We start from the raw sequence: 56,271 nt of genomic DNA on the forward strand, positions 1-56,271 counted from the left end.
ATGGGTCCCGGCCCGAGAGACGGGCTGATGACCGGGGTGGTGCGCTGCATCGGTTGGTCGGTGCGGGTCGTACGAACTGCGATCGAAGCGACGGTCCTCGTGGCCGGCTGGCTTCTCGGCGGAACCGTCGGTGTGGGCACGGTGATATACGCAGTGGCGATCGGCCCGTTGATCCAACTGTTCATGCGGTCGGAAATGCTTCATCCGACGCCGCGGAAGGCGAGCAGCGTGGGTCCGTCCACAGAGACCGTCGCGTCGGACACGATGGTCGACGGAGCCCCGTCCGGGGTGGTGGAATCGAATTCGGCACGGAATGTCCCGTAGAACCTTTCGGGGCAACCGAGTCGCACCGTTGCGGGGCCTCCTGCGTGGAAGACGAGAAGCCAACTGTCGTCGGTGAGTTCGCGTCCGTCTGCGGTGCGCGATCGGACGTCGGACCCGTCCACCCACATCTGAAGTGTGCGTGACGATTCGTCGTTCCAGGATCCGTCGTCCATTTCGGTTCCGTCGGCGTCGAAGAAGACGAGGGCTGGGTGGCCGGTGGTGTTGTCCCTGCCTTCGAAGAACTCGGCCTGGCGAAGAGCAGGCGCGGCGCGGCGCAGTGCCAGGGCGCGGCCGAGAAATGCGGTCAGGTCGTGCCGGCCGAGTTCGTCGCCTGCGGCGAACATCGGGGTGCCGGTGGAGAGTGCGACTCCGGCGAGCAGAGCACGGACGTGCGCGCGTTGATGGGAGCCCTCGTGCGACACCAGATCGGCTGCGGTGAAGCCGTCGTGGGAGGTGACGTAGTTGATCGACGCCCATGGCCGTCTACCGGTGAAATGGTCTTCCGAGCCGGAGATTCGAGAGGCGATTTCGCGAACGCCGGTCTCGCCCTTCCAGAACCGGCGCATCGCGTCGCGGTAGGAGTCGTTCCATTCGGACCAGGCACGATCGAAGTTGCCGAGTTGGTAACCGGCCTTCGTGGCATCCCACGGTTCTGCGATGATCTTGCATCGCGCCAGCAGGGGGTCTGCGGAGATTGCCGCGAACAGTGATGCTGCCCGGTCGAACTCGCCGCCGCCTCGACGACCCAACGCGGCCGCAAGGTCGAACCGGAAGCCGTCGACCCCCATGTCACCTGCCCAGTAGCGCAGGCTGTCGAGGATCATGCGAATCGCGATGGGGGAGTGCGCGTCGATCGTGTTTCCGCATCCGGTGAGGTCGATGTCGTACCCGTTGTCGTCGAGCAGGTAGTAACCCGGTGCGTCCAGTCCGCGCCAGCCGATGCTGATTCCATCGACGCCCTGTTCGCACGTGCGATTGTAGACGACGTCGAGGATCACCTCGATTCCGGCTGCGTGAAGGGCATCGACCATGGTGTGGAATTCGGTGATTTCGTGACCACGGACGGACGCGTAGCCAGGGTGTGGCGCGAAGAACGACGCCGGGGAGTAACCCCAGTGGTTGCGCATGCCGCGCTCACGAACCGTCTGTTCCGACAAGAACGCGTGTACGGGAAGCAGTTCCACTGCGGTCACGCCGAGGTGGATCAGATGTCCGATGACTGTCGGCTCCGCGAGGCCAAGGTACGTGCCACGATACGAAGCCGGCACGTTCGGATGACGCGCAGTGTACGAACCGACGTGCAGTTCTCGGATCACCGTTTCTTCCCACGGTGTCTCGAGTCGAGGTCCACTCGTTCGCGCGCTGCCGGGCACCACGACCGAGACCGGTACGTGACCGAGTGAGTCGACCGTCGACGGGGCGCCGAACGGATCGTCGTCGTAGGGGAGGAGGGCGCGGCCATCTCCGAGCCGACCGGTGACGCGCTTGCCCCAGGGATCGAGCAGCAACTTGGCCGGGTTGGTGCGCAGTCCGCGCCCGGGGTTCCATTCACCTCGCGCCCGAAAACCGTATCGCTGACCGGGCCCGACGCCCTCGACGATTCCGTGCCAGATTCCGTAGGTGTGCTGGGTTAGCGGAATGCGTTTCTGACCACCGGATTTCGAGATCAGACACACGTCGACCCCGTCGGCGTCCGGAGCGTGAACGGCGAACTGTGTGGCCGCCGCGCCGCCATGATCGAGAGGGGTGGCGCCCAGCGGAAACGGCGTGCCGGGCGAGCATTGCGACACGGTGTGGACGGTGTGGGACGACACGCTTTCGATCCTGCCGTGTATGGCCGAAGAATGTGCGCGAAGATGGTCAGGTGCCTGAACCTGATCCTGATCTGCTCATCGAATTCGACGACGTCCTCCTGCGACGAGGCGGTACCACTCTGGTGGGTCCCGCCACGTGGAATGTGGAGCTCGACGAACGCTGGGTGGTCCTGGGTCCCAACGGTGCGGGCAAGACGTCGCTGCTGCGCATGGCCGCGGCCGAGGTGCATCCCACGAGTGGAAGCGCATTCCTGCTCGGCGAACGTCTCGGTCGGGTCGAGGTTGGGGAGTTGCGCCAGCGGATCGGGTTGTCTTCCTCTTCGCTCGCGAACCGGGTTCCGGCGGACGAGGTGGTGGGAGACCTTGTCGTGTCCGCTGGTTACGCGGTCCTCGGCCGGTGGCGCGAGGAGTACGAGGACATGGACACCGACCGTGCGATCGAGATGTTGGAGGGGATGGGTGTCGAGCATCTCCTCAAACGCACCTACGGAACCCTCTCGGAGGGTGAGCGTAAACGCGTGCTCATTGCGCGGGCACTGATGACCGACCCGGAACTGCTCTTGCTGGACGAGCCGGCGGCGGGCCTCGATCTGGGCGGCCGCGAGGAGCTTGTCGCTCGGCTCACCGATCTGGCGTCCGACCCGGACGCACCTGCCACCGTGCTCATCACCCACCACGTCGAGGAGATACCTCCTGGCTTCACACACGCGCTCCTCCTGAAAGAAGGGGGAGTGGTGGCTCAGGGGCTGCTCGACGACGTCGTCACGGCAGACAATCTCACGGAAGCGTTCAGCCAACGCATCACACTCGACAAGGTCGACGGCAGGTTCTTCGCCAGGCGGACCCGGGCGCCCGGGGCACACCGAGCCTGAGTCGGGAGACGCCGGTGGCGTAGGTTCCGTTCATGGCTTCGGAAACCGCGCCCCATGATGTACCTGTCCGTGATGCGTCGACCGTCGTTCTTCTCAGAGACACCCCCGGCGGAATCGAGGTGTTCCTGCAGCGGCGTGTGGCCGGTATGGCGTTCGCCGGTGGCATGACGGTGTTCCCGGGCGGCGGCGTCGACGCCTCGGATGCGGAGTCGGAAGTGGCCTGGGCAGGTCCCGAGGTCGGCTGGTGGGCCGAGCGTTTCGCCGTGGACGAGGCCAAGGCGCGCGCTCTCGTGTGTGCCGCCGCGCGTGAGACGTTCGAAGAATGCGGAGTCCTGCTCGCAGGTCCGGATGCGGACACCGTCGTGTCCGATTCCAGTCGCTACTCCGGGGCGCGTTCCCAGCTCGAGAAGCGGGAGCTGTCGTTCAGCACGTTTCTCCGGAACGAGAATCTCGTCCTGCGATCGGATCTGTTGCGTCCGTGGGCGAACTGGATCACGCCGGTCGGTGAGGGTACCCGGCGATACGACACCCGTTTCTTCGTCGCGGCCGCTCCGGAGGGTCAGAAGGCGGACGGTGCGACGTCGGAGGCCGCCGAGGTCCTGTGGCGGACGCCCGAGCAGGAACTCGAGCACTGGCTTTCCGGTGGAAGCATGCTGCTTCCCCCCACGTGGAGCCAGCTGAAGGCGCTGACGGAATACCGCACGGTCGAGGAAGTTCTTGCGCAGTCGCCCGAGATTCCGGCGATCCTGCCCACCATGATCACCGACGAGGATCGAATCCGCGTGGAGTTCCCGGGTCAGGACGGCTATTACGACGCGGGGCCACATCCGTGGGACTCGAGGTCCGCCAAGTAGCCTGTCGCCATGGCTGAGTTCGTCACTCTCGAAGTTTCCGAAGGCATCGGCACGATTCGTCTGGCCCGGCCGCCCATGAACGCTCTGAACCGTCAGGTACAGGACGAGTTGGCGGCGGCTGCGCACCAAGCGACGGTCGATCCCGAGGTCAAGGCGGTCATCGTCTACGGCGGTGAGAAAGTGTTCGCCGCCGGCGCCGACGTGAAGGAAATGGCGGAGATGGACTTCGCCGCGATCAGCAAGGTCGTCGACCGGATGCAGCGGTCGATCGCGGCAGTCTCGGAGATCCCCAAGCCGACGGTTGCAGCCGTCACGGGTTACGCCCTCGGTGGTGGACTCGAGGTGGCATTGTCGGCGGACCGCCGAATCGTCGGTGACAACGTGAAGGTCGGAACCCCGGAGATTCTGCTCGGCATCATCCCCGGAGGTGGTGGGACGCAGCGTCTCGCACGTCTGATCGGCCCGTCGAAGGCCAAGGACCTGGTGTTCACCGGTCGATTCGTCGGCGCGGACGAGGCGCTGCAGATCGGTCTGGTGGACGAGGTCGTGGCGCCCGACGACGTATACGACGCGGCGCGCAAGTGGGCGTCACAGTTCACCGGCGCTGCCGGCCGCGCGCTGGCAGCTGCAAAGGCGGCGATCGACGAGGGTCTCGACGCCGACCTGAACACCGGACTGAAGATCGAGCAGCACGTGTTCGCCGGGCTGTTCGCCACGAAGGACCGGACCATCGGCATGGAGTCGTTCATCGAGAACGGGCCCGGTAAGGCCCAGTTCACGGGCGAGTAGGCTTCGGTCGGCCGAAACTGGAACGTGTTCCCATCTACCAGCGAGTAGGATTCCGCTCATGACTGCAAGTGCAAACGACGAGTCGACCGACACCACGAACGGTGGGGTCGACCCCGCACCGCGTCCTCACGCCACGGCGGAGGAAGTGGAGGCCGCACGCAAGGACACCAAGCTCGCGCAGGTCCTCTACCACGATTGGGAAGCCGAAACCTACGACGACAAGTGGTCGATCTCGTACGACGAGCGTTGCATCGACTACGCCCGCGGACGTTTCGACGCCGTCGCCGGGGAACAGCCGCTGCCTTACGGGCGCGCTCTCGAACTCGGGTGCGGCACCGGTTTCTTCCTGCTCAACCTGATGCAGGGTGGGGTTGCCAAGACCGGGTCGGTCACCGACCTGTCACCGGGCATGGTGAAGGTTGCTCTGCGCAACGCAGAGGGGCTCGGTCTGCCGGTGGACGGACGGGTCGCCGACGCCGAAACGATTCCGTACGAGGACGATACGTTCGATCTCGTGGTCGGACATGCCGTCTTGCACCACATCCCCGACGTCGAGCAGTCGCTTCGCGAGGTGCTCCGCGTGCTCAAGCCGGGCGGACGCTTCGTGTTCGCAGGTGAGCCCACCACGGTCGGCAACTTCTACGCACGTTGGCTCGGACGCGCTACCTGGGAGGCCACGACCAAGGTCACCAAGCTTCCGTTCCTGGCCGACTGGCGTCGTCCGCAGGAAGAGCTGGACGAGTCCTCTCGCGCCGCGGCTCTCGAGGCCGTCGTCGACATTCACACCTTCGATCCCACCGACCTCGAGAACATCGCCAAGTCTGCCGGCGCTGCCGAGGTGCACGCCGAGACGGAGGAGTTCGCAGCGGCTCTCCTCGGCTGGCCCGTGCGGACCTTCGAGGCCGCGGTTCCGTCCGAGAAGCTCGGCTGGGGCTGGGCGAAGTTCGCCTTCGGTGGATGGAAGAGCCTGAGCTGGGTCGACGAAAAGGTCCTGCGCCGCGTCGTTCCCCGTGGCTTCTTCTACAACGTGATGATCACCGGTGTGAAGCCCGGCAAGTGACATCTCGAGGACGGTGACGTGGCGTACGCCTTCACTCTCGGCGACGTCGAGTACCTGCGGAGCAGTGCCGGAAGGGACGCGCTTCGCGAAGTGGACGAACTCGAACTGACAACGCGCACGCGCCTGGCCGACATCGGCCGGGCGCGTGCGCGTTTCGATGTGCGTGCACCATTGCTCGTGGAATCGGTGTTGCTGCGCCGGAAGGCTGCGGCGAAGCTCCCTGGCTCTGCCGACTGGTTGTTCACCGACGATGCATTACAGCAGGCGACGCCGGCGGCTGTGGCCGGTCATCGGAGTACCCGGCTTGCCGGTCGGGCGGTCCACGACGTGACGTGCTCCATCGGCGCAGAACTGGACGCTCTGGTGGGTACCGCCGAAGTCGTGATCGGCAGTGACATCGATCCTGTGCGTCTGGCCATGGCGAAGCACAACGTGCCGGGTGCGCAGCTGCTTCGGGCGGATGCCCTGGTGCCCACTTCTCGTGACATCGTCGTCGTCGCGGACCCCGCGCGGCGCTCGGGTGGGCGAAGAACGCACGACCCCGCGGCGTTGCAGCCGCCACTGCCGGACCTCGTCGATGCCTACCGCGGTCGGGACCTGGCCGTGAAATGCGCACCCGGTCTCGATTTCGACCGTTTCGGCTGGGACGGCGAAGTGGAGATCGTGTCGCTGGACGGTGCTGTGCGTGAAGCCTGCCTGTGGTCACCGGGACTTGCGAGCGGATCGAGAAGGGCGACGGTCCTGCACTCCGACGGCGCCGGGTGGTCGATCACCGACGAAGAGGACGACACGATCCCCGAAGCCGAGCCGGGGGAATGGATCGTCGACCCGGACGGCGCCGTGGTCCGCGCCGGACTGGTTCGGCATTTCGGTGCGCGCCACGGGTTGTGGCAGTTGGACCCGCGAATCGCCTATCTGACCGGCGACGAGTTGCCCGCCGGCGTGGCCGGATTCCGCGTGCTCGATCGAATCAAGTACTCGGAGAAGACGTTGCGTCAGGAACTCGCGCGCCACGACTGTGGCGTCGTGGAGATTCTGGTGCGCGGTGTGGACGTCGATCCCGCGCAGCTGCGGCCGAAACTGAAGCTACGCGGGAAGCGCACGCTGTCCGTCGTGATCACCCGAATCGGAAGGTCGGGCGTGGCGTTCGTGTGCGAACCCCGAACTACTTCAACACGAACAACTCACCGATGAAGGTGGGTGTGACGACCTCACCGCCGGGGCCGATCGACGTACCTACCGTGAAGCCCTCCGCGCCCGGCAGGGTGTCCTGATCGAGGGTCTCTCCCGTCTGGGTGTCGAACGTGAGCATCGCCAGTCCGTTCTCGCCTTCCTTAACGGCGGTGTAGCCGGTGTCGCCCGCAGTCTGCGCGGGCACGCCCAGCTGGAGTAGGTCCTTACGTTCCCAGACGACCTCGGCGTGGTCTCCCAGGTCGCGGAGTGCGAGGAGGTGTCCGTCGCTGCCGCCCGCAGGGATCAGCAGGCCGTCTGCGGACGTGGACGGACTTCCTGCCGCTGCGAAGCCGATGTCGTGACTCCACTTCGGATCCCCGGTCTCGGCGTCGACGGCCCACATCTTGCCTTCGTTGTCGTTCGCATAGACGACGGAGCCGTCCGCCGAGAGGTCGGGACTCGATGCGCTGCCTCCGGGCAGCGCGTCGGAGGACCATTCCTGAGTGATCTGGGGGTTGTCACCGCCCGAGTAGCGCATCGCGACGAGCTCGGCCTGCGGTGCACCCGGCGCGAAGTACGTGAAGTAGAACTTGCCGCTCTCGAGATCGATCGCCGGGGTGTTCGCCACCGGGCACTCCGGACCACCCAGGAAGCAGGCCTCCAAGCCCCAGTCGTCGGGCGCCGGGTTTGCCGGCCCACTGCTGTCGATGGACGGTGGCGGAATCAGGTTGTACGGCGCGAGGACCTGACGTCCGGTCTGGGTGTCGAGGACGTTGATCTGTCCGAGCTGGGTGATGAAGAGGAGGTTTCCGTCACCGGTGAACTGCGCGGAGATCGGAGTGCCGACAACGGGTGTCCGCCACCGAAGCTGTCCGTGCTCGTTGAACGAATTCATCGCGCCGTTATCGCCGACGTAGACGTTCGCAACCGTGTCCACCACGGGTGTGGATGCGACCGCGCCAGGGCCCAGCTCTCGGCACCAGCGCTTGCGGCCACTGTCGAGTTGGTAGGAGAAGAGATTGCATCCCTTCTCGGTGCGTGCTGTCACGAAGGTCTGGCCGCTCGCGGCAATGGATGCGTATGCGGCGACAGTGCCGCCGATGGGGCGGGACCACTCGTTGGAGATCCCTCGGGATCCGGTCACGGGGCTGGTGTCGCTGTTGCGTGCGTCGGCGTGAATGCCGGGCCAGCCGCCGCCCGAAAAGATGTCGATGACCTCCGGTTCGCTGGCACAGCTGCTGAGCGCGACCGTGGTGACCGCGGCCAGCGCCAGTACGGACGAACGTAGGACGCGCCGCATTCCATCTCCTCGTGATCGGTTGAAACCCAGACGAGAGACTATCCCGCTCGTGCACCGGTGATCGGGCACACCCTAGGCTGACGGGTTATGACGAGCATGTGGGGCGCACCGTTGCGCACTAGGTGGCGGGGATCCAGGCGTGGCGACGACGAGCAGACCAAGTTCCTGACCGTTGCCTCGTTGAAGTGGGTCCTGGCCAACAAGGCGTACACACCGTGGTACCTCGTGCGCTACTACCGCCTTGCGAAGTTCCGACTCGCCAACCCGCACGTGATCCTGCGCGGAATGTTGTTCCTCGGTAAGCGCGTCGAGATCCACGCGACGCCGGAACTGTCACGGCTCGAGATCGGGCGCTGGGTCCACATCGGAGACGGCAACGCGATCCGCTGCCACGAAGGCTCGTTGCGGATCGGCGACAAGGTCGTGTTCGGCAAGGACAACGTCGTCAACACGTACCTCGACATCGAGATCGGTGCGTCGACACTCGTGGCCGATTGGTGCTACATCACCGATTTCGACCACCGCATGGACGATGTGACGATGCCGATCAAGGACCAGGGCATCGTCAAGAGTCCGGTTCGGATCGGTCCGGACACCTGGATCGCCGCGAAGGTGTCGGTGCTCCGCAACACCCGCGTCGGACGCGGATGTGTTCTCGGCGCGCACGCCGTGGTGAAGGGTGACATCCCCGACTTCAGCATCGCCGTCGGTTCGCCGGCGCGCGTGGTGAAGAACCGCAAGGAAGTCTGGGAAGCAGGCGCACAGGATCGCGCCAAGTACATCGCCGCGCTCGAGGACATCGCACGGAAGAAGGCCGCCGCCGGCGAATGAGGGTCGCTCAAGGGTTTCGTTCGAACGGGACCTGTTGATAGACGCAGTGATTCAGCCAGTTCGCGTACAGCAGGACGCCGTGGCCGCGCCACGTCACCCGGGGCTCGCGGCTCGGGTCGTCGTCGGGGTAATAGTTGGCCGGCAACGCCGGGTCCAGCCCGGTATCGACGTCACGTCGGTACTCGCGATCGAGGGTGTCGCGGTCGTACTCGGGATGGCCGGTGACGAACACCTGGCGCAGGTCGGGTGTTGCCGCGAGTACCATACCGGCGTCGTCACCGACGGCGAGCACGTCGACCGTGCCGGTGGCATCGATGTCTGCGGCGTGCACGTCGGTGTAGCGCGACTGGGGGACGGCCACGGTGTCGTCGAATCCGCGCAGCAGCGCTGACTCCGGCCGGACCACCCGATGGTCGAACACACCTGACAGCTTGCTCGGCAGTTCGTACTTCTGCACACCGTGGTGGCGGTACAAGGCGGCCTGCGCGCCCCAGCAGATGTGGATCGTCGAATGGACGTGGTCGAGGCTCCAGTCCAGAATCTGGGTCATCTCCGGCCAGTAGTCGACGTCTTCGAACTTCAGCCGCTCGATCGGCGCACCTGTCACGATCATGCCGTCGAAGTACTGGTCGGCGACGTCACCGAAGGTCGCGTAGAACGCGTCGAGATGCTCGGGCGCGGTGTTGCGCGACGCGTGGCTGGCCATGTGCAGCAGCGTGACTTCCACCTGCAGCGGTGTGCTGCCCAGTACGCGCAGGAGCTGGGTCTCGGTTGCTTCCTTGGTCGGCATCAGGTTGAGGATGGCGATGCGCATCGGCCGGATGTCCTGCGAACGGGCTTGCTCGTCGGACATCACGAAGATGCCCTCGTCCTCGAGAATCGCGCGGGCAGGAAGATCCCTCGGAACGTTGACCGGCATAGCTCACATAGTGCCACTACGCCGGTGGGCACACCCGCCCCGGTCGACGCGCGTCGGATCAGCGGCCGGGCAGGGGGCGTTCGGGAATCTCGGGGCGCGCGAGCGGATGACGAACGCGCCGCTTGGCGCCCGCATAGATCTGCAGGGTGTCCTCGGCGACCTTGTGCCAATCGAAGTCCGATGTCAGGCGTGCCCGCGCGGCGTCGGCACGCACGCGTGCGGCAGCCGGATCGTCCAGCACTTCACGCACCGCGGACGTCAAGCCGGCGACGTCGCCCGGTTCGAACGACATTCCCGTGACCCCGTCGACTACTGCCTCGCCCAGGCCGCCGGCCGTGGACGCGACGAGTGGTGTGCCCGCCGCGGCGGATTCGAGCGCGATGATGCCGAAGGGTTCGTACCGGCTCGGAAGGACGATGGCGTCGGCCCCGTGGAGCCAGCCGAGTAGCTCGAGGTGGTCGAGATTGCCCAGGAACGTCACCGAACGGGTCACGCGATGCGTCCGTGCCAATTCCGAGAGCCACTCGAATTGGGTGCCCTCGCCCGCGATGGAAAGTGTCGTCCCGGGATGACTGCGCCTGATCCGCGGAAGTGCCGCGATGACGTCCTGTACGCCCTTCTCGTATTCGAGTCGGCCAACGTACAGCAGGTGTGGAGGGCCGGATCGGGGGGCGAGCTCGCGGTAGGTCCACGTGGTGAGGTCGATGCCGTTTCGAATGACCGTGACCGCAGGCAGATTCGGGCCGTAGAGTGCGGTCACCTCTTCCTTCATCGAAGCCGAGCAGGTGACGAGCGCATCCGACTCGTTGGCGAGCCACCACTCGACCGAATGCACCTGACGGTTGATGCGACCGGAAACCCAGCCACTGTGCCGGCCGGCCTCCGTGGCGTGCAACGTCGATACGAGCGGCACGTCGTAGAACTCGGCGAGCGCGATGGCCGGGTGGGCAACGAGCCAGTCGTGGGCGTGCACCACATCCGGCTGCCAACCTTCACCCAATCCGGGTTTGTGTAATGCAGTGCCGGCCCGCACCATGGCGTGCCCCATGGCGAGTGTCCACGCGATCATGTCCTCGCCGAAGACGAAGTGAGCCGGATCCTCTGCGACCGCCACGACCAGGACGCCGTCTTCGAAGTGCGTGATGGTGGGGTGCGTCGTCGCATCGGTGCCCGAAGGGCGACGCGACAGCACGACCACCTCGTGACCTGCAGCAGCCAACTCGGTCGCCAGGTGGTGGACGTGGCGACCCAATCCACCCACGACGACCGGCGGGTACTCCCAGGACACGATGAGAATCTTCATGGCGTGCTCTCTGTGCTTTCGGTCGGATTCGTGCGGTCGAACGAGTTCGGCTGGGCATGCGCCGGCAAGCGGCGAGCGTCGAGACCGGGAAACAGCCCGTCTGCATTGTTCCAGCCTGCCGCGAGCTGTTCGGCGCGGGTGTCCTTGCCTGCGGCCACCGCCTCCGCTATTTCCCGAAGGGCGTGTGCGTGCTTGTGCGCCCTCTCGCGTGCGTACTCGGCCGCAGAGTCCTTGCTGACCATGAAAGCCCAGTCGCTCGATACCGTCATCAGCGCTTCGCGCAGCATCTGGTCGGCGACTCGGTTGCGTAGCCGGGTGTCGGATTCTCCGTGCACCTTGTCGATCGTCTCGAGTGCCGTGGCCACAACTTCGGAGTTGAGTTGAACGAGGTCGGCGACCTGGTCGCCAGCCCACACTCGCCAATCCTTCCCCGAGCCCCAGGACGAGTCCTCGAGTTGAACAGGTTCTCCGACGAATCCCTGCTTCTTGGCGTCGGCGAGGGTGCCGACCCGAATTCCGGCTTCGGGGAGAGCGCGCAAGAGCTTCTCGAGCCACTGTGGGCCCTCGTACCACCAATGTCCGAAGAGTTCGGTGTCGAACGCGGCGACGACCAGGGCGTCGCGGCCGATACGCCCGGACTCTTCGCGCAGACGTGCACGAATGGTTTCGACGAAGTCCGCAACGTGCTTGTCCACTGCGGCTGCGGCAAGTTCCGGATCGTAGGGAGCCTTGTCCGTCGAGTCGACGGTGCGTCCGGTCACGCGCGCGGGCTTGAGGCCGGTCTCGTGGTCGTAGGTGTGGAAGTCGCGATACGCCGCGTGGCCCGGGTACCCGGACTTCGGGGACCACACGCGGTAGCTGACCTGCAGGTCTCGACCGAATGCGACGACATCCGAATCCCGCACCGGGCGGCCGAGCGAGGTGTCGCCACGCAGCGCCGGCCCGTCCACCATGAAGTGGGTGACGCCGGCATTCTGATAACCGGCCTCCATTCCTGGCGTGTACCCGCATTCGGGTCCCCATATTCCGGTGGGTGTGTGGCGCCACCGCGCGTACGCGTCGGCCAGCCCCTCGGAGAGTGAGAAGGCACGCAGGCGCGGGTCGAGGAGCGGCTGGAACGGGTGAGCGAGGGGGCCACCCAGCAGTTCGATCACCTGCCTGTCGATGAGGTCACGCAGAACCGGGGACCCGCCGTGTCGCCAGTGAGTCTCGAAATCGGCGAGCGCGGCGGACGCGGCGCGATGCTCGTGAGCGCCGAGGTCACGATGTGCCGCGTCCGGCATACCGGCCGCTTCGTGGGCTCGGATCTGCCAATTTCCGAGCCAGTGGTGCATGCCGGACAGGCAGTGCGGGTCGTCCAACTGGGCAGCGAGAACTGGAGTGATACCCAGGGTCAGGAGGTTCGAACGTCCTTCGTCCGAGAGCCTGCGAAGGACCGAGGTCACGGGAAGGTAGGTCGCCGCCCACGACTGATAGAGCCATTCCTCGCCGACCGGCCACCTGCCGTGGTTGGCCAGCCAGGGCAGGTGTGAGTGCAGGACCAGGGCGAACATGCCCGGTTCGGTGTGCTTTGTCACGTAACGGGGTCCTTCACGGCGATCGCCACCAGGTCCAGGCTGTCGTCGATGTCGGGAACGGACAGGGTGAAGTCGTCCGCGGTGATGCCCTCCACGTCGCGGGTGAGGTCTTCGGGCCAGGGTTCGCCGGCGAGGGCGCGGTCGATCTGGGCGTCGATGAACGACCCGCCGTGTTTCGCGTCGAGTTCTCGCAGGCGATCGCCATGATGGACGCCCGTCATGACAGACACGGTGAAGTCGGCGTCGACGAGAAGCTCGGTGAGTTCTCGGGCATTCAGTTCGCGTGTGTGGAACGGGTTGAGTGGAGTGTCGCGACCGGGGGAGAAGGTGATCCTGTTGGGGGTGCTCACCAGCAGTTCGCCGCCGGGCTTCAGGACTCGGAAGCATTCGCGCAGGAACTGGGCCTGGTCCCACAGGTGCTCGATCACCTGGAAATTGACGACCACGTCGACCGATGCGTCTTCGAACGGCAGCTCGGCGAGGTTGCCGTGGATCATCTCCACGCGCGGGTAGCGCGAGCGCACGTGTTCGACTGCAGAGATGTCGTAGTCGAGGCCGGTCACCTTGGCGGCGACGTCGGCAATCATGTTGGCGCCGTAGCCTTCTCCGGAACCTGCTTCGAGGACCGTCCGGTCGGCGCACCGGGACAGGAGGTCTCGGTAGACGATCTCGTGTCGCCTGAACCAGTAGTTCTCTTCGGGGATTCCGGGCACGGTCCGCTCCCCGGTCAGGGGTAGAGGTGCATCGTCACGGTCGCCGACAATTGATTCGCTCACCGCTTCGAGGTTAGTGCCCCCGTAGTTCGGCTCGGTCGTCGTGGTCCACATCACAGCGGTATTTCGTCCTTTCGGCCGTTATGGTGAACGAGGTTTGCACTCAAGTTACCGTCGGGTAACTTGACGTGAGGTAATCTAACGCACAGCCGACGTGCGACGAAGTACCGAAGAACGAGAGCTCGGCCTGCGCCCAGCAGCTCACGACAACCAGGTAAATACACACAGGAGGTCGACGAAGACCCATGACGAATATCGTTGTTTTGATCAAGCAGGTCCCCGACACGTGGTCCGAGCGCAAGCTCACCGACGGCGACTTCACCCTCGATCGTGAGGCTGCCGACGCGGTGCTCGACGAGATCAACGAGCGCGCCGTCGAGGAAGCTCTCCTGATCAAGGAAGCGCAGGGCGGCGAGGTCACCCTCCTGGCAGCCGGTCCCGACCGCGCTACCGATGCCATCCGCAAGGCTCTCTCCATGGGCGCCGACAAGGCCGTGCACATCAACGATCCCGCTCTGCACGGATCCGACGCCGTTCAGACCGCATGGACCCTCGCGGCCGCTCTCGGCCAGATCACCTTCGAGAACGGTGAAGCCGCCGACATCATCATCGCCGGCAACGAGGCCACCGACGGTCGCGTCGGTGCCGTCCCGGCGATCATCGCCGAGTACCTGGGCATCCCGCAGCTCACTCAGCTCCGCAAGCTGACCGTTGCCGACGGCACCGTCAGCGGCGAGCGTGAGACCGACGAGGGCGTCTTCGGCCTCGAGGCCGGCCTGCCCGCGATCGTCTCGGTCAACGAGAAGATCAACGAGCCGCGCTTCCCCTCCTTCAAGGGCATCATGGCCGCGAAGAAGAAGGAAGTTCTCGTCTACACCCTGGCCGACCTCGGCGTCGACCCGGAGACCGTGGGTGTTGCCAACGCGGCCACCACCGTCACCGCCTCCACCCCCAAGCCCCCCCGTACCGCTGGTGAGCGCATCGTCGACGAGGGCGACGGCGGCAGCAAGATCGCCGCATACCTCGTGGCTCAGAAGATCATCTGATCGCGCCCCTCTCGGACAAACCAGCAGACATACACAGGGAGTAGTTAGTCATGGCAGAAGTACTTGTGCTCGTCGAGCACGCAGAGGGTGCACTCAAGAAGGTCAGCACCGAGCTCCTCACCGCTGCACGCCAGCTGGGTGAGCCGTCCGCCGTCGTCACCGGCCCCGCCGGCACCGCCGACAAGCTCGCGGACGCACTCACCGCTGCCGGTGCAGAGAAGATCTACGTCGCGGAGTCGGACGACATCGACGGCTTCCTCGTCACCCCCAAGGTCGACGTGCTCGCCGGGATCGTCGAGTCCGCCTCGCCCGCCGCAGTGATCACCGCGGCCAGCATCGAGGGCAAGGAGGTGTCCGGCCGTCTCGCCGCACGCCTCGGTTCCGGTCTCCTGGTCGACGTCGTCGAGGTCAAGGACGACGCCAGCGTCGTTCACTCGATCTTCGGTGGCGCGTTCACCGTCGACGCGAAGGCGAACGGCGACGTTCCGGTCATCTCGGTTCGCCCGGGTGCCATCGAGGCCCAGGCGCAGGCCGGTGCCGGCGAGAAGGTTTCCGTCGAGGTTCCCGCTCAGGAAGACGGCGCAGTCAAGATCACCTCGCGTGATCCGATCGTCGGTGGCGACCGCCCCGAGCTCACCGAGGCGACCGTGGTCGTGTCCGGTGGTCGTGGTGTCGGCAGCGCCGACAAGTTCTCCGTGGTCGAGGAGCTCGCCGACTCGCTCGGTGCAGCTGTCGGTGCGTCGCGTGCCGCGGTGGACTCGGGTTACTACCCGGGCCAGTTCCAGGTCGGTCAGACGGGCAAGACGGTCTCGCCGCAGCTGTACGTCGCCCTCGGCATTTCCGGTGCCATCCAGCACCGTGCGGGCATGCAGACCTCGAAGACCATCGTCGCTGTGAACAAGGACGAAGAGGCACCGATCTTCGAGATCGCCGACTACGGCATCGTCGGCGACCTGTTCGACGTCGCGCCGCAGCTCACCGAGGCCGTGAAGAGTCACAAGGGCTGACAGTTCGCCCTTCGGTCATCATCTTGGTCGGCAGCGCCCCCGTTTCCAGTGGAAACGGGGGCGCTGCGCATTTTCGTCATCGTTCACCCGTCCTGCATCGACATGACACCTCGTCGATGCCGCAGGTCTGCAGTGGCTCGGTAAACCTGCGCCATGACAACTTCGTCAGTTCTGAGTTCGCACCGCGACTCCGTCGATTCCGTTGTTTCTTCCCCCAAGTACTCGCTGGTCGTCTCCTCCGACCGCGAGCATCGGGAGATCGCCCAGCGCCTCCGGTATCAGGTGTTCGCTTCCGAACCCGGCTTCTCGGTTCCCGAGAACGACCAAGGCATCGACGCCGATCGGTTCGACGGCTTCTGTGACCACCTCCTCGTGCGGCACGACGTCACCGGTGAGTTCGTGGGTTGCTATCGGATGCTGCCGCCCGACGCAGCCCGTGCGGCGGGCGGCTACTACACCGCCACCGAGTTCGACATCTCCGCACTCGCACCCGAAGCGAACCGGATCGTCGAGATGGGCCGCGCATGCGTCACGTCCGATCACCGCTCCGGGTCCGTCCTCAGCCTGATGTGGGCGGGAATCCTGCAATACCTTCAGCTCACCGGGTACGAGTGGGTCATGGGCTGTGTGTCGGTTCCGATGCAGGAGGCACCCGACTCCTCGGTGGGGTCGAACGTCCGCGGCGTTCGTGATCAGCTCCTGCGAAAGTACGGAAACGACCCGGACCGTCGGGTGACGCCCTACCGTCCGGTCGTCGTGGACGGCAAGGGCCTCGACGACCTCGAACCGCCTGCGAAGGTTTCGGTCCCACCTTTGCTGCGCGGCTACCTGCGGCTGAACGCGAAGATTTGTGGCGAGCCCGCGCACGACCCCGATTTCGGGGTTGCCGACTTCGTTGCGATCCTGGGTCTGCACGAGACCAACCACCGCTACCTCGACCGACTTCGATCCGCCTCGGCGAACCTCGAAACGGGGTCGCTCGGATGAGCGCCGCGGCTCAGCACGCGTGGATGCCGGCGAGTCCGTGCGGCGACGGTTGCCTCCCGCCCGAGCAGGATCGGGTCTCGGGTCCGACGATGATCGGCCGCTGGATCCTGGTCGTCGCCGCACTCGCCACCGCTCCGGTGCTGAGTGCTGGATGGCTTCTTCCGCGCAAATCGAGGGCCGGCCTGCAGCGCCGCTACGCGCGGATGCTGCTGCGCTGTGTCGGGATTCGACTGCGAGTCGTCGACGAGCGGGGAAAGCGCCGCCCCGAGGGCGGGGTCATGATGGTCGCGGGTCATGTGTCCTGGACGGATGTTCTCGTCCTCAGCGCGATCGTGCCCGCCGATTTCGTGGCGCGTGGTGACCTTCTGGACTGGCCGGTCCTCGGTTCCCTCGCGCGCCGGATGCGGGTCATCCCCATCGCCCGCCACGACCTGCGCGGTCTACCGGCAACCATCGATCTGGCAGCAGAGCGACTTCGGTCGGGTGAGCGAGTCGTCGTGTTCCCGGAGGGCACCACCTGGTGCGGCCGGGCATACGGTGGATTTCGGCCCGCGATGTTTCAGGCCGCGATCGATTCGGAGTGCCCGGTGCAGCCGATCTCTCTTCGGTATTGCTGCAGTGACGGCACTCTCACCACCGGCCCGTGCTTCGTGGGCGACGAGACGATCGGACAGTCGATCGGTCGCATCATCCGGCAGAAGAACGTCACAGCTCAGGTCCGGCTCGCGCCCATCGAGTACCCGGGAGAATCCCGCCACGACCTGGCAGCACGGGCAGAGCGAGCCGTACGGGGAGTCGAACGAATCGATCTGGCAGCGCACGACATCGTCGATCCCGCCATCGAGGCGCAGGAGAGCCTGGTCGCCTAGGTTATCCTGGTCGGGTCATGACGTCTGCTCGTACCGTTGCTTCGCCGGTCTACCTGGACCACGCCGCCACCACACCGATGGTGTCGGCAGCCGTTCGGGCAATGACGGACATCTTCGCGACGGTGGGCAATGCGTCGTCGCTGCACGGTTCCGGTCGTGCAGCCCGCAGGCGAGTCGAGGAATCACGCGAGTCGATTGCCGCGAACCTCGGTGCGCGCCCGTCCGAGGTCATCTTCACCTCCGGTGGCACCGAGAGCGACAACCTCGCGGTGAAGGGCATTTACCGGGCCCGACGGGATGCCGAGCCCGCACGGAACCGCATCTTGGTCAGTTCGGTCGAACATCACGCTGTTCTCGACGCCGTCGAATGGCTCGAGCAGCATGAGGGGGCCGCAGTGACGTGGCTGCCGGTCGACGAGTTGGGCAGGGTCGATCCCCGGACACTTCGACACGAACTCGAACTCCACGCCCACGAGACCGCCCTGGTGACGATCATGTGGGCCAACAACGAGATCGGCACGGTGATGCCGATCTCGGAGCTCGCTGCGGTGGCATCCGAATTCGAGATCCCCATGCACAGTGACGCCATCCAGGCGATTGCGCACCTCCCGGTCGACTTCCAGGCGAGCGGGCTTTCGGCGATGAGTATCGCCGCACACAAGTTCGGCGGGCCACAGGGTGTCGGAGCGCTGTTGCTCGGTCGCCAGGTGTCGTGTGTTCCGCTCTTCCATGGGGGAGGGCACGAGCGGGAACTTCGGTCCGGCACTCCCGACACCGCGGGAGTTGTGGGCATGGCGGCCGCACTGCAGGAGGGCATCGACTCGATGCCGGCCCGCACGACGGAACTCGCCGCTCTGCGGGACCGGCTCGTGGCAGGAGTTCAGCGGGTGGCGCCCGAGGCAGTGCTCAACGGACCGGTCGGTAACGACAGACTCGTCGGAAACGCGCATTTCACGTTCCCAGGATGTGAGGGCGATTCACTCCTGATGCTGCTCGACGCGGCCGGAATCGAGTGTTCGACCGGATCTGCCTGCACCGCCGGTGTCGCGCGAGCGAGTCACGTACTCGTCGCCATCGGCACCGACCCCGTCACCGCTCGCGGATCGCTGCGGTTCTCGATGGGGCATACATCGACGAACGAGGACGTGGACGCGCTCATCGCGGCGTTGCCACAGGTAGTCGAGCGCGCCCGTGCGGCCGGTCTGGCCGGCGTCGGATCGCGCGGAGGAGGTATTTGATGCGCATTCTCGCAGCCATGAGCGGCGGCGTGGACTCGGCAGTGGCCGCCGCCCGCGCAGTAGATGCGGGCCACGACGTGGTCGGCGTTCACCTCGCGCTGTCCACGGCTCCGGGCGCGTTGCGTACCGGGTCCCGCGGGTGCTGCTCGAAGGAGGATGCCGGAGACGCACGTCGTGCCGCCGACGTCCTCGGAATCCCTTTCTACGTCTGGGATTTCGCCGAACGCTTCAAAGAAGATGTCATAGACGACTTCGTGGCTTCCTATGCTGCCGGTGAGACTCCGAACCCGTGCCTGCGTTGCAACGAGAAGATCAAGTTCTCGGCTTTGGCGGACCGTGCGGCAGCGCTCGGATTCGATGCTGTCGCAACAGGCCACTATGCCCGCCTCGAGAACGGCACCCTCCGGCGTGCCGTCGACGGCGACAAGGATCAGTCGTACGTGCTGGGTGTGCTCACAGCGGATCAACTGTCACGCGCCATGTTCCCGGTCGGTGACACCCCGAAGGACCGCATTCGCGAAGAGGCCGCCGAGCGCGGTCTGGCGGTTGCCGACAAGCCCGACAGTCACGACATCTGCTTCATTCCTTCCGGGGACACCCGCGCGTTCCTCGGTGCCCACATCGGGGTGCGACCCGGGAGTGTCGTCGATGCAGATTCCGGCAAGATCCTCGCCGAACACGAAGGTGTGCACGGATTCACGATCGGCCAGCGCAAGGGTCTCGGTGTCGAGGGGCCTGCCGCGGACGGTCGCCCCCGCTACGTGACGGCGATCGAACCCGAAACCGGAACGGTGCGCGTCGGTTCGGCCGCGAACCTCGACGTCTGGTTCATTTCTGCAGAACGGGCAGTATGGACCTCAGGGCAGGTGCCGGAGGCGCCGCTCGAGTGCACTGTGCAAGTGCGAGCGCACGGAGGGCTCGCGGAGGCTGTTGCCGAAGCCGTCGACGGCGGAATCGCGATCATGCTTAGGCAGCCGTTGACAGGCGTAGCAAAGGGTCAGGCAGTCGTGTTGTACCGGCCGGATTCCGGCGGCGACGTCGTGCTCGGCAGCGGAACCATCGCAGGTACCGGCAACACGCCGAATCCGCTGTGACACAGAACCTTCCTGCCGACATCGCGGGAAAGGTCACCAGTGTCGGATCGTGGCCGGGCGTCGATGCGCGCGAATCGGCGCGAGTGATTCTTGGTGAGCTGAGGGAGTTGCCGCACCTCGTCGAACTGCCGGGGCGCGGACTCGGATCGGACATGATCGGTCGTGCTGCAGCCCTACTCGTCGACATTCCTCTCGACGTATCGACAACCGGGTACCGAATCACGGTCCGCCGCGGGTCGCTTGCCAAGCGAGCGTCGGATCTCCTCGCGCAGGACCTCGATGCGCTCGAAGAGGCGTGGGAGACGGTCGGACTCACCGGCGACGGCGTTCTCAAGGTTCAATCGGTGGGCCCACTGACTCTGGCGGCTCAGATCGAATTCTCTACCGGTAGAAGGATTCTCACCGATCGCGGCGCGGTTCGCGATTTCGCGGAATCGCTCGGTGAGGGGTTGTCGCGGCATGCGGCCGAGGTGACGCGACGGACGGGTGCACAGGTGATCGTGCAATTCGACGAGCCGTCACTGCCTGCTGTGTTGGCTGGAACTCTTACCGGCCGCACCCGCCTCGAAACGGTTCCCGCCGTCCCCGAACCGGAGGCTCTCGCGACGTTGAACAGCACGATCGAGCTGTCGGGTCGGCCGGTTGTCGTCCACTGCTGTGGTAACGATCTGCCTGCGAACCTGTTACGTCGGAGTCGAGCGTTCGGTGTCGGTTTCGACGTGAGCGGGCTCGATTCTTCTGCCTTGGACGGGATCGGTGAATTGATCGATGCCGGAAAGCAACTGGCGCTCGGCCTCGTACCGACGGAAGACCCTGCCGTCACTCCGGGTTGGCGTGAACTCGCGCAGCCGGCCGTTACACTGGTCGATCGACTCGGTTTCGCCCGCACCACGCTGCGCACCCAGATGGCCGTCACGCCGGCGTGTGGCCTCGCGGCAGCGAGCGATGCCTGGAGCCGCGAGGCCATCCGGTTGACGAGAGAGGTCGGCAGCGCGCTGACCGAGGACCCCGAGTCCCTCTGATCTCGTCGTCAGGGTGTGATCACGTATCGCCCCCGGACGCCGCCTTTCGCCACCGTCTTGTGTGCGTCGACCACTCGGTCGAGTGGAACAACCGAGTGCACCCGTGCTGGTAGTTCTCCCGAGGCGGTGCGAGCGAGCAGTTCCGCCAGCTTCGCCCCGTCCGGATGCGCCATGATGGCTCCGGTGCGGATCCCGCGAATCGGAGCGGGCACGTCTTCGGGTAAGACGCCGACGAAGATGCCGCCGTCCCGAACCAGTTCGAGTGCCTCGCCCTGCAGTGTGGCCGTGTCCGCTACTGCGTCCCAGCCCGGAGTCGTGTCGGTGACGAGGTCTGCGCCCAGCGCGCGAACGAATTCCTCGTCTTCGGGTCGGGCGAGGCCGGTTACCCGCCAGCCACTGTTCTGAGCGAACGCGAGGATGTAGCCCCCGACTGCACCGGCAGCGCCGGTCACTAGCAGCCGGTTCCCGCCGTCGGGAGCCCTGCCGAGGAGTTCGACGATCTGAATTGCCGTCTGTCCGTTGAGGGGAACGGTGGCCGCGTCGACGAGGTCGAGGCCGTCGGGGACGACGGCGACATCGGCGACGGCTACCACGAGTTGCTCTGCGTACGTGCCGAAGTCGCGGTCCACGCCGCCGATCAGGCCGGCAACTCGGGTTCCGGGCGCAAGGTCTACTCCTGGGCCCGCCGCCACGATCGTTCCAGAGAAGTCCCAGCCCAGCCCGGTGTGTTTTGGCTGCTGCACTGCGCCGATCGCGTGGAAGACGCCATTGGCCACTGCAACGTCGACAGGATTCACCGTCGCCGCGGCAACGGCGACTCGCACCTCACCGCGCCCTGGCTCGGTGACGGGTACCTCGATGATGTCGATCGAGTCGGGACCGCCCGGAGTGTGGATCACCGCGGTGCGGAAGGTGGAATTCGACATGATTCTCTCCTGGAGGATTGTGTTAGTTGTCCTGCTGCTCCACTATGGATAGGTAACTCTCCACTGGGAAGTACGCACTCACGAGTGCGTTGGTCACCTCGAAGTAGGAAGGTGTTGGCCATGCCGACGATGACGGCGGCGCAACAGAGGGCACGCGCGAAGGCGGATTACGACGCGTTCATGGCGGACTGTCCGAGTCGTAAGCTTCTGGACCGAGTTTCGGACAAGTGGGTCGCCCTGGTTCTCGAAGCGCTCGGAGGCGATGACTCGCAGGTCATGCGCTATTCCGAACTGTCTCGCAAGCTTGCGGGTGTCAGTCAGAAAATGCTTACTCAGACGCTGCGGTCGCTCGAGCGCGACGGGTTGCTGACCCGACACGTGACTCCCACGGTTCCCGTGACAGTCCACTACGAACTCACCGAACTCGGTCTCTCGCTCCATCAAGTCATGCGCGAGATCAAGGCGTGGGCGGAGATGCACATGGACGAAGTCCTTTCGAATCGCGAGGAGTACGACAAGCAGATCGCCAGTGGAGTTTGAGTCTGTACGACTGCCGTGTCAGGGCTTCGGTGACGGTGTGGTCTTGACGGGCGTCATGCCGGAATACCGAACAGCTCGTCGAGCAGCGGTTGCGCCTCCCGCGGCGCCCGAACTTCGAGATGAGTGTCCGACGCTCCCGTTTGCAGAACGAAACTGTAGAACGAGCAGCATTGCTGTTCTGCGGCAACCAGTTTGCCCAGAGCAGAGATCACGTCAGGGTTGGTGCAGAAGGTGTATCGCACACCGACGGTGAGGGAATCGGCCTCGGCGAACCGGCGTTCGGTAGCCGTGGCAAGCAGGTCGTGCCAGTCACGGACACGATCACCCAGCTCGTCGCGGCCCAGCGAACACGCGATCGCCACCGAGTCCGCTGACTCGTCTGTAATCGTGCAACCGCAGTCCGGCCCACACGCACCATCAGGCGCTGGCCCCGCGAGCCCGGACCGCACCATGTGAAGCCGCTGAGCGAACACCGTCAACTCTGCAATCCGCTGCTCGGTATCGGCGAGACGCTGGTCAACCAGCGGTGTCAACCGGGTCCGCACCTCAGCGCACACGCCGGACTGCCAGGCCTGCAACAGATCCCGAATGTCGTCGAGAGTCATCCCCATCGCCTTTGCCGAGGTGATGAACGCCAGGCGGTCGACCGCGGAGTTGTCGTAGATGCGGTAACCCGACGGTGTGCGCTCGGGCGTCAGTAGGCCCGCGTCCTCGTAGAAACGCAACGTCGACGCCGGTACGCGAGTGCGTTCGGCCAGCTCGGAGATGCGATAAGTGCTCACACCACAACGATAAACCTTCAATCCGACTCGAAGGTCAAGCCATGTTCGTATCGATCTGCTGCGAACGCTGGAAGAGTTGAAAGCGGCCTGCGCAGGTGCGCAGGCGAAAGTCGCGGCAGATCTCGACGAGTCGTTCGGAAGCGACGCCGATGTGAGGGGGTTGCGGAGGCGCAAGGCAGTAGCGGGGTGGTGTGATGCCGATTCGACATCACGATCACATCCAGGCATACGCGTCGGGCGGCCGGACCGAGGAGTCGAACGGTGCGGGATTGTGCGGGGCGTGCAATTATGCGAAGCAGGGCTCGGGCTGGTCGGCTCGATGCGTATCGCAGGCATCCGGTCGTCGGCACATGCTCGAGATTCGAACACCGACAGGGCACCGGTACCGGTCGAGCGCACCGTCGTTGCCCAGAACCAATTCGGTTGCGCCCGAAAGTATCGTGTGGGAATGACTGGAACCATTCCCCGATTCGTGCCGGTGCCCGACTCGAGACCGGAGGATGAGCCTTGGCCCGAGATGGTGTGGCCAATTCCCGCGGACACCGAATTGCGCGGCTCCACCGTCACGTTGACACCCCTCGAACCTTCGCGCGACGCGGAGGGGCTGTTTCACGCACTCGACAGCCATGCAGTGTGGGCGTACTTTTCGGAACGTCCCGACAGCCCAGCACAGATCGAAGAAATGATGTCGGTGCGGAAAGCCCGCGCCGACTCGATGCCGTGGGTCGTCCGCACTCGGGAAGGAATCGTCGGCACCACGTCCTACCTCGACGTGAACACTCACGACGCGCGTCTCGAGATCGGCTACACGCTCTACTCGGCCGCAGTGTGGGCAACGGCCGTCAACCCCGAAACCAAACTGCTGTTGCTCGGCTACGCGTTCGACACTCTGGGAGTCGGCCGCGTCCAGTTGAAGACCGACACCCGCAATATCCGCTCTCAACAGGCGATCGCCCGTCTGGGTGCGCAGTACGAGGGCACCCTGCGTCGACACTTTCGTCGATTCGACGGGACCGTCCGAGACTCGGTGATGTTCTCCGTGGTTGCGGAGGACTGGCCGACAGTCCGCGACGGACTGAAGGAACGGCTCGGACTCGTCGGTGGCACCGGATAATCTCTGTGTGTGAGTGAATCGACCGAAGCCCCAGCTGCCGCGCCCAGTGATGTTCGGGAACGATGGAACGAGCTGGCGGAAGACGTCCGACAGCATCAGTTCCGGTATTACGTGCGTGATTCTCCGGTCATCTCGGACGGCGCGTTCGACACGCTGCTCGGTGAATTGAATGCACTCGAGGAGAAGTACCCGGATCTGCGCACTCCGGATTCGCCCACCCAGTTGGTGGGTGGCGGCTTCGCCACCGATTTCACCTCCGTCGATCACCTCGAGCGGATGCTCAGCCTGGACAATGTGTTCGACACCGAAGAACTACGGGCGTGGATCGCGCGCGTCGAGCAGGAGACCGGGCCGAAACTGCACTACCTGTGTGAGGTGAAGATCGACGGTGTCGCCCTGAACCTCGTGTACGAGAACGGCACACTCGTGCGGGGGGCCACGCGAGGTGACGGTCGCACGGGTGAGGACGTCACCCTCAATGCGCGCACGATCGACGAGATACCGGAGAAGCTCACCGGCACGGACGAATATCCGGTGCCCACCCTGCTGGAAGTGCGTGGCGAGGTCTTCTTCCGGCTGGAGGACTTCGCGGCGCTCAACGCTTCGCTGGTTGTGGAAGGAAAGGCGCCTTTCGCGAATCCTCGGAACTCGGCGGCAGGTTCCCTGCGCCAGAAGAATCCGGCCGTCACCGCACGTAGGCGGCTCGGGATGATCTGTCACGGTCTCGGCCGCATCGAAGGATTCGAGCCCAAGTCGCAGTACGACGCGTACACCGCCTTGGCGGCCTGGGGGCTTCCCGTGTCGTCCCACACCTCGCGTGTCGAGGGCGCGGACGCCGTGGTCGAGAAGATGCAGTATTGGGGCGAGCATCGGCACGACGTGGAGCACGAGATCGACGGGCTCGTCGTGAAGGTCGACGAAATGTCGCTCCACCGCCGCCTGGGTTCCACATCGCGCGCGCCGCGGTGGGCGATCGCCTACAAGTACCCGCCCGAGGAAGCCACCACCAAGCTTCTCGATATCCGGGTGAGCGTCGGACGGACGGGGAGGGTCACGCCGTTCGCATACATGGAGCCGGTGACGGTTGCCGGGTCCACGGTGTCGCTTGCCACCTTGCACAACGGTTCCGAAGTGCAGCGCAAGGGCGTTCTGATCGGAGACACGGTGGTATTGCGCAAGGCGGGCGACGTGATCCCCGAGGTGCTCGGGCCGGTCGTCGACGTACGTACGGGCGACGAGTACGCCTTCGAGATGCCCACCCACTGCCCGGAATGCGGCACGCTGCTCGCGCCTGCGAAGGAGGGGGACGCGGACATCCGGTGCCCCAATCAACAGCACTGCCCGGCGCAGTTGCGTGAACGGGTGTTCCACGTGGCAGGCCGCGGCGCGTTCGACATCGAGGTACTGGGATACGAAGCCGCCACGGCACTGCTCGAGTCGAACGTGATCGGTGACGAGGGCGACCTGTTCTCGCTCACCGAAGAGTCACTGCTCGAAACCTCGATCTTCCGTACGAAGGCGGGAGTACTGTCGGCCAACGGGCGTCGATTGATCGCGAACCTCGACTCCGCCAAGGACAAGCCGCTCTGGCGTGTTCTGGTTGCGCTGTCCATTCGTCATGTCGGTCCCACTGCTGCTCGGGCCCTGGCGGGCGAGTTCGGATCACTCGAGCGCATCCGGTCGGCCTCGCTGGAAGAATTGGCGGCGGTCGACGGTGTGGGCGCAACGATTGCCACGGCGGTCGTGGAATGGTTCGGAGTCGACTGGCACCGGCAGATCGTCGACAAATGGGCCGCGGCCGGTGTGCGCATGGAAGACGAGCGCGACGAGTCGATTCCGCGCAATCTCGAGGGGTTGTCGATCGTGGTCACCGGATCTCTCGAGACCTTCTCGAGAGACCAGGCCAAGGAGGCGATTCTCGTTCGGGGCGGAAAAGCCGCGGGTTCGGTGTCGAAGAAGACCGCGTTCGTGGTCGTGGGCGAGGCCCCGGGGTCCAAGCACGACAAGGCGGTCGAATTGGGTGTCCCGGTGCTGGACGAGAAAGGTTTTCGCACCCTCCTCGCCGAAGGGCCGGACGCGGTGGCCGGCAGCGCAGTGTGATTGTTCCCTCACGCCGAAGTTTTGGGACCTGTGAGTTCGTGCTGTCATCATTCGTGAATGATCGAGATACGCGAGGTCGCGCCTGACGAATACGAGGCGGTCGCCGACCTCACCCTGATCTCCTACGTGGGTGGCGGGCACGTCGATGCGCACAGCCCCTACACGGTGACCTTGAAGGACACCGCTGGTCGTGCCGAGAAGGCAACCGTCCTCGTTGCAGAAAAGGACGGCACTCTCCTCGGGTCGGTCACCATCGCCGAGCCGGGGTCGCCGTATGCAGATGTGGCTGGACCGGGCGAGTTGGAGTTTCGCATGCTCGCCGTGTCCACCGATGTACGCCGGCAGGGCGTTGGTTCGGCTCTCGTGCGGCATGTCGTGGACGTGGCGTACGAGCGGGGCGATCACGCCGTGGTCATATCGACCCAATCGGACATGGAAGATGCGCGGCGGATCTACGAGCGCAACGGGTTCGTCGTCGATCCCGAGCGCAGCTGGGAACCTGTTCCCGGGCTCGAACTGACGGTGCTGGTGCGCGAACTCGCCTAGCCCAGGACGGTGGCGATGATTCCCGTGAGGTAGCCGAGACGCGCAATTTCGGAGGGCCGGAACTCGGGGCCTCCGGGGCGTCCGAGCATCAGCACCCGACCGGATTCACCGAGTGGCGCAGCTGCCAACGCGGTGTTCATCTCGCGCCACACCGGTGGTACCCAGGAGCCGTCGCCGTCGAGCGCCACGGTCTTCTCCAGGGGCATCCACGGTAGGTCGGCGGCGTGCGTCTCCGGAGCTCCGGAACTTCCCACCATGCGGTACGCGCCCTGTGGTCTCGTCGCCACCACGGTCGCCCACCCCACGCGAAGGACGCGGGGTGCGCCGTCGACGAGGATCTGCAGTCGATCGTCGGATGCGGTCGCCACTTGGTCGATGAGTTCGAGTTCGCGGTGGGTGTCGAGAATGCCTGCGTAGGGGCGTATCGAATCGACGCGTACCTGTGGGAGTCGTTCGGCCGCGGTGATGAGCGTGTCGGGGAGCGCGCCGGGTTCCACGTCGACGACGAGGTCGTCGATTGCATAGTCGCCCTCTCGCTCCACGACGTCGAGCGAGAGGATGTCCGCGCCGACCGAACCGAGCGCCATGGCGAGCGCGCCGAGACTACCGGGGCGGTCGGGGAGCCGGACACGGAGGAGATACGACACGTGCGTCCCTTTCGGCATGAGATGTTGCCGCTCATCCTTGCACTTTCGTCGCGGAGTATCGCTTCCGCCGTGCACCGGCTGGCTGCACAGCTCACCGCAGCACGTTCTAGGCTGGGACGGAAAGCCATGCCCGATCCGAAATGCCCGATCCGAAAGGGGTACCGCGGTGCCTGCCATCTCTCGCGACGAGGTCGCGCACCTCGCGCGGCTGTCCAGACTTGCGTTGACCGAGTCCGAACTCGACGAGTTCTCCGGCCAGTTGGACTCGATCCTCAGCCATGTCAAAGCGGTCACGGAGGTCGGTGCCGACGACGTGCCGCCGATGGCCAACCCCAACGCGGCCACCAACGTGACTCGTCCGGACACGATCGTTCCCGGCCTGACGCCGGAAGAGGCGTTGTCGGGTGCACCCGCAGTCGAACAGGACCGTTTCGCGGTTCCGCAGATTCTTGGAGAGGGCGAATGAACGCCGATCTGACCGGTCTCGATGCTTCCGTGCTCGCGGAGAAGATTCACAGTCGTGAGGTTTCCGCGGTAGAGGTGACCCGCGCGCACCTCGACCGGATCGAAGCGGTCGACGGCGATCTGAATGCTTTCCTGCACGTGTCCGGTGAGCAGGCATTGGTGTCCGCGAAGGCCGTCGACGAGGCGATCGGTGCCGGTGAAGCGCCGGCGTCGCGGCTCGCCGGTGTGCCGTTGGCGCTGAAGGACATCTTCACCACCACGGACATGCCGACGACGTGTGCTTCGAAAATTCTCGACGGCTGGGTGGCGCCGTACGACGCGACACTGACCACCAAGCTTCGCGACGCCGGGATTCCGATCCTGGGCAAGACGAACATGGACGAGTTCGCGATGGGTTCGTCGACCGAGAACTCGGCGTACGGTCCGACGCGCAATCCGTGGGACAAGGAGCGGATTCCGGGCGGTTCCGGTGGCGGCAGTGCAGCAGCGCTCGCCTCGCGTCAGGCTCCACTCGCGATCGGCACCGATACCGGTGGATCGATTCGACAGCCGGCTGCAGTCACCGCGACGGTGGGTACCAAGCCCACGTACGGCACGGTGTCCCGTTTCGGGCTGGTTGCGTGTGCGTCGTCGTTGGACCAGGGCGGCCCGTGTGGTCGCACGGTTCTCGATACCGCGCTTCTGCACGAGGTGATCGCCGGTCACGACCCGCGCGACTCGACGTCCATCGATGCGCCCGTCCGTCCCGTCGTGGCCGCGGCGCGTGAAGGCGCGAAAGGAAACCTCAACGGAGTCAAGGTCGGTGTGGTCAAGGAGCTTCACTCCGACAGCTACCAGCCCGGTGTCCTTTCCTCGTTCGATGCGGCTGTCACGCAGCTGACGGAACTGGGCGCCGAGGTCGTCGAGGTGTCGTGCCCCAACTTCGAGTACGCGCTCGCTGCTTACTACTTGATCCTGCCGAGTGAGGTGTCGTCCAACCTGGCGCGCTTCGATGCGATGCGTTACGGCCTGCGTGTCGACGAGGGTGACATGAGTGCCGACCAGGTCATGGCTGCCTCACGTGCCGCCGGATTCGGCCCGGAGGTCAAGCGCCGCATCATGATCGGTACCTACGCACTGTCGTCGGGGTACTACGACGCCTACTACGGTCAGGCATTGAAGGTGCGCACGCTCATCTCTCGCGACTTCGACAAGGCCTATGAGAAGGTCGACGTCCTTGTGTCCCCGACGAGCCCGTTCACCCCGTGGAAATTGGGTGAGAAGGTCGACGACCCGTTGGCGATGTACCTGTCGGACCTGTGCACCTTGCCCACCAACCTCGCAGGTCACTGCGCCATGTCGGTGCCGTCCGGGCTGTCGGAGGACGACGGTCTGCCGGTCGGTCTGCAGATCATGGCTCCCGCCCTTGCCGACGAGCGTCTCTACCGGGTCGGCGCGGCATACGAAGCGGCCCGTGGTTCGATCGGCGCACCGGCCTGACAATCCGGTAATGCGGTGCCCTGTTCGGTTCCGTACCGGTGGCCGTGGCCGGGCGGAACGGACAGGGCGGCAAGCAGGTCGACGCTGGTCTGTACGAAGCTGATTCCCGGTAGCCAGGTGGGCATCGGTGCGTCTCGTTCGGCGAGGGTCAGATCAGGTCTGCTGGTGATCAGCTTCGGTGACCACCACACGACCGGATCCGAGGTGTTGGCGAGAACCGTTGCGCCGCCGGTGTCCACGGATCCTGCCGGGGGTCCCGCCCACAGCACACCGCACACTTGCGATCGGGTTCCGGGGTCGCGTAGTGCTGCGCTGCCGCCGACGGAACCCAGGCTCTGCCCGTAGACGTAGATGTTCGGCCTCCGGTCTGTCGGCATTCCGGCGACGTGACGTTCGACGGCCGAGAGAAGTGCGACCGCACTGTCGTTCGCGGCGTCACGCCCGAAAAGGAACGTCACCCAGCTCGGCGCGAACGAGTACTGCAGACCGACGATTGCGACGTCGCCGTCGAAGCGTTCCTCGATGCCGTCGGCGGCATGTGCGTCGATCCAGCCGGATCCGGTGGGAACGGCGACCACCACCGTGGAGCGGTCGAACCCGCCGGCCCGGTCGAGTTCGGCAACGGCCAGTGCTGCACGGGTGTTCGTGTCGGCCGCGGAATCCAGTCCGACGTAGGTGCGGATTCCCGCGTCGTTCTCGCCACCAGCGACGAACCTGCGGCCCTCGCGGCCCAGGCTCTCCCAGTCGACGGTGGATGCGGGACTGCCGGCAAGCGCGCCACCGACCGGGCGGTGCACGGAAACGTCCATCGTCGCATTGGCCTCGCTGTACGACTGGGTGAGCGCGTTCCACGCCGCAGGGCCGATCACCACCTGGACGCCGATCACGGCGATCAACGCCGCAGTGACGGTGCCGAGTCGTCCGACTCGGCGTGCCAGATGCCCGAGTCCGGCACCTGCGCCGACGAGGAGCAGGAAGGTGAGGATCGCGGAGGCGAGGACGGCTGCCCAGTGCGTCGGACCGACCGATGCCATACCCATCGCGCGTCGCAGTCCGTCCTGCCAGTGGTCCGCGTAGACGACGGCCCAGCTCACGGCAATAGCGGCGAAGAGCAGAGACAACACCCGAACGGAGTCCCGGCCGGGCCCGCGCGTGTCGTCGCGCACGAGTTCGACCACGCGTCGCACGAGTGCGGCCATTGCGAACGCCAGTGCTGCCAGAAGTCCCGTCACCACTCCCTGCATGATCGGTGGCCGCGGCAGCAGTGACGGCGCGAACGAGACGAGGATTCCGGAGGTGACTGCAATCGAATAGTGGGCCGGCGGAAGGTATCTCATGACCGGACACCGTTGTTGCGGCGGATCACGATTGCGGTCCCGGCCATGAGGACGATTCCCAAGGCGCAGAGTGCGTAGGGGAGCGGTGATTCCTTCGTGGGCGTCACGAATCCTTGGCGCCACGAGTTTCCGGTCACCGCGACCGACGCGACATCGGCCATGACGTGGCACGAGGTGCGATCCATTCCCACCTCGCGTGATTCGCAGGCACCGTGCATGTCGTCGGCGAGTTGGGCGTCGAGATCCTTTCGCGCCCAGGGGCCCAGCTCTTCGTTGTTGGCCGTGGCGTAGCGCAGGAGGTCGTAGCCGAGGTCGTGGGCCTTGCATGCGTTTTCGAACTCCGCGGGAAGGGGTACGGGGGAGGAGCAATCGCCACTCGGATTGACGAGGCGCCCGTCCAGGACCGTCGGCCGGTAGCCCATCACGGAGTCGAAATCGGCTGGGACCTCGCCAAGTTCGACCGTGGAGGGACTGAGTGAGTGCACCGTGTGAGCGGCTGCCACGTTCTCGTGCACCGATGTCGTGGCACCCGCCATGCCGGTCGTCGTGATGGTGGCCGTGGCCGCCAAGACAACTGCGAGAACTGCTGTTCTACTCCCCGTGATTCGCATGGGATCGACGCTATGAACCGGTTGTGCGGAGCCACATCACCCGCGAGAGCGGTTGTGAGCTCGTCCGTCGGGTGAGCCGATACCCCGTACCGATACCCAGGTGTGGTGTGAACATCCCTCCTGGGTATGAGGACTTGTCGACCGAGTGTTCGTAGGGTTGACGGTGTGAAGAACTCGGCGCACCCGCACGCACCTCAGATTCGACGACGGCGGAAGCCGACGGTGAGCCAGTGGGTCGACATCGCGATCGTCGTGATCACGGCGATCCTGTACTCGGTCGCGTGGCCCACGCTGCACCTGACCCACCAGGTGGCGCCTCCGATTCAGCCGATCGTGGCCGCGCTGGCGGCGTTCCCGTTCGTCCTGATCCGTTTCAACCCTGCGCTGGGCTGGGCCGTCTCTGCGGTATCCGCGCTGGTGATTCCGCGAGTCTTCGACCTTCAGGAGGGGTACGACTACCCGTGGCAGGTCGTTCACATCCTGGTGATTCTGGTGCTGCTTGCGACCGTGAGTATGCGTGCTGCGCTGCCTGTCGTAGGCGTCGCCTGGGTTGCCACGGTGCTGCTGTTCTTCGCCGACACTCCCGGCACCAACGGCCGTGGGTGGGCGGTAGGCCTGACCGCGATCGTCGCATTCGGGCTACTCGTCCGGTGGCTCGTGCTCTCGCGTCGGCAGTTGGCACACCAGGAAGAGTTGAGTGAGCTCGAACGCACCCGCCGAACCATTCTCGAGGAGAAGGCCCACATCGCCCGGGATCTGCACGACATCGTCGCTCACCACATGTCGATGGTGGTCGTGCAGGCGCAGAGTGCACCGTATCGGCTCGACGACGTGTCGCCGGCGGTGAAGGCCGAATTCGACTCGATCGGTGCGGCGGCCCGGTCCGCGCTGAACGAGACTCGCGGATTGCTGAGTGTGCTCCGGAGCGACGGGCAACTGGCCGAGGACGCTCCTCAGCCCGGCGGCGCGGAGATCGAGAACCTGTTGGCGGGTAGTCGACGCGCCGGAATCCCGGTGTCCTGGAACATTGTCGGCGATCCGAGCGGTATGTCTCCGGCGGCGGGTCTTGTCGCGTATCGGGTGTTGCAGGAATCGCTCGCCAATGCGGCTCGACATGCTCCCGGCGCGTCGGTGCAGGTTCGGATCGGTTGTCGAGATCACGACACCGTCGTGAGCGTGCTGAACGGCCCGGGGACGTCGCCACCCAGGTCGGAAGCGGGCGGGGGCAATGGTCTCGTCGGAATGCGCGAACGGGCCCGTGCCGTCGGTGGATCGGTCACGGCCGGGGCGCGGCCGGACGGTGGATTCGAAGTCCACGCACAGATTCCACGCGGATCCGCCTAGGCTGGCCGGGTGGCGATCACCGTATTCATAGCCGACGACCAGGCGATGGTCCGACAGGGCTTCGGCGCTCTGCTCGGGGCGCAGCCGGACATCAGTGTGATCGGCGATGCGCCGGACGGGCGTTCCGCGGTCTCCGAGGTCAAGCGCCTTCGTCCCGATGTGGTGCTGATGGATGTGCGAATGCCGGAGATGAACGGACTCGACGCGGCCCGCAACATTCTCACGGCCGGGCTCGAGCCGCCGGTTCGGGTGCTGATGCTCACGACGTTCGACATCGACGACTACGTGTACGAGGCGCTCACGTTGGGTGCCAGCGGTTTCATGCTCAAGGACGCGCCCGCGGAGGAGTTGGTGCGGGCCGTGCGTGTCGTCGCGGACGGGGAAGCGTTGTTGGCTCCCACCGTCACCCGAAGACTCATTGCCGATGTCACGAGCCGGCGGTCGAACGGCCGCCGCAAACCTGTCGCCCTGGGCTCGCTCACCCCACGCGAGCGGGAGGTTCTCGAGTTGATCGCCAGGGGGCTGTCGAACACGGAGATCGCGGAGCAGTTGTTCGTCGCCGAACAGACCGTGAAGACTCACGTGGGCAAGGTCTTGGCGAAACTGAACCTGCGTGACCGCGCGCAGGCCGTGGTCCTCGCGTACGAGAGCGGATTGGTCACTCCAGGCTGAGGTTCGGGGTGCCCGCGGGTGCGTTCGGCGGCAAGATGGACTCATGCGCATCGGAATTCTCACTGGCGGCGGCGACTGTCCCGGACTGAACGCGGTGATCAGAGCCGTCGTGCGGACCGCGGACGCGCGGTACGGCAGCACCGTCGTCGGCTTCCAGGACGGATGGCGAGGCCTGCTCGAGGATCGCAAGTCGAAGCTGTCCAACGACGACGGAATCGATCGCATCCTCACCCGCGGTGGCACCATTCTCGGAACCGCCAGGGTGAACCCGGACAAGCTGCGGGCCGGTCTGGATCAGGTGAAGCAGACTCTCGACGACAATGGAATCGACGTGCTCATCCCGATCGGCGGCGAAGGCACGCTGACCGCTGCGAGTTGGTTGTCGGACAGTGGGGTACCCGTCATCGGTGTCCCGAAGACGATCGACAACGACATCGACTGCACCGACGTCACGTTCGGGTTCGACACCGCACTCGCCGTCGCGACCGAGGCGATCGACCGTTTGCACACGACCGCGGAGTCTCATCAACGGGTGATGCTCGTGGAGGTGATGGGCCGTCATGCGGGATGGATCGCGTTGCATGCGGGACTGGCGACTGGGGCGCACCTCACGCTGGTCCCCGAGGTGCCGTTCGACGTCGCCGAGGTGTGCGCGATGGTGAAGAGGCGATTCCAGCGCGGCGACAGTCACTTCATCTGCGTCGTCGCGGAAGGTGCTGCACCGACACCGGATTCGATGAGTCTGCGGGAAGGCGGCATCGACGAGTTCGGACACAAACGCTTCACCGGTGTGGCCCAACAACTCGGCGACGAGATCGAACGCCGTATCGGGAAGGAAGTGCGCACGACGGTGCTCGGTCACGTTCAACGCGGCGGTACGCCCACCCCGTACGACCGGGTGCTGGCCACTCGTTTCGGGGTACACGCCACGGATGCCGCGCACCGCGGCGACTTCGGCCGGATGGTGGCGTTGCGGGGGACGGACATCGACCTCGTTCCGCTCGCGGATGCCACCCGCCGACTCAAGACCGTCCCCGCGGACCGATACGACGAAGCTGCGGCGTTCTTCGGCTGACCTCGACTCCCGAGGTCGGCCCGCCAAAGCATAAACTCGTGAGCATGACTGCTCTCGACGCGCCGGACATCCTCGACTACGACGAAGTGCTCGCCACGTACGAGCCCGTACTCGGTATGGAGGTACACGTCGAACTCGGCACGAACACCAAGATGTTCTGCCCGTGCCCCACGGAGTTCGGTGCCGAGCCCAACACTCAGGTGTGCCCGGTGTGCCTCGGCATGCCCGGGGCGCTGCCGGTGGTGAACGAGACGGCAGTCGAATCCGCCATCCGTATCGGGTTGGCCCTGAACTGCTCGGTCACTCCGTGGGGCCGTTTCGCCCGGAAGAACTACTTCTACCCGGACCAGCCGAAGAACTACCAGATCAGTCAGTACGACGAGCCCATCGTGCACGACGGTTACCTCGACGTGGTCCTCGACGACGGGAGCACCTTCCGTGTCGAGATCGAGCGTGCGCACATGGAAGAAGACACCGGAAAGTCGCTGCACATCGGCGGTGCCACCGGTCGAATCCACGGCGCCAGCCACTCGCTCCTCGACTACAACAGGGCCGGCGTGCCGTTGGTCGAGATCGTCACCAAGCCCATCGAGGGTGCAGGTGAGCGTGCCCCCGAGGTGGCCCGAGCCTACGTGTCGGCGCTGCGCGACCTTCTGAAGGCGCTGGACGTCTCGGACGTGCGAATGGACCAGGGGTCGCTGCGTTGCGATGCGAACGTGTCCCTCAAACCGATCGGCGCCGAGAAGTTCGGTACCCGCACCGAGACGAAGAACGTCAACTCGCTCAAGAGCGTCGAGGTGGCTGTCCGGTACGAGATGCGTCGCCAGGCGGCCGTGATCCGGTCCGGCGGCGAGGTCACCTTGGAAACCCGGCACTTCCAGGAAGCCGACGGCACGACGTCGGCAGGGCGTCCGAAGGAGTCCGCCGAGGACTACCGTTACTTCCCGGAGCCCGACCTCGAGCCCGTCGCCCCGAGCGAGGAGCTGGTGGAGCGGCTGCGTGGCACGCTGCCCGAGCTCCCGTGGGTGCGGCGCGCGCGCATCCAGGCCGATTGGGGCGTGTCCGACGAGGTCATGCGCGACCTCGTGAACGCCGGCGCTCTCGATCTCGTGATCGCGACGGCTGACGCGGGTGCTTCGCCCGAAGCGGCCCGCTCCTGGTGGGTGTCCTACCTGTCACAGCAGGCCAACACGCGTGGCGTCGAACTCGCCGACCTGCCGATCACTCCGGCCCAGGTCGCCAAGGTCGTCGAGTTGGTCGACAGCGGCAAGCTCAACAACAAGATCGCCCGACAGGTCGTCGACCACGTCCTCGACGGCGAAGGCGAACCCGAACAGATCGTCGAAGCACGTTCGCTCGTCGTCGAACGTGACGACACCAAGCTGCAAGCTGCCGTCGACGAGGCGCTGGCCACCAACCCGGGCATCGCCGACAAGATCCGAAGCGGCAAGGTCGCCGCAGCCGGGAAGATCGTCGGCGACGTAATGAAGGCCACGCGCGGCCAAGCCGACCCTGCACGAGTGAAGGAACTCGTGCTCGCGGCCTGCAGCTAGCGCGTCAGTCGAATCCGCCGCCGCCGGACGGCAGTGGCATCTTCACGACGCGGTCGTCGTTGGGTCCGGGTTCGCCACCGTCCTTGTTGACGGTGCCGACCCAGATCTGACCGTCTTCGCCCAGGGCCGCGCCGTTCAGTCGGCCGTAGCGGTCCTTGGCGACGACGGACGGCGCCGCGGACACCGCGCCGGTGGGGTCGGCGGCGAGCGCCGAAAGCGCCTTGCCCTCGTCGAGTGAAACGGCGACGACGCCCTCGGCCGCAACGCAGCCACCCACACCTGGATGCTCGGGCCAGGTCCATACGGGTGAGGTCACCGAACCGTCTGCGCCGACCCGCTGCAGTCGATCCTCGAGTGCCGTCCGGTCGGTCACCCAGGTTGCGATGCCGGGGTCCACACAGACCCCGCCTGCCGTGCCGATCCCGGACAGCACGACCTGGGGTGGCGGCTGCGCGCCGGCGGGCGCGGGGGAGAGTGCGGTGACCTTCAGCAGTTTTCCGGCCAGGGATGCGGGGTTTGCCGCCGCTGCGGGATCGCCGCCGTCTCCGGTGAGCACCATCAGATCGGTCGGGCTCGAGAACTCGAGCGACCCGCTGTTGCCGGATTCGCCGCGGGGAATCCCACTGAGAATTTCCTTGGCGCTGTCACCCGGTGCGATGCGGACGATGCGGTTGTCGCTGCCGGAGGTGGCGTACGCGTAGATCAGATTGTCTTCCGCGAACGTCGGTGACAGCGCTATGTCGAGGAGGCCTCCGCCGGAACCGCCGTCGACGTCGACGTGCGCGATCTCGCGAGGTTCCTGCCCCTGCGTCACCTCGAGGATGCGGCCGCTGCGCCGTTCGGCAACGATCGCCGTGGTGCCGCCGGGCAGCGTGACGAGCCCGCCTGTCGAGTCGAGACAAGTGGCGACCACGGCCGGGTCCGGGTCCTCACAAGGCCCGAGGGGACCACGTGGCGGCTCCGGTGAGGTGGTTTCCGGGGCTTCGCTCTCGGGATGGACGTCGACGGGAGCTTCAGAGGGTTCCGGGCTGAACGGCGACGATGCCGACTCGTCGAACTGGGCGCACCCGCTGACCAATGCGGCCGTGACCCCGAACGCTGCCAGGCTCACCACCGATTTGTTGCGCGTCGCCTTGCGCCACCCACCCACAGTCATGGGTCAGACGTTACGGAAGGCGGCGGGTGTGCCGCCACGCCGGTTCGCTTACCGCTCGCAGCGGCCGTCCAGACTTACCCTGGTCCACGTGACCGACATGCCGAAAGACCCCAGCAAGTCGTCCCCTTCGGATGGGCTGCCCAGTTCCGACGACGAACTCGACTTCGGCGACACCGCAGGTGGCGGATTGCCGACCGAGCAGATTCCGACGTATTCGGCGATGTCCGAGCAGTCGGAACAGTACGTGTCGCAGCAGCCCACCGAGATCCTGTCGGCCCCGGCGCCCGCGACGTCCGCGTCGGACTCGGATTTTGCCGCGACTCCCGTGTCGAGTCGTTCCGACGAGGACGAGTCCGATCGCAAGTCCGGGCGAGGCACGCTCGATCTCGGTTTGCTGTGCCTGCGAGTTGCGGTCGGTGCCATCGCCCTGGTTCACGGTCTCCAGAAGCTCGTCGGTCTGTGGGACGGTCCCGGTCTCGACGGCTTCGAGAGCACCCTGGCGGACGCCGGATTCGACCATGCGAAGCCACTGGCGATACTCGGTGCGGTAGGCGAGGTTGCCGGTGGTGCACTGCTGATTCTCGGTCTGCTGACACCGTTCGCGGCTGCGTCGGTGCTGGCGGTGATGATCAACGCGTGGGCGTTCCGGCAGATTGCGGCGCCCGGCCTCGAGTTCTTCGCCCCGGCGGGTACCGAGTACGAAACGCTCCTCGGCGTCTGTGCAGGTGTCATCATCCTGACCGGTCCCGGCCGTATCTCATTCGACGGCAGAAGGGGCTGGGCCACCCGTCCGTTCGTCGGCTCGTTCGTCGTACTGCTCCTCGGTATCGCAGCAGGCGTGTGCACCTGGATCTTCCTGAACGGCGCCAACCCCCTCATCTGACTTCCCGACCAATGTCACACCGGTTCAGCTCACGCGAACTGGTGTGACATTCGTCAGGTCAGTTTTCGACGAATGCGGGGATCGTCTCTTCCTCTGGCGAGTCGGCCGGAGCTTTCAGGCGGCGGCCGAGTACCGAGTGCCTGCGGCTGTAGACGAAGTAGACCACCACTCCGAGAGCCATCCAGGCGAGGAACCGGATCCACGTTTCCACCGACAGGTTCAGCATCAGCCATCCGCAGGCAACGACGGCAAGGATCGGGACGAGCGGGACGAGGGGAACGCGGAAGCCGCGCTTCAGGTCGGGCCGGGTGCGCCGCAGAACGACGACACCGATGCACACGAGCACGAATGCGAACAGGGTGCCGATGTTGACCATTTCCTCGAGAACGCCCATCGGGAAGAACGCGGCGAGGAAACCGACGACCAAGGCGACGACGAGAGTGATTCGGACCGGGGTGCCCTTGTTGCCGGTTCGCGCGAGTTGCTTGGGCATGAGGCCGTCCCTGGACATCGCGAACAGCACACGGGTCTGACCGAGCATCATGACCATGACGACCGTGGTGAGACCGGCGAGCCCGCCGAAGTTGATCGCCGTCTGAGCCCAGGCAATTCCGTGTGCCTCGAATGCCGTTGCGAGGGTTGCACTGCTGTCGCCGACGAGCGGGCTGCCTGTGCGCAGGTCCGTGTAGTGGACCATGCCGGTGAGTACCAGCGTGACGGCGACGTAGAGAACCGTCACGATCGCCAGGGAGCCGAGAATGCCGCGAGGAAGTGCCTTCTGGGGGTTCTTGGTTTCCTCGGCCGTAGTGGCTACGACGTCGAATCCGATAAAGGCGAAGAAGACGAGGCTGGCTGCGGCAAGCAATCCGTACCAGCCGTAGCTGCTTCCTTCCGCGCCGGTGAGGAACGAGAACAGGCTCTGGTGAACCCCGCTGGCGGTGCTGTCCGCGCCTTCACTCGACGGAATGTACGGCGAGTAGTTCTCTTTCTTGATGTAGAAGGCGCCCACCGTCACGACCAGAAGCACCACGGCAATTTTGATCGCGGTGATGACGGCCGACACCCGTGAGGACATCTTGGTTCCGGAGAGCAGGACCACGGTGATCGCGCCGACGATGATCAGTGCGCCCCAGTCGAAGTCGAGGGGTCCGAGGTGGGCGGTCGTCGAGCCACTGAAGCCGAGGACGTTGCCGAGATACAGCGACCAGCCCTTGGCGACGACGGCGGACGCGAGTGCGAACTCGAGGATCAGGTCCCAACCGATGATCCACGCGACGAACTCACCGAAAGTGGCGTACGAGAAGGTGTATGCGCTACCCGCGACCGGCACCGTCGACGCGAACTCCGCGTAACACAGGGCAGCGAGGGCGCAGGCGATCGCTGCGAGCACGAAGGCCAACGAGATGGACGGTCCCGCAACGTTTCCTGCCGTACGCGCCGTGAGTGTGAAGATTCCGGCGCCGATCACCACGGCGACGCCGAACACGGTCAGGTCCTTGGCCGTCAGCTCACGGCGGAGTCGACTTCCGGGTTCGTCCGTATCCGCGATGGATTGCTCGACGGATTTGGTTCGCCAAATGCCGACTCCGGGCATGGGTACTCCTCGATTGGTACTGAGACTGTGATTCAGGTCTCATTGATGAATTGAGGGAACCATTGGTGATCGGTCTGCGCAAGGAAACGTGAACAGACTGATCGAACTGATCAGTCGACAGCGATCGAGGCGGGTTCGAACTGCGCGGACCGCTCATTTCCCGCCCCCCGACGAATGTCACACCGGTTCGCGTGAGCTGAACCGGTGTGACATTCGTCGAGGAAGTTGGGTCTACGGAACCTGGCGCACCGCGCCCTTGTCCGCAGACGTTGCGAGTGCCGCGTAGGCGCGCAGCGCCGTCGTGACGGTGCGCTGGCGGTCGACGGGCTGCCAGGGGCGCTCGCGTGCTTCCATCTTGGCACGTCGCTCGGCAAGCACGTCGTCGTCCACCAGAACCTCGAGGGCGCGGGTCGCGACGTCGATGCGGATACGGTCACCGTTCTCGACGAGTCCGATGACACCGCGAGATGCGGCCTCCGGGGAGATGTGTCCGATCGAAAGTCCCGATGTGCCACCCGAGAAGCGTCCGTCGGTGATGAGGGCGCACTTCTTGCCGAGGCCTGCGCCCTTCAGGAATGCGGTGGGGTGCAGCATCTCCTGCATTCCCGGACCGCCGGACGGTCCCTCGTAACGAACCACCAGAACGTCGCCTTCGCTGATCTTCTTCTGCAAGATCGCGGAGACGGCTTCTTCTTGGGACTCCACCACCAGAGCCGGGCCCTCGAATGTGAAGAGGTCCTCGTCGATTCCGGCCGTCTTGAGGATGGCTCCGTCGACCGCGATGTTGCCGCGCAGCACCACGAGGCCACCCTCGACCGTGTAGGCGTTCTCGATGTCGCGGATGCAACCACCCGTCGCATCGGTGTCCAGCGAGGACCAACGGTTCTCGGTCGAGAACGGTTCGGTGGTGCGGACGCCACCCGGGGCCGCGTGGAACAGCTCGAGAGCTTCCTCGGTTGCCTTGCCCGACCGGATGTCCCATTCGTCGAGCCACTGATCGAAACTCGGAGTGTGGACCGTGGAGACCTCGGTCTCGAGCAGTCCGCCTCGGCGGAGTTCGCCCAGCAGGGCAGGGATTCCGCCGGCGCGGTGCACGTCCTCCATGTGGTAATCGGAGTTGGGGGAGACCTTCGACAAGCAAGGCACCTTGCGGCTGATCGCGTCGATGGTGTCGAGGTCGAAATCGACCTCGCCCTCCTGTGCGGCGGCAAGTGTGTGCAGGACGGTGTTGGTCGAGCCACCCATCGCCACGTCGAGTGCCATTGCGTTGCGGAAGGCCGCGGGGGTGGCGATGTTGCGGGGGAGTACCGACTCGTCTTCGTCGCGGTAGTACTTCAGCGCAGCTTCGACGACGGTGGTGCCCGCCCGGTTGAACAGCGCGCGTCGCGCCTCGTGCGTGGCGAGCGTGGATCCGTTGCCCGGCAAGGCGAGGCCCAACGCCTCGGTGAGGCAGTTCATCGAGTTTGCCGTGAACATCCCCGAGCAGGAACCACACGTCGGGCACGCGCTGAGCTCCACCTCCGAGAGTCCTTCGTCCGACACTGCGCTGTTGGCGCTCGCGGAAATCGCGGTGATGAGGTCGGTGGGTGCCTGGGCGACGCCGTCGACGATTACGGCCTTGCCGGCTTCCATCGGGCCGCCGGACACGAACACGGTCGGAACGTTCAGTCGCATTGCGGCATTCAGCATTCCGGGAGTGATCTTGTCGCAGTTGGAGATACAGACGAGCGCATCGGCCGTGTGCGCATTGACCATGTATTCGACGGAATCAGCGATGATCTCGCGACTCGGCAGAGAGTAGAGCATCCCGCCGTGGCCCATGGCGATGCCGTCGTCCACTGCGATGGTGTGGAATTCGCGCGGAACACCGCCCGCTGCCCGTACTGCCTCGGCGACGATTTCGCCGACGTCCTTGAGGTGAACGTGACCGGGAACGAACTGCGTGTACGAGTTCGCAATCGCGACGATCGGTTTCCCGAAGTCCGAGTCGGTCATGCCGGTGGCGCGCCAGAGTGCGCGCGCGCCTGCGGCGTTTCGTCCTGCGGTGGTGGTTCGAGACCTCAGCGGGGGCATGAATTATTCCTTATATGGGCTGATAGAACTGCATCTCAACGCTACTCGCGAGCTATTGCTCGGATTCGCGGGGTCCTTCTTCCTCGGCGGCGGCCTGCGCGGCGTACGGGTCGGGTACGCGACCGCGACTGGCCTCGGAGATCTGCGGAAGTCGGTCGAAGGTGACGACAGGGAGCCTGACCTCGCCGCCATCGACGAGTGCCGCACGCGCCCAACCGCGGTCCGGGAAGCGGAAGCCGGCGATCTCGCTCCATGCCAGCTTCCGGGTGCCGGCGAGGTAGCGAAGTTCGAGTCCCTCTTCGGTGACCGTCGTGCGTAAACGGGCAACCCAGATGCACGCAACGATCGGAGCGATCAGTAGCCACCCGAAGGCGAGTGGCCAGCCGAAGACGGGGAACGTCACGGCGAACAGGAGAAACGCGCACCCGATGTATGCGAGTGGCGAAATCCGTATGACCTGCCGGGAGGTGTTCGGCGTATGGGATGATGGACGTGGTGGCACGGGCTGCTGCGAAGTTGACACCTCTACATCTTCGCACTGCAGCCGACGTATCCTACATTCTGGGACGGTCGACTCACCAAGTTTGACTGTTCACCATTTACGCGCCTACCGTCGAGTGCGTGAAACAGAATGAGTTGCTCGTAATCGACTGGCGCGTCGTCGCCTGAGTCGATTCCTCAACTCGCCAGATAACGACGCGCCACCCTCGTACAGCATTGTGCTGACGGGGGTTTTTTGTTGCCCGGAGCCAGAATCAGAGGATTTTCCAGTGAGCGCACCAACTGCACGGCCCCAACCCACACCGCGGAAGGCGGCTGCTGCCGGCCCCGCCGCGGCAGCAGCAACACCGACGGGTAGCCGCCGCCAACTCGCCCCCGAGCGAGTCACCGGCGCGCAGTCGGTCGTTCGCGCCCTCGAGGAACTCGAGGTCGACACGGTCTTCGGGCTCCCGGGTGGGGCAGTACTTCCGGTCTACGACCCGCTCTTCGACTCGAAGAAGGTTCGGCACGTCCTCGTCCGGCACGAGCAGGGTGCGGGACACGCCGCCACCGGCTACGCCCAGGCGACCGGCAAGGTCGGTGTGTGCATGGCCACCTCCGGTCCAGGTGCAACCAACCTGGTCACACCCTTGGCCGACGCGCAGATGGACTCGGTTCCCGTCGTCGCCATCACCGGGCAGGTCGCACGCAGCCTCATCGGCACCGACGGCTTCCAGGAAGCCGATATCTCGGGCATCACGATGCCGATCACCAAGCACAACTTCCTGATCACCGATGCCGTCGACATCCCGCGGATCATCGCGGAGGCATTCCACCTCGCCGAGAGTGGACGTCCGGGCGCTGTGCTCGTCGACATCCCCAAGGACATTCTGCAGGCCCAGACCACGTTCTCGTGGCCGCCGGAGATGCGTCTGCCCGGGTATCGGCCGGTCACGAAGCCGCACGGCAAGCAGGTTCGCGAGGCGGCACGCCTTATCACCGATGCCAAGCGGCCCGTTCTGTACGTGGGCGGAGGTGTGATCAAGTCCGACTCCTCGCCCGAACTGCTCGAACTGGCCGAGCTGACCGGCATCCCGGTCGTCACCACGCTGATGGCTCGGGGCGCGTTCCCGGACAGCCACAAGCTGAACTGTGGCATGCCCGGTATGCACGGAACCGTTGCTGCTGTCGCGGCATTGCAGAAGAGCGACCTGCTGATCACCCTCGGTGCGCGATTCGACGACCGGGTGACCGGCCAGCTCAGCTCGTTCGCGCCGGACGCCAAGGTGATCCATGCGGACATCGACCCGGCGGAGATCGGTAAGAACCGCTACGCGGACGTCCCGATCGTCGGTGACTGCAAGGAGGTCATCGGTGAACTGATCGAGGCCGTCAAGGCGGACCTGGCGACGGGAACGAAGTTCGCCCTGTCCGAGTGGTGGGCCTACCTCGACGACATCCGCAGCACTTACCCGTTGGCATACGACCGCCCCAGCGACGGCGCGCTGTCGCCAGAGTTCGTGATCCAGGCCGTCGGTAGGCTCGCCGGCCCGGACGCGATCTACTGCGCGGGCGTCGGCCAGCACCAGATGTGGGCTGCACAGTTCGTGAACTACGAGAAGCCTCGCACCTGGCTCAACTCTGGCGGTCTCGGCACGATGGGCTACGCCGTCCCGGCCGCCATGGGCGCGAAGATGGGCATGCCGGACTCCGAGGTCTGGGCCATCGACGGTGACGGCTGCTTCCAGATGACCAACCAGGAACTCGCGACGTGTGCCGTCGAGGGTGTTCCCATCAAGGTGGCGCTCGTCAACAACGGAAACCTCGGAATGGTGCGTCAGTGGCAGACCCTCTTCTACGAGGAGCGCTACTCGAACACCAACCTCGGTACGCACGGTGCGGTCCGGATCCCGGACTTCGTGAAGCTCGCGGAAGCGTTGGGCTGCCACGGCATCCGAGTCGAGCGTGAAGAGGATGTGGAAGCCGCGATCCGCGAGGCACAGTCGATCAACGACCGTCCGGTCGTCATCGACTTCATCGTCGGTGCCGATGCTCAGGTGTGGCCGATGGTCGCCGCAGGCACGAGTAACGACGAAATCATGGCGGCGCGGGGCATCCGTCCGCTGTTCGACGAAGACGAAGCGGTCGCCGAACCGGCCGTCATTCACGAAGCCATGGATCGCGAGATGCGTTCCGCCGAGGAGGACCAGCAGTGAGCACGAGCCACACCCTCAGCGTTCTCGTCGAGGACAAGCCGGGCGTGCTGGCCAGAGTTGCCGCACTGTTCTCCCGTCGTGGATTCAACATCGAGTCGCTCGCCGTCGGTGGTACCGAGATCCCTGAGATCTCGCGTATGACCATCGTCGTCACGGTCGACGAGTTTCCCCTCGAGCAGGTGACGAAGCAGCTCAACAAGCTGGTCAACGTCATCAAGATCGTCGAACAGGACGGTGACGCCTCGGTCGCGCGTGAGCTCGTGCTGATCAAGGTGCGGGCCGATGCGAGTGTGCGGACCCAGGTCATCGAGACGGTGAACCTGTTCCGCGCCAAGGTGATCGACGTTTCTCCCGAGTCGGTCACGATCGAGGCGACCGGAACCCGGTCGAAGCTCGACGCTCTCCTGCGCATGCTCGACCCGTACGGTATTCGGGAGATCGTGCAATCCGGTGTGGTGGCCGTCGGTCGCGGGCCGAAGTCCATCACCGCCACCCGCTAGTACTGAATTCGAGAAGAACACCCAAGAAAGAGGTTGAGAAGTGGCAGTCGAGATGTTCTATGACGACGATGCCGATCTGTCGATCATCCAGGGCCGCAAGGTTGCTGTGATCGGCTACGGGAGCCAGGGCCACGCGCATTCGCTGAGCCTGCGTGACTCGGGTGTCGATGTGCGCATCGGCCTCAAGGAGGGCTCGAAGTCGCGTGCCAAGGCAGAGGAGCAGGGCCTGACGGTCGGTACTCCCGCCGAGGTTTCCGAGTGGGCCGACGTGATCATGCTGCTCGCACCCGACACCGCACAGGCGTCGATCTTCACCGCCGACATCGAGCCCAATCTGAAGGACGGCGACGCCCTCTTCTTCGGACACGGACTCAACATCCACTTCGACCTGATCAAGGCTCCGGAGTTCGTCACCGTCGGCATGGTCGCACCGAAGGGCCCCGGCCACCTCGTGCGTCGTCAGTTCGTCGACGGCAAGGGCGTTCCCGCGCTCATCGCAGTCGACCAGGATCCGAAGGGTGAGGGCCAGGCTCTTGCTCTGTCCTACGCCAAGGGCATCGGGGGCACCCGCGCGGGCGTCATCAAGACCACGTTCAAGGAAGAGACCGAGACCGACCTCTTCGGCGAGCAGGCCGTTCTCTGTGGTGGCACCGAAGAACTGGTCAAGACCGGTTTCGAGGTCATGGTCGAGGCCGGATACGCACCCGAGATGGCGTACTTCGAGGTTCTGCACGAGCTCAAGCTCATCGTCGACCTCATGTACGAGGGTGGCATCGCGCGCATGAACTACTCGGTGTCCGACACCGCCGAGTTCGGTGGCTACCTCTCCGGTCCGCGCGTCATCGACGCCGACACCAAGGAGCGCATGAAGGCGATCCTCGCGGACATCCAGTCCGGTGAGTTCACCCGTCGCCTGGTCGCGAACGTCGAGAACGGCAACACCGAGCTCGAGGGCCTGCGCAAGGAGAACGCCGAGCACCCGATCGAGGTCACGGGCAAGAAGCTGCGCGACCTGATGAGCTGGGTCGATCGCCCCATCACCGAAACCGCCTGAGTTTCGTGGCCCGAACCGGCCCGGTAGTCGCGAATGCGGCGCCGGGCCGGTTTCGTTTCGGCCGTGCGTGTCTGTAAGCGAAATCACGACCGAAGTTCCACTATGTGGTATTGCGGACCAGGATACGGTTTCGGCGTGAGTACACACTAAGCTGGGTGTGTTCGAATCATCCCCACATCCACCTATCCAGGGAGTTTGCACGTGAGCCAGCCAGGCCGTCCTGTAGTACTGATCGCCGACAAGCTCGCCCAATCGACCGTCGATGCGCTCGGCGACAGCGTCGAGGTGCGATGGGTCGACGGCCCGGACCGTCCCGCGCTGCTCGCTGCCGTCCCGGAAGCGGATGCACTGCTGGTGCGTTCGGCCACCAAGGTCGATGCGGACGTGCTGGCCGCCGCCACGAAGCTGAAGATCGTCGGTCGCGCCGGTGTCGGTCTCGACAACGTCGACATCCCGGCTGCCACCGAGCGCGGCGTGATGGTCGTGAACGCACCCACCTCGAACATTCACTCGGCCGCGGAGCACGCAGTCGCGCTGCTGATGTCGACCGCCCGTCAGGTCCCGGCAGCCGATCGCACGCTGCGTGAGAACACCTGGAAGCGCTCGAGCTTCAACGGCACCGAGATCCTCGGTAAGACCATCGGCGTCGTGGGCCTCGGACGCATCGGTCAGCTGTTCGCGCAGCGGCTCGCCGCCTTCGAGACCGAGATCATCGCGTACGACCCCTACCTGCCTGCAGCTCGCGCAGCCCAGCTCGGTATCGAACTGGTCGATATCGACGAGCTCGTCGAGCGCGCTGACTTCATCTCGGTGCACCTTCCGAAGACCAAGGAAACGGCCGGCCTGATCAATGCCGATCGTCTCGCTCGCGCCAAGGACGGCGTCATCATCGTCAACGCCGCCCGCGGTGGGCTCATCGACGAGGACGCTCTCTACGACGCTCTCGTGTCCGGCAAGGTCGGCGGCGCCGGCCTCGACGTCTTCGAGTCCGAGCCGTGCACTGATTCGAAGCTGTTCGACCTGCCGAACACGGTCGTCACCCCGCACCTCGGTGCATCCACCTCGGAAGCTCAGGACCGCGCGGGCATCGACGTCGCGAAGTCCGTGTTGCTCGCGCTCGCAGGCGAGTTCGTACCGGATGCCGTCAACGTCAGTGGTGGCCCGGTCGGTGAAGAGGTTGCACCGTGGCTCGACCTGGTGCGCAAGCTCGGTCTCCTGGCCGGCACCCTGTCCACCGACGCGGTCCAGACCGTTCAGGTCGTCGCCAGTGGCGAACTGTCGGCGGAGAAGGTCGACATTCTCGGTCTGGCCGCGCTGCGCGGTGTCTTCTCGGCGTCCAGTGACGAGGCTGTCACCTTCGTCAACGCCCCGCAGATCGCGGAGCAGCGTGGCGTATCCGTCGCGGTCGAAACCCACTCCGAGGCGTCCACGCATCGCAGCGCCGTCGAGGTGCGTGCGGTGTCCGGTGACGGTGCAGTCACCACGGTGACCGGCGCACTCACCGGCCTGCAGCAGGTCGAGAAGATCGTGAACGTCAACGGTCGCAGCTTCGATCTGCGCGCACAGGGACAGAACCTGGTCGTCCACTACACCGACCGCCCCGGCGTTCTCGGAACGCTCGGTACGGTGCTCGGCAACGCCGAGGTCGACATTCAGGCCGCTGCCCTCAGCCAGGACGCAGAGGGCGAAGGCGCTACCGTGATCCTGCGTGTGAGCAAGGTCGTCGGTGATGCCGAGGTCGAGGCGATCTCGTCTCGGCTCGACGCCCGTGTCGAGCAGGTCGATCTGTCGTGAAGCTCGCGGTAATTCCTGGTGACGGCATCGGTGTCGAGGTCACTGCCGAGGCACTGAAGGTGCTGAAGAAGCTGGTTCCCGACCTGGAAACCACCGAGTACGACCTCGGCGCGCGTCGCTACAACGCAACCGGCGAATTGCTGCCCGAGGGCGACCTCGCCGCGATTCGTGAGCACGACGCGATCCTTCTCGGCGCAATCGGCGATCCGTCGGTGACCCCGGGTGTGCTCGAGCGCGGACTGCTGCTCAACATGCGTTTCGCACTCGACCACCACGTGAACCTGCGTCCGTCGCAGCTGTATCCGGGTTCGAAGTCACCATTGGCGGCGCAGCCGGACATCGACTTCGTGGTTGTGCGTGAGGGCACCGAGGGTCCGTACACGGGCAACGGCGGTGCGATCCGAGTGGGCACACCACACGAGATCGCCACCGAGGTTTCGATCAACACCTGGTTCGGCGCCGAGCGCGTCGTCCGGTACGCGTTCGCGCTGGCGCAGACTCGGAACAAGCACGTGACGTTGATCCACAAGACGAATGTGTTGTCGAACGCGGGTGCGATCTGGACCCGTGCAGTCGAAACGGTCTCGGCCGAGTACCCGGAGGTCGCGACGGCGTACTGCCACATCGACGCCGCAACCATCTACATGGTCACCGACCCGTCCCGCTTCGACGTGATCGTCACGGACAACCTGTTCGGTGACATCGTCACCGATCTTGCCGGTGCGGTCACAGGCGGAATCGGGCTGGCGGCGTCGGGCAACATCGATGCTTCGGGCACCAATCCGTCGATGTTCGAGCCGGTACACGGAAGTGCGCCGGACATCGCGGGCCAGGGCATTGCCGATCCGACAGCCGCAATTCTGTCGGCAGCGCTGTTGTTGCGGCACCTCGGCCGGGCCGAGGATGCAGCCCGCGTCGAGGCTGCTGTCGAGGCAGACCTTGCTTCGCGTGGTGACTCGAAGGTCGTCACCACCGAGGTGGGTGACCGGATCGCCGCGGCGATCTAGCGCGAATCTCGTTCGCGCTCTACGGGAATCACCGGTATCGCGGCGGCGGGGAACGCCGCCGCGATACCGAATGCCAGCGGGAAACTTGCCGCGCCGATGATCGCTCCGAACACCGGAGGCACTACGGATGCGGCCACGAACTGACCGGTGTTCTGCATTCCGAGCGCGCGGCCACTCCAGAACGGGCCGGCGATCTCGGCCACGGCGGTGAACGCCAGTCCGTTCGGTGCCACGGTGGCGATCGAGGCCGCCATCATCACGATCACCGCCACCGTGAAGTCGAACTGGTCGGTCACCGCGAGCAGGAGCATGAGGCTGCACCCTGTCGCCGCCACGACGCGCATCGGACGCAGGCGCGCGCCGACTCGGTCCGACCAGTAACCCACCGCGATACGTCCCGCTGCGCCGAGCAGTTGGGAAGCGGTGATCATCAGTCCCGCAGACGTGGCGTCCCAGCTACGTTCGGAGATCAGCCATACGAGGGCGTAGGTCCACACGGTGTACTGCGGCACCACGAGGAGAACCGACGCGGCATGGATGCGCCACAGTACGGCGCTGCTGCGGTAGGGATTGTCGAGCAGTCCCAGTTCGGCTGCGGCACCACGTTCGGGTCTGGGCGGGTCGACGATTCCGATGATGCTTGCGGCGGCGGCGATCGCGCACACGGCTGCTGGAAGAGTCAGCGCCCATCCGACTCCGCGTGAACCGGCGATCATTGGGATCGTCATTGCAGCACAGGCGATTCCGAGTGGCAGCGACATCTGTCGGATACCCATTGCCAGCCCCCGTCGTTCGGGTGGGAACCAACCCACCACGACCCGGCCACTGGCGGCGTTGGCCGCCGAGGCCGCCATGCCTGCGGCGACGAGAAAGACTGTGATCCAGGGGAGTGACGGTGCGAGAGCGGCTCCGGTCGTAGCGAGAGCAGCCAGGCCGAGGCCGGCGCCCAGGACCGTACGTTCGCCGAATCTGTCGGCCAGTCCTCCCCACAGGACGAGTGTGAACATGACGCCCACCGTGGGCGCTGCGACGACGATTCCGGTGTGTGCCAACGTCAGTCCGTGATCCCGCTGGAGCGTCGGGATGAGGAAGGCCACGCCGTTCACGAGTATCGCCTGCGCAGCCTGCGCGAACATGCCGAGCGCGAGCATCCACCACTTGCGTGCCGAGGGTTCGGTGTTCGTGTCCGAAGGCGTTCGCATCAAGTCTCGCATTCTGGGATCGGGTTCCCATAAATTGGTACACGAGCGAAGTCTATACCTCCATGTCGATCCGATAGACTCGGCGCCATGCGTCTAGGTCGAGTGGCAAGCCCGGATGGGGTCGCGTTCGTGAGCATCGAGGGTGACGGTGACGATGCCCGAGCCAAGGAGATCGCCGAACATCCCTTCGGCAACCCCACGTTCACGGGCCGTAGCTGGGCCCTGGCGGACGTCCGTCTGCTCGCCCCGATTCTCGCGAGCAAGGTCGTCTGCGTGGGCAAGAACTACTCGGCGCACGCCGCCGAGATGGGCAGTGAGGCACCCGAGGATCCGGTGATCTTCCTCAAGCCGAACACCTCCATCGTCGGTCCCGGTGCGCCGATCATGCTTCCGGAGTCCTCGTCGGAGGTGCACTACGAGGGCGAACTCGCCGTCGTGATCGGGCGCCCCTGCAAGGACGTCCCGGCAGCCAAAGCGCTCGACGTCGTGCTCGGTTACACGGCCGCCAACGACGTGTCGGCGCGCGATCACCAGCGGAAAGACGGCCAGTGGACTCGCGCCAAGAGCCACGACACCTTCTGCCCTCTCGGCCCCTGGATCGAGACTTCACTCGACCCGTCCGACCTCGACGTGAAGACGGAGGTCGACGGTGTCGAGAAGCAGAACAGCAATACTGCACTCTTGTTGCACACGGTCCCCGAGATCATCGAATGGGTTTCTTCGATCATGACGCTCCTGCCGGGCGACGTCATTCTCACCGGCACCCCGGAGGGTGTGGGACCGATCGTCGACGGTCAGACCGTGGCCGTCACCATCGGTGGAGTCGGAACCCTGAGCAACCCCGTCGTGTCCAAGCGCTGAGTAGTCCGAGCGCCGAGTACTAGCCTGTCAGACGACCACGCTTTTCCACGCCGACCCGAGTGAGCCATGAGCACCAGCGAAGTTCGTGTCCGATTCTGTCCGTCGCCTACCGGAACCCCGCACGTGGGTCTGGTCCGCACAGCCCTGTTCAACTGGGCCTTCGCCCGACACCACGAGGGTTCGTTCGTGTTTCGTATCGAGGACACCGATGCGGCCCGCGACAGTGAGGACTCGTACCAGGCGATCCTCGATGCCTTGCGGTGGTTGGGCCTCGACTGGGACGAGGGGCCGGAGGTCGGTGGACCGTATGCGCCGTACCGGCAGTCACAACGGCGCGATCAACACCTCGAGGTCGTGGCCCAGCTGTTGGCCGCGGGGGAGGCGTACGAGTCCTTCTCCACACCGGAAGAGGTCGAGGAACGCCACAAGGCCGCCGGCCGCGATCCGAAGTTGGGTTACGACAATTTCGATCGTGATCTGAGCGCCGAGCAGCGAGAGGCGTATCTGGCCGAGGGGCGAAAGCCGGTGGTGCGGTTGCGTATGCCCGACCACGATCTGACGTGGCACGACCTCGTGCGCGGGGAAACCACCTTCAAGGCAGGCACCGTCCCGGACTTCGCGCTCACTCGGGGAAGCGGAATTCCCCTCTACACATTGGTCAATCCGGTCGACGATGCGTTGATGAAGATCACTCACGTGCTTCGCGGCGAGGACCTGTTGTCTTCCACACCGCGGCAGCTCGCACTGTACGAGGCGCTCGAGCGGATCGGGGTTGCAGACTTCACACCGGAGTTCGGCCACCTTCCGTTCGTCATGGGGCAGGGCAACAAGAAACTCTCCAAGCGTGATCCTGAGTCGAACCTCTTCATCCATCGTGATCGCGGATTCGTGCCGGAGGGGTTGCTCAACTACCTCGCTCTTCTCGGTTGGGGCATCTCGGACGATCACGACGTGTTCTCACTCGACGAGATGGTTGCCGCATTCGACATCACGAAGGTCAATTCCAACCCCGCACGGTTCGACCAGAAGAAGGCCGATGCGATCAACGCCGAGCACATCCGTCGGCTCGACCCGGTGGACTTCCGGGATCGGCTCCGCGAGTACCTGACGCATCACGGCCATCTCGTCAGCGCGATCGACGACGACGTGTTCGCCACCGCGGCCGAACTGGTGCAGACCCGAATCGTCGTTCTCTCGGACGCGTGGGACCTGTTGAAGTTCCTGTTCGTGGACGAGTCGGATTTCATCGTGGACGAGGCCGCTGCCGCCAAGAATCTGAAGGAGGATTCGGCTTCCGTCCTGGACGCCGCGATCGACGCTCTCGACTCCACTGGAGAATGGACTGCGGGATCGATCGAGGATGCCCTCAAGGCGTCGCTCATCGACGGTCTGGGGCTCAAGCCGCGCAAGGCGTTCGCGCCTGTTCGCGTAGGCGTCACCGGCTCGCACATCAGCCCTCCGCTCTACGAGTCCATGGAACTGCTGGGGAAGGACACTTCGCTGGCTCGTCTGCGTGCGGCGCGCGCATTCGTCAGTAGGTGATCCGAGCGCATCGGCGCTCAAAAATGCCCTCTGACCATACGATTTGGTAAACCACACCGGGGGGCTGGTAATCTCTTCCTCGGCCCGATGCGGTCCGCGAAGCGTTTGCGCCGAGCGAATCGAGCAAGGCCATTGGGGTATGGTGTAATTGGCAACACAGCGGTTTCTGGTACCGCCATTCTAGGTTCGAGTCCTGGTACCCCAGCGGAAATTCGGTCGATTTTGACACCGAACTTCGGCAAGCTAAGCTTGCGGAGCTTCCAAGAAGAATCAAGTTCCTGGCCCCGTCGTCTAGCGGCCTAGGACGCCGCCCTCTCAAGGCGGTAGCGCGGGTTCGAATCCCGTCGGGGCTACCAAACAAGAAGTCCTCCGATCGATGATCGGAGGACTTCTTCGTTTTCTCGGGTGTCGCGGCTTATCCGGTCTTGCGACGGAAGTCGCGCTTGTGGTCGGCAGGACCGTGCGCGTCGTGGATCTTGGATCGCGAATCCTTGTGATCCACGGAATGCGAGTCCGTGTGATTCTTTCGTTCCAGCGCCTCGCGGAACTTCTGTTTCGTCTCGTCGCTTGATTCGGTCACGATGCCTCCTCGATAACGGTGTGTATGTGAAGCTACGCCGAAGACCGAGGAATGGCCCGTGATTTGTTCGGGCCGATCTATCGGTGATGCGAGGTGTTACCTGCGACCGGCATCGCGGGAATTCCGAGTTTTCGATGATCCCACGACCGGATTCGTTCGGGAACCGTTCGGACGACGACTCGGTTGTCCAGCAACTGCTCGATCGCGGGACGCAGGTCGTCGCTGTACGGGCCGGTGTACCTCTCCCACACGCTGACCCCCACGGCGAAGGCGGCGTCGGCATCGTCGACGATCTCACCGCGGCCTTCGATGGACACACCGCGCAATGTGTCGTAGGTGTCGCCGTCCTCGATGAGGAGCGTGATCCGATCGTCGCGGCGAATGTTCACCGCCTTCTGCGACTTGGATTTCGTTTCGAACCAGATCTCGCCATCGACGACCGCGTACCACATGGCGACGAGGTGAGGTGTTCCCGATTTCCCGATGGTCGCCAGAGTGGCCACCCGGCTGCGTTCCACGAACGTGGTGATCTCGTCCTCGCTCATCGTGATCTGAGCGCGTTGATTGTTGCCCAAGGTCTTGCTCCTTCTCGTCGGTTCAGAGGCGCTTGTGGAGTGCTTCGGCGGCGGCGAGGAGATCCGCCGCCCAGCGGGCGCCGGGTCGACGGCCCATTCGGTCGATGGGGCCGGAGACGGAGATGGCTGCGATCACAGCGCCGTTCGAATCCCGGACGGGCGCCGCGACGCTGGCGACACCTTGTTCGCGTTCGGCGGCGCTCTGGGCCCATCCTCTGCGGCGTACCTCGAGAAGAACGCGTTCGCCGAACGACGCCTCGGGGAGGATGGCACGCTGTGTCTGTGGGTCGGACCAGGCGAGCAGGACCTTGGCGCCCGAGCCTGCGGTCATGGGCAGGCGTGCGCCGACGAGTACGGTGTCGCGCAGACCCGCAGGGGGTTCCATCGAGGCGATGCAGATCCGTTGGGTGCCCTCGCGCCGGTACAGCTGGACGCTTTCGCCGGTGATCTCGCGGAGTCTCGGTAGGACGAGTGCTGCTGCCGAGACCAGTGGGTCGTTCGCGGTGGCGGCCAGCTCGGCCAATCCGGGACCGGGGCACCAGAGCCCGTCGTTGTCGCGGGCGAGTAGGCGGTGGACCTCGAGTCCGACGGCAAGGCGATGAGCCGTCGCGCGTGGAAGCCCTGTCTTTCCGCACAGTTCGGTGAGGCTGCACGGCTCTTCTGCGACCGCGTGCAGCACGCCCATGGCTTTGTCGAGGACCCCGATGCCGCTATGCTGTCTCATAGGACGATACCAACTTCTCGCATATTGGGATCATAGCGCACTCGTCGATCCTTGTGGGCATCCCGAGAAGAGAGTTGGCGTACGGCCGGAACATTGCGCACAGCAGCACGTACAGAGGTGGAGCAGATGGTAGTGAAAGCACGCACCCTTGCCGAGAAGGTTTGGGACGATCACGTCGTCGTCCGAGGTGAAGACGGCAAACCGGACCTCATCTACATCGACCTCCATCTCGTGCACGAGGTGACGAGTCCCCAGGCTTTCGACGGTCTCCGGCTGGCCGGCCGCGGTCTCCGTCGCCCCGACCTCACCATTGCGACCGAAGACCACAACGTGCCGACGGTCGACATCGACAAGCCGATCGCGGATCCGGTCTCGAAGACTCAGGTCGACACCCTGCGCCGCAACTGCGAGGAGTTCGGGGTTCGCCTGCACCCCATGGGTGACATCGATCAGGGCATCGTTCACGTCGTGGGCCCACAGCTCGGACTGACCCAGCCCGGAATGACTGTGGTGTGCGGCGACAGCCACACCTCGACCCACGGCGCATTCGGTGCGCTGGCAATGGGAATCGGGACGAGTGAGGTCGAGCACGTCATGGCGACGCAGACGCTGTCGTTGCGTCCGTTCAAGACCATGGCGATCACCGTCGACGGCGTATTACCTCCTGGCGTCACCAGCAAGGACCTCATTCTGGCCGTCATCGCGAAGATCGGTACCGGCGGTGGACAGGGTTACGTTCTCGAATATCGGGGCGAAGCAATCCGGAACATGTCCATGGAAGCGCGGATGACGATCTGCAACATGTCGATCGAGGCTGGTGCTCGTGCCGGAATGATCGCACCGGACGAGGTGACGTACGAATTCGTCAAGGGACGCCCGCATGCGCCGCGGGGTGCCGACTGGGACGCCGCGGTGGCCGCATGGGAACAGCTGAAGACGGACGAAGGTGCCGCGTTCGACAACGAGGTCCATATCGACGCATCCGAGCTCACCCCGTTCGTCACGTGGGGAACCAATCCCGGGCAAGGACTTCCATTGGGTGAGAAGGTTCCCGATCCCGCGGACATCGTCGACGAGAGTGAACGTCACGCTGCCGAAAAGGCATTGACCTACATGGGACTGGAGGCGGGGACGCCGCTTCGTGACGTCCGGGTCGACACCGTGTTCGTCGGATCCTGCACCAACGGCCGAATCGAAGACCTCCGAGCTGTTGCCGAGGTCCTCCGGGGACGCCATGTGGCAGAAGGTGTCCGAATGCTCGTCGTCCCGGGCTCGATGCGAGTCCGTGCGCAAGCCGAGGAAGAAGGACTGGGCGAGATTTTCGCGGAGGCAGGTGCGGAGTGGCGGCAGGCCGGTTGTTCGATGTGCCTGGGAATGAACCCGGATCAGATCGCACCTGGGGAGCGTTCCGCATCCACGTCCAACCGGAACTTCGAAGGCAGACAGGGCAAAGGTGGGCGTACGCACCTCGTCTCGCCCTTGGTGGCTGCGGCAACTGCGGTTCGCGGAACATTGTCGGCGCCGTCGGATCTGGTCTAGGACCGAAAGAATTTAGGAGATATTTCGATGGAACCCTTTATCACGCACAAAGGGATCGGTGTTCCGCTGCGGCGTTCGAACGTCGATACCGACCAGATCATTCCTGCCGTCTACCTGAAAAGGGTGACACGCACGGGATTCGAGGACGGGCTGTTCGCCGCATGGCGTAACGACCCCGAATTCGTTCTCAACGTCTCGCCCTACGACAAGGGTTCGGTGTTGGTCGCCGGCCCCGACTTCGGTACCGGATCGTCTCGCGAACATGCGGTATGGGCGCTATCGGACTTCGGTTTTCGGGTCGTGATCGCCTCTCGGTTCGCAGATATCTTCCGCGGGAACGCCGGCAAGGCCGGGTTGCTCGCAGCGCAAGTGGTCCAGCCCGACGTGGAACTGCTGTGGAAATTGCTCGACGAGCAGCCCGGGCTCGAATTGACCGTCGATCTCGAGA

At 65.1% G+C, this 56,271-nt stretch carries 53 protein-coding genes and 2 tRNA genes (1 of these 55 only partly in view); 36 read left to right on the forward strand and 19 right to left on the reverse strand.

Translation table 11 applies throughout. The annotated features are described in order from the left end of the window. Positions 1–200: 200 nt before the first annotated feature. Positions 201–2,138, reverse strand: coding sequence for a glycogen debranching protein (locus ACFWO3_RS03120; RefSeq protein ID WP_378573565.1), 1,938 nt, complete (start codon positions 2,136–2,138; stop codon positions 201–203). Positions 2,139–2,188: 50 nt separating this feature from the next. On the opposite strand from ACFWO3_RS03120, the gene ACFWO3_RS03125 reads away from it, so the two are divergent. The 5 genes from ACFWO3_RS03125 to ACFWO3_RS03145 are packed head-to-tail and all read left to right on the forward strand — an operon-like array spanning position 2,189 to position 6,907. Continuing rightward, positions 2,189–3,010, forward strand: coding sequence for an ABC transporter ATP-binding protein (locus ACFWO3_RS03125; RefSeq protein ID WP_378573567.1), 822 nt, complete (start codon positions 2,189–2,191; stop codon positions 3,008–3,010). 32 nt (positions 3,011–3,042) lie between these two features. Continuing rightward, the gene (locus ACFWO3_RS03130; RefSeq protein WP_378573570.1) at positions 3,043–3,864 is read left to right on the forward strand and encodes an NUDIX hydrolase; all 822 of its coding nucleotides are present in this window, start codon (positions 3,043–3,045) and stop codon (positions 3,862–3,864) included. 9 nt (positions 3,865–3,873) lie between these two features. Beyond that, a complete protein-coding gene (locus ACFWO3_RS03135) occupies positions 3,874–4,653 on the forward strand; it encodes an enoyl-CoA hydratase/isomerase family protein (protein ID WP_378573572.1) in 780 nt (259 codons plus the stop codon). A gap of 58 nt (positions 4,654–4,711) precedes the next feature. Then, positions 4,712–5,713 (forward strand): class I SAM-dependent methyltransferase, encoded by a 1,002-nt coding sequence (locus ACFWO3_RS03140; RefSeq protein ID WP_378573574.1) that lies wholly within the window; start codon positions 4,712–4,714, stop codon positions 5,711–5,713. An 18-nt stretch (positions 5,714–5,731) separates the two neighbouring features. Further along, positions 5,732–6,907, forward strand: a complete 1,176-nt coding sequence (locus ACFWO3_RS03145; protein WP_378573576.1) for a class I SAM-dependent methyltransferase — start codon at positions 5,732–5,734, stop codon at positions 6,905–6,907. On the opposite strand, the gene ACFWO3_RS03150 is transcribed toward ACFWO3_RS03145, so the two are convergent. After that, the gene (locus ACFWO3_RS03150; protein WP_378573578.1) at positions 6,879–8,186 is read right to left on the reverse strand and encodes a PQQ-binding-like beta-propeller repeat protein; all 1,308 of its coding nucleotides are present in this window, start codon (positions 8,184–8,186) and stop codon (positions 6,879–6,881) included. The genes ACFWO3_RS03145 and ACFWO3_RS03150 overlap by 29 nt on opposite strands. 87 nt (positions 8,187–8,273) lie before the next feature. On the opposite strand from ACFWO3_RS03150, the gene ACFWO3_RS03155 reads away from it, so the two are divergent. Then, positions 8,274–9,017 (forward strand): acyltransferase, encoded by a 744-nt coding sequence (locus ACFWO3_RS03155; protein ID WP_378573580.1) that lies wholly within the window; start codon positions 8,274–8,276, stop codon positions 9,015–9,017. 7 nt (positions 9,018–9,024) lie between these two features. Here ACFWO3_RS03155 and metA read toward each other — a convergent pair whose 3' ends face one another. From metA to ACFWO3_RS03175, 4 genes are read right to left on the reverse strand one after another with little or no spacing between them, the layout of a single operon-like run. Then, positions 9,025–9,936 (reverse strand): homoserine O-succinyltransferase, encoded by a 912-nt coding sequence (metA, locus tag ACFWO3_RS03160; protein WP_378573582.1) that lies wholly within the window; start codon positions 9,934–9,936, stop codon positions 9,025–9,027. A 58-nt stretch (positions 9,937–9,994) separates the two neighbouring features. Beyond that, positions 9,995–11,239 (reverse strand): glycosyltransferase family 4 protein, encoded by a 1,245-nt coding sequence (locus tag ACFWO3_RS03165; protein WP_378573584.1) that lies wholly within the window; start codon positions 11,237–11,239, stop codon positions 9,995–9,997. Further along, complete coding sequence (locus ACFWO3_RS03170) at positions 11,236–12,792, reverse strand: 1,4-alpha-glucan branching protein domain-containing protein (protein WP_378574015.1); 1,557 nt, start codon at positions 12,790–12,792, stop codon at positions 11,236–11,238. The genes ACFWO3_RS03165 and ACFWO3_RS03170 overlap by 4 nt, the downstream gene beginning before the upstream one ends. 20 nt (positions 12,793–12,812) lie before the next feature. Further along, positions 12,813–13,592, reverse strand: coding sequence for a class I SAM-dependent methyltransferase (locus ACFWO3_RS03175; protein ID WP_378573586.1), 780 nt, complete (start codon positions 13,590–13,592; stop codon positions 12,813–12,815). Between the two features lie 242 nt (positions 13,593–13,834). Between ACFWO3_RS03175 and ACFWO3_RS03180 the strand changes: the two genes are divergently transcribed. The 7 genes from ACFWO3_RS03180 to ACFWO3_RS03210 all read left to right on the forward strand — a co-directional run bounded on the left by ACFWO3_RS03180 (position 13,835) and on the right by ACFWO3_RS03210 (position 20,852). Beyond that, positions 13,835–14,635, forward strand: coding sequence for an electron transfer flavoprotein subunit beta/FixA family protein (locus ACFWO3_RS03180; RefSeq protein WP_378573588.1), 801 nt, complete (start codon positions 13,835–13,837; stop codon positions 14,633–14,635). 50 nt (positions 14,636–14,685) lie between these two features. After that, positions 14,686–15,642 carry an electron transfer flavoprotein subunit alpha/FixB family protein gene (locus tag ACFWO3_RS03185; protein ID WP_378573590.1) on the forward strand — a complete coding sequence of 319 codons (957 nt, stop codon included), beginning with the start codon at positions 14,686–14,688 and terminating at the stop codon, positions 15,640–15,642. Between the two features lie 153 nt (positions 15,643–15,795). Beyond that, complete coding sequence (locus ACFWO3_RS03190; RefSeq protein ID WP_378573592.1) at positions 15,796–16,629, forward strand: GNAT family N-acetyltransferase; 834 nt, start codon at positions 15,796–15,798, stop codon at positions 16,627–16,629. After that, positions 16,626–17,498: a lysophospholipid acyltransferase family protein gene (locus tag ACFWO3_RS03195; RefSeq protein ID WP_378573594.1), complete on the forward strand. Its 873-nt coding sequence runs from the start codon at positions 16,626–16,628 to the stop codon at positions 17,496–17,498. Before ACFWO3_RS03190 ends, ACFWO3_RS03195 begins: the two co-directional genes overlap by 4 nt. A gap of 17 nt (positions 17,499–17,515) precedes the next feature. Next, positions 17,516–18,736, forward strand: a complete 1,221-nt coding sequence (locus ACFWO3_RS03200; RefSeq protein WP_378573596.1) for a cysteine desulfurase family protein — start codon at positions 17,516–17,518, stop codon at positions 18,734–18,736. Continuing rightward, positions 18,736–19,830, forward strand: a complete 1,095-nt coding sequence (gene mnmA / locus ACFWO3_RS03205) for a tRNA 2-thiouridine(34) synthase MnmA (RefSeq protein ID WP_378573598.1) — start codon at positions 18,736–18,738, stop codon at positions 19,828–19,830. Before ACFWO3_RS03200 ends, mnmA begins: the two co-directional genes overlap by 1 nt. Next, entirely contained in the window at positions 19,827–20,852 is a 1,026-nt protein-coding gene (locus tag ACFWO3_RS03210; protein WP_378573600.1) for a methionine synthase, read from the forward strand. The genes mnmA and ACFWO3_RS03210 overlap by 4 nt, the downstream gene beginning before the upstream one ends. Before the next feature lie 8 nt (positions 20,853–20,860). On the opposite strand, the gene ACFWO3_RS03215 is transcribed toward ACFWO3_RS03210, so the two are convergent. Next, on the reverse strand, positions 20,861–21,778 hold the full coding sequence (locus ACFWO3_RS03215; RefSeq protein ID WP_378573602.1) for an NADP-dependent oxidoreductase: 918 nt from the start codon (positions 21,776–21,778) through the stop codon (positions 20,861–20,863). Between the two features lie 120 nt (positions 21,779–21,898). On the opposite strand from ACFWO3_RS03215, the gene ACFWO3_RS03220 reads away from it, so the two are divergent. Beyond that, positions 21,899–22,318, forward strand: coding sequence for a winged helix-turn-helix transcriptional regulator (locus ACFWO3_RS03220; RefSeq protein WP_378573604.1), 420 nt, complete (start codon positions 21,899–21,901; stop codon positions 22,316–22,318). A gap of 53 nt (positions 22,319–22,371) precedes the next feature. Here the strand turns inward: ACFWO3_RS03220 and ACFWO3_RS03225 are convergent, their stop codons facing one another. After that, positions 22,372–23,100, reverse strand: a complete 729-nt coding sequence (locus ACFWO3_RS03225) for a MerR family transcriptional regulator (RefSeq protein ID WP_378573606.1) — start codon at positions 23,098–23,100, stop codon at positions 22,372–22,374. 194 nt (positions 23,101–23,294) lie between these two features. Here ACFWO3_RS03225 and ACFWO3_RS03230 point away from each other — a divergent pair, with 194 nt between their 5' ends. Genes ACFWO3_RS03230 through ACFWO3_RS03245 form a run of 4 tightly spaced genes read left to right on the forward strand, consistent with a single transcriptional unit; the run spans position 23,295 to position 26,860 of the window. Next, positions 23,295–23,552, forward strand: a complete 258-nt coding sequence (locus ACFWO3_RS03230; RefSeq protein WP_378573608.1) for an HNH endonuclease — start codon at positions 23,295–23,297, stop codon at positions 23,550–23,552. After that, positions 23,549–24,214, forward strand: coding sequence for a GNAT family N-acetyltransferase (locus ACFWO3_RS03235; RefSeq protein WP_378573610.1), 666 nt, complete (start codon positions 23,549–23,551; stop codon positions 24,212–24,214). Before ACFWO3_RS03230 ends, ACFWO3_RS03235 begins: the two co-directional genes overlap by 4 nt. A 9-nt stretch (positions 24,215–24,223) precedes the next feature. Beyond that, positions 24,224–26,314, forward strand: coding sequence for an NAD-dependent DNA ligase LigA (gene ligA, locus ACFWO3_RS03240; protein WP_378573612.1), 2,091 nt, complete (start codon positions 24,224–24,226; stop codon positions 26,312–26,314). Positions 26,315–26,371: 57 nt separating this feature from the next. Further along, positions 26,372–26,860, forward strand: coding sequence for a GNAT family N-acetyltransferase (locus tag ACFWO3_RS03245; RefSeq protein WP_378573615.1), 489 nt, complete (start codon positions 26,372–26,374; stop codon positions 26,858–26,860). Here ACFWO3_RS03245 and ACFWO3_RS03250 read toward each other — a convergent pair. Next, positions 26,857–27,507: an amino acid-binding protein gene (locus tag ACFWO3_RS03250; protein WP_378573617.1), complete on the reverse strand. Its 651-nt coding sequence runs from the start codon at positions 27,505–27,507 to the stop codon at positions 26,857–26,859. The two genes, ACFWO3_RS03245 and ACFWO3_RS03250, sit on opposite strands and share 4 nt — an antisense overlap. 166 nt (positions 27,508–27,673) lie before the next feature. Between ACFWO3_RS03250 and gatC the strand changes: the two genes are divergently transcribed. Both gatC and gatA read left to right on the forward strand, forming a co-directional pair. Beyond that, entirely contained in the window at positions 27,674–27,973 is a 300-nt protein-coding gene (gene gatC, locus ACFWO3_RS03255) for an Asp-tRNA(Asn)/Glu-tRNA(Gln) amidotransferase subunit GatC (protein ID WP_378573619.1), read from the forward strand. After that, complete coding sequence (gene gatA / locus ACFWO3_RS03260) at positions 27,970–29,451, forward strand: Asp-tRNA(Asn)/Glu-tRNA(Gln) amidotransferase subunit GatA (RefSeq protein WP_378573621.1); 1,482 nt, start codon at positions 27,970–27,972, stop codon at positions 29,449–29,451. The genes gatC and gatA overlap by 4 nt, the downstream gene beginning before the upstream one ends. On the opposite strand, the gene ACFWO3_RS03265 is transcribed toward gatA, so the two are convergent. Beyond that, positions 29,394–30,788 (reverse strand): alpha/beta-hydrolase family protein, encoded by a 1,395-nt coding sequence (locus ACFWO3_RS03265; protein WP_378573623.1) that lies wholly within the window; start codon positions 30,786–30,788, stop codon positions 29,394–29,396. The genes gatA and ACFWO3_RS03265 overlap by 58 nt on opposite strands. Continuing rightward, positions 30,785–31,399 carry a phospholipase A2 gene (locus tag ACFWO3_RS03270; protein WP_378573625.1) on the reverse strand — a complete coding sequence of 205 codons (615 nt, stop codon included), beginning with the start codon at positions 31,397–31,399 and terminating at the stop codon, positions 30,785–30,787. Before ACFWO3_RS03270 ends, ACFWO3_RS03265 begins: the two co-directional genes overlap by 4 nt. A 126-nt stretch (positions 31,400–31,525) precedes the next feature. Here ACFWO3_RS03270 and ACFWO3_RS03275 point away from each other — a divergent pair, with 126 nt between their 5' ends. From ACFWO3_RS03275 to gatB, 4 genes are read left to right on the forward strand one after another with little or no spacing between them, the layout of a single operon-like run. Beyond that, positions 31,526–32,743, forward strand: coding sequence for a sensor histidine kinase (locus tag ACFWO3_RS03275; protein ID WP_378573627.1), 1,218 nt, complete (start codon positions 31,526–31,528; stop codon positions 32,741–32,743). Positions 32,744–32,752: 9 nt separating this feature from the next. Then, positions 32,753–33,415 (forward strand): response regulator, encoded by a 663-nt coding sequence (locus ACFWO3_RS03280; RefSeq protein ID WP_378573629.1) that lies wholly within the window; start codon positions 32,753–32,755, stop codon positions 33,413–33,415. 43 nt (positions 33,416–33,458) lie between these two features. Then, on the forward strand, positions 33,459–34,490 hold the full coding sequence (locus ACFWO3_RS03285) for an ATP-dependent 6-phosphofructokinase (RefSeq protein ID WP_378573631.1): 1,032 nt from the start codon (positions 33,459–33,461) through the stop codon (positions 34,488–34,490). A 44-nt stretch (positions 34,491–34,534) separates the two neighbouring features. Then, complete coding sequence (gatB, locus tag ACFWO3_RS03290; RefSeq protein WP_378573634.1) at positions 34,535–36,043, forward strand: Asp-tRNA(Asn)/Glu-tRNA(Gln) amidotransferase subunit GatB; 1,509 nt, start codon at positions 34,535–34,537, stop codon at positions 36,041–36,043. Positions 36,044–36,047: 4 nt separating this feature from the next. Here gatB and ACFWO3_RS03295 read toward each other — a convergent pair whose 3' ends face one another. After that, positions 36,048–37,199: a PQQ-dependent sugar dehydrogenase gene (locus ACFWO3_RS03295; RefSeq protein WP_378573636.1), complete on the reverse strand. Its 1,152-nt coding sequence runs from the start codon at positions 37,197–37,199 to the stop codon at positions 36,048–36,050. Positions 37,200–37,296: 97 nt separating this feature from the next. On the opposite strand from ACFWO3_RS03295, the gene ACFWO3_RS03300 reads away from it, so the two are divergent. After that, the gene (locus ACFWO3_RS03300) at positions 37,297–38,082 is read left to right on the forward strand and encodes a DoxX family protein (protein WP_378574018.1); all 786 of its coding nucleotides are present in this window, start codon (positions 37,297–37,299) and stop codon (positions 38,080–38,082) included. 58 nt (positions 38,083–38,140) lie between these two features. Here the strand turns inward: ACFWO3_RS03300 and ACFWO3_RS03305 are convergent, their stop codons facing one another. The 3 genes from ACFWO3_RS03305 to ACFWO3_RS03315 form a co-directional block, all read right to left on the reverse strand. Next, positions 38,141–39,676, reverse strand: coding sequence for an amino acid permease (locus ACFWO3_RS03305; protein ID WP_378573638.1), 1,536 nt, complete (start codon positions 39,674–39,676; stop codon positions 38,141–38,143). Between the two features lie 231 nt (positions 39,677–39,907). Next, the gene (gene ilvD / locus ACFWO3_RS03310) at positions 39,908–41,749 is read right to left on the reverse strand and encodes a dihydroxy-acid dehydratase (protein WP_378573640.1); all 1,842 of its coding nucleotides are present in this window, start codon (positions 41,747–41,749) and stop codon (positions 39,908–39,910) included. A 52-nt stretch (positions 41,750–41,801) separates the two neighbouring features. Continuing rightward, on the reverse strand, positions 41,802–42,251 hold the full coding sequence (locus ACFWO3_RS03315; RefSeq protein WP_378574021.1) for a PH domain-containing protein: 450 nt from the start codon (positions 42,249–42,251) through the stop codon (positions 41,802–41,804). 268 nt (positions 42,252–42,519) lie between these two features. Between ACFWO3_RS03315 and ACFWO3_RS03320 the strand changes: the two genes are divergently transcribed. The 5 genes from ACFWO3_RS03320 (at position 42,520) to ACFWO3_RS03340 (ending at position 48,800) form a co-directional block, all read left to right on the forward strand. After that, positions 42,520–44,445 (forward strand): acetolactate synthase large subunit, encoded by a 1,926-nt coding sequence (locus ACFWO3_RS03320; RefSeq protein WP_378573642.1) that lies wholly within the window; start codon positions 42,520–42,522, stop codon positions 44,443–44,445. Then, a complete protein-coding gene (ilvN, locus tag ACFWO3_RS03325) occupies positions 44,442–44,945 on the forward strand; it encodes an acetolactate synthase small subunit (RefSeq protein ID WP_378573644.1) in 504 nt (167 codons plus the stop codon). Before ACFWO3_RS03320 ends, ilvN begins: the two co-directional genes overlap by 4 nt. Before the next feature lie 52 nt (positions 44,946–44,997). Continuing rightward, entirely contained in the window at positions 44,998–45,999 is a 1,002-nt protein-coding gene (gene ilvC / locus ACFWO3_RS03330) for a ketol-acid reductoisomerase (RefSeq protein WP_378574023.1), read from the forward strand. A 201-nt stretch (positions 46,000–46,200) separates the two neighbouring features. Further along, the gene (serA, locus tag ACFWO3_RS03335; protein WP_378573646.1) at positions 46,201–47,793 is read left to right on the forward strand and encodes a phosphoglycerate dehydrogenase; all 1,593 of its coding nucleotides are present in this window, start codon (positions 46,201–46,203) and stop codon (positions 47,791–47,793) included. Next, positions 47,790–48,800 carry a 3-isopropylmalate dehydrogenase gene (locus tag ACFWO3_RS03340; RefSeq protein WP_378573648.1) on the forward strand — a complete coding sequence of 337 codons (1,011 nt, stop codon included), beginning with the start codon at positions 47,790–47,792 and terminating at the stop codon, positions 48,798–48,800. Before serA ends, ACFWO3_RS03340 begins: the two co-directional genes overlap by 4 nt. On the opposite strand, the gene ACFWO3_RS03345 is transcribed toward ACFWO3_RS03340, so the two are convergent. Continuing rightward, positions 48,797–50,002, reverse strand: a complete 1,206-nt coding sequence (locus ACFWO3_RS03345; protein ID WP_378573651.1) for an MFS transporter — start codon at positions 50,000–50,002, stop codon at positions 48,797–48,799. The two genes, ACFWO3_RS03340 and ACFWO3_RS03345, sit on opposite strands and share 4 nt — an antisense overlap. An 87-nt stretch (positions 50,003–50,089) precedes the next feature. On the opposite strand from ACFWO3_RS03345, the gene ACFWO3_RS03350 reads away from it, so the two are divergent. From ACFWO3_RS03350 to ACFWO3_RS03365, 4 genes are all read left to right on the forward strand, one after another. Further along, positions 50,090–50,863, forward strand: coding sequence for a fumarylacetoacetate hydrolase family protein (locus tag ACFWO3_RS03350; RefSeq protein WP_378573653.1), 774 nt, complete (start codon positions 50,090–50,092; stop codon positions 50,861–50,863). Positions 50,864–50,929: 66 nt separating this feature from the next. Then, complete coding sequence (gene gltX / locus ACFWO3_RS03355; protein WP_378573655.1) at positions 50,930–52,405, forward strand: glutamate--tRNA ligase; 1,476 nt, start codon at positions 50,930–50,932, stop codon at positions 52,403–52,405. Positions 52,406–52,538: 133 nt separating this feature from the next. Then, a tRNA-Gln gene (locus ACFWO3_RS03360) sits at positions 52,539–52,610 on the forward strand. 75 nt (positions 52,611–52,685) lie between these two features. Further along, positions 52,686–52,761, forward strand: a tRNA-Glu gene (locus ACFWO3_RS03365). A gap of 59 nt (positions 52,762–52,820) precedes the next feature. Here ACFWO3_RS03365 and ACFWO3_RS03370 read toward each other — a convergent pair. The 3 genes from ACFWO3_RS03370 to ACFWO3_RS03380 all read right to left on the reverse strand — a co-directional run bounded on the left by ACFWO3_RS03370 (position 52,821) and on the right by ACFWO3_RS03380 (position 54,284). Next, on the reverse strand, positions 52,821–52,985 hold the full coding sequence (locus ACFWO3_RS03370; RefSeq protein WP_378573657.1) for a DUF5302 domain-containing protein: 165 nt from the start codon (positions 52,983–52,985) through the stop codon (positions 52,821–52,823). A 77-nt stretch (positions 52,986–53,062) separates the two neighbouring features. After that, positions 53,063–53,560 carry a pyridoxamine 5'-phosphate oxidase family protein gene (locus tag ACFWO3_RS03375; RefSeq protein WP_378573659.1) on the reverse strand — a complete coding sequence of 166 codons (498 nt, stop codon included), beginning with the start codon at positions 53,558–53,560 and terminating at the stop codon, positions 53,063–53,065. 22 nt (positions 53,561–53,582) lie between these two features. Beyond that, the gene (locus ACFWO3_RS03380) at positions 53,583–54,284 is read right to left on the reverse strand and encodes an IclR family transcriptional regulator (protein WP_378573661.1); all 702 of its coding nucleotides are present in this window, start codon (positions 54,282–54,284) and stop codon (positions 53,583–53,585) included. A gap of 117 nt (positions 54,285–54,401) precedes the next feature. Here ACFWO3_RS03380 and leuC point away from each other — a divergent pair, with 117 nt between their 5' ends. Then, positions 54,402–55,823: a 3-isopropylmalate dehydratase large subunit gene (gene leuC / locus ACFWO3_RS03385; protein WP_378573663.1), complete on the forward strand. Its 1,422-nt coding sequence runs from the start codon at positions 54,402–54,404 to the stop codon at positions 55,821–55,823. 27 nt (positions 55,824–55,850) lie between these two features. Then, positions 55,851–56,271, forward strand: the 5' portion of a protein-coding gene (gene leuD, locus ACFWO3_RS03390) for a 3-isopropylmalate dehydratase small subunit (protein ID WP_378573665.1). It continues 188 nt past the right edge of the window; the window shows 421 of its 609 coding nt (coding positions 1–421); its start codon is at positions 55,851–55,853; its stop codon lies beyond the right edge, outside the window.

It is taken from the genome of Rhodococcus sp. NPDC058521 (genome assembly GCF_042719695.1).
Taxonomy (GTDB): domain Bacteria; phylum Actinomycetota; class Actinomycetes; order Mycobacteriales; family Mycobacteriaceae; genus Rhodococcus_F.

Excerpts from the sequence above, each read along its gene's own strand:
- ACFWO3_RS03190 (WP_378573592.1), top strand. The coding sequence starts at position 15,796 with ATGACAACTTCGTCAGTTCTGAGTTCGCACCGCGACTCCGTCGATTCC.
- ACFWO3_RS03300 (WP_378574018.1), top strand. The coding sequence starts at position 37,297 with ATGCCGAAAGACCCCAGCAAGTCGTCCCCTTCGGATGGGCTGCCCAGT.
- ACFWO3_RS03195 (WP_378573594.1), top strand. The coding sequence starts at position 16,626 with ATGAGCGCCGCGGCTCAGCACGCGTGGATGCCGGCGAGTCCGTGCGGC.
- ACFWO3_RS03265 (WP_378573623.1), bottom strand. The coding sequence starts at position 30,788 with ATGAGATACCTTCCGCCGGCCCACTATTCGATTGCAGTCACCTCCGGA.
- ACFWO3_RS03220 (WP_378573604.1), top strand. The coding sequence starts at position 21,899 with ATGCCGACGATGACGGCGGCGCAACAGAGGGCACGCGCGAAGGCGGAT.
- ilvD (WP_378573640.1), bottom strand. The coding sequence starts at position 41,749 with ATGCCCCCGCTGAGGTCTCGAACCACCACCGCAGGACGAAACGCCGCA.
- ACFWO3_RS03245 (WP_378573615.1), top strand. The coding sequence starts at position 26,372 with ATGATCGAGATACGCGAGGTCGCGCCTGACGAATACGAGGCGGTCGCC.
- ACFWO3_RS03165 (WP_378573584.1), bottom strand. The coding sequence starts at position 11,239 with ATGAAGATTCTCATCGTGTCCTGGGAGTACCCGCCGGTCGTCGTGGGT.
- gltX (WP_378573655.1), top strand. The coding sequence starts at position 50,930 with ATGAGCACCAGCGAAGTTCGTGTCCGATTCTGTCCGTCGCCTACCGGA.
- mnmA (WP_378573598.1), top strand. The coding sequence starts at position 18,736 with ATGCGCATTCTCGCAGCCATGAGCGGCGGCGTGGACTCGGCAGTGGCC.
- ACFWO3_RS03135 (WP_378573572.1), top strand. The coding sequence starts at position 3,874 with ATGGCTGAGTTCGTCACTCTCGAAGTTTCCGAAGGCATCGGCACGATT.
- ACFWO3_RS03140 (WP_378573574.1), top strand. The coding sequence starts at position 4,712 with ATGACTGCAAGTGCAAACGACGAGTCGACCGACACCACGAACGGTGGG.
- ACFWO3_RS03270 (WP_378573625.1), bottom strand. The coding sequence starts at position 31,399 with ATGCGAATCACGGGGAGTAGAACAGCAGTTCTCGCAGTTGTCTTGGCG.
- ACFWO3_RS03275 (WP_378573627.1), top strand. The coding sequence starts at position 31,526 with ATGAGGACTTGTCGACCGAGTGTTCGTAGGGTTGACGGTGTGAAGAAC.
- ACFWO3_RS03200 (WP_378573596.1), top strand. The coding sequence starts at position 17,516 with ATGACGTCTGCTCGTACCGTTGCTTCGCCGGTCTACCTGGACCACGCC.
- ACFWO3_RS03170 (WP_378574015.1), bottom strand. The coding sequence starts at position 12,792 with ATGTTCGCCCTGGTCCTGCACTCACACCTGCCCTGGCTGGCCAACCAC.
- ACFWO3_RS03130 (WP_378573570.1), top strand. The coding sequence starts at position 3,043 with ATGGCTTCGGAAACCGCGCCCCATGATGTACCTGTCCGTGATGCGTCG.
- ACFWO3_RS03180 (WP_378573588.1), top strand. The coding sequence starts at position 13,835 with ATGACGAATATCGTTGTTTTGATCAAGCAGGTCCCCGACACGTGGTCC.
- metA (WP_378573582.1), bottom strand. The coding sequence starts at position 9,936 with ATGCCGGTCAACGTTCCGAGGGATCTTCCTGCCCGCGCGATTCTCGAG.
- gatB (WP_378573634.1), top strand. The coding sequence starts at position 34,535 with ATGACTGCTCTCGACGCGCCGGACATCCTCGACTACGACGAAGTGCTC.
- ACFWO3_RS03305 (WP_378573638.1), bottom strand. The coding sequence starts at position 39,676 with ATGCCCGGAGTCGGCATTTGGCGAACCAAATCCGTCGAGCAATCCATC.
- ACFWO3_RS03345 (WP_378573651.1), bottom strand. The coding sequence starts at position 50,002 with ATGCGAACGCCTTCGGACACGAACACCGAACCCTCGGCACGCAAGTGG.
- ACFWO3_RS03150 (WP_378573578.1), bottom strand. The coding sequence starts at position 8,186 with ATGCGGCGCGTCCTACGTTCGTCCGTACTGGCGCTGGCCGCGGTCACC.
- ACFWO3_RS03230 (WP_378573608.1), top strand. The coding sequence starts at position 23,295 with ATGCCGATTCGACATCACGATCACATCCAGGCATACGCGTCGGGCGGC.
- ACFWO3_RS03185 (WP_378573590.1), top strand. The coding sequence starts at position 14,686 with ATGGCAGAAGTACTTGTGCTCGTCGAGCACGCAGAGGGTGCACTCAAG.
- ACFWO3_RS03380 (WP_378573661.1), bottom strand. The coding sequence starts at position 54,284 with ATGAGACAGCATAGCGGCATCGGGGTCCTCGACAAAGCCATGGGCGTG.
- ilvC (WP_378574023.1), top strand. The coding sequence starts at position 44,998 with ATGTTCTATGACGACGATGCCGATCTGTCGATCATCCAGGGCCGCAAG.
- ACFWO3_RS03350 (WP_378573653.1), top strand. The coding sequence starts at position 50,090 with ATGCGTCTAGGTCGAGTGGCAAGCCCGGATGGGGTCGCGTTCGTGAGC.
- ACFWO3_RS03285 (WP_378573631.1), top strand. The coding sequence starts at position 33,459 with ATGCGCATCGGAATTCTCACTGGCGGCGGCGACTGTCCCGGACTGAAC.
- ACFWO3_RS03155 (WP_378573580.1), top strand. The coding sequence starts at position 8,274 with ATGACGAGCATGTGGGGCGCACCGTTGCGCACTAGGTGGCGGGGATCC.
- ACFWO3_RS03295 (WP_378573636.1), bottom strand. The coding sequence starts at position 37,199 with ATGACTGTGGGTGGGTGGCGCAAGGCGACGCGCAACAAATCGGTGGTG.
- ACFWO3_RS03215 (WP_378573602.1), bottom strand. The coding sequence starts at position 21,778 with ATGTCGAATTCCACCTTCCGCACCGCGGTGATCCACACTCCGGGCGGT.
- gatA (WP_378573621.1), top strand. The coding sequence starts at position 27,970 with ATGAACGCCGATCTGACCGGTCTCGATGCTTCCGTGCTCGCGGAGAAG.
- ACFWO3_RS03235 (WP_378573610.1), top strand. The coding sequence starts at position 23,549 with ATGACTGGAACCATTCCCCGATTCGTGCCGGTGCCCGACTCGAGACCG.